The sequence below is a fragment of the Eubacterium sp. AB3007 genome, assembly GCF_000688015.1.
In the GTDB taxonomy this organism is placed as follows: domain Bacteria; phylum Bacillota; class Clostridia; order Peptostreptococcales; family Anaerovoracaceae; genus Aminicella.
This window is the reverse complement of the sequence record NZ_JIAD01000001.1, coordinates 2,014,417-2,072,087: the sequence shown is the minus strand read 5'-3', so window position 1 is coordinate 2,072,087 and position 57,671 is coordinate 2,014,417. Positions and strand designations below refer to the sequence as shown.

Below are 57,671 nucleotides of genomic sequence, written 5' to 3'. Positions count from 1 at the left end.
TCGCCCCGATGGCACCGCTGATATCCTCGCCGTTCTCCATCCACTGGTACTTCACGCTTGTGGGTTCCTCGCCGCCTTCACCGTTTGCAGTTGCGATCAGTGTCGCACCGGTCTTGGGTTCACCACTGATGTCCACGGAGATGACAGGAACTTCCTGCACAGGTGTCTTATTCTGCCAGGCAAGGATCGGATAACCGCCGTTGATGTTGTCGCTATCCTTCACAAAGGCTTCTCCCAGAAGAGATACAAACTCCGCGCTTTTCATCTCATCGGCGATTTTGCTTACGACACCTTCCGGCGTTGCCCCTACTACTGCCTGCTCTGCAGCGGTGTCAAGAACATAGCAGTTGGTGATCGTGCCATTGTTGGATTTGTTACCAAGCAACGATCCCGGCTTATTCGATGAAGCGACCGAGCATGTTCCGACATTATAACAGTTCTTCAAATTGTCAGTCGGCCCCGATTTTGTGGTCTGCCCAATGATCCCACCTACCAGGTTGGAATACTGGCCTGTGCCTGTGATGGGTGCGTTGTTATATGAATTATGTACATCTGTCTTCCCACCGGAAACATTACCCACAATGCCCCCGATCTGGTTGTTTGTTCCGGTTATCTCTCCCATGTTGACACAACCTTCGATGGACACCTTGGTATTGTTTCCGCTGACATATGCGAGGATGCCTCCGACGCGGTTACCGCCTCCGGTCACTTTGCCGTGGTTGATGCACTCTCTGATGGATACACCATTCATTGCCCAACCAACCAATCCTGCTACGTTTCCGGCTTTTCCGTCGATGTCCGCCTGATTGATGCACGTTTCGATGACCACATCATCTCCTGTAGCCTTGCCTGCGATTGCGCCGACATAGTTTTTCGTCCCAGACACCTTCCCTGCTGTCGTGACTGACTTGACCGTAGCACCGGCGGCAAGGTCCTTGAATAATCCGACATTCGCTGTCGTTCCTTCAATATTCAGCATCACCGTGTGTCCGTTTCCGTCAAACGTTCCACTGAAAGCATTGGCGTACGGGGCTTCTACGGTAATATCACTGTCCAGCACATAATTACCGTCTGCCTCCATCGCCGCAAACTCCTCCGCACTACTGATCTTGACTGCCTCGCCACCATCGGCTCCGCCCTGCCCCCCTGCGGCAAACGCCATCGACGGCATGAACGTCACGACCATCAGCACGGAAAGAAGCAGTGTGGCCAACTTGTTCCATGTTTTTCGTTTCATAACACTTTCTCCTATGATTATTAAATCTGTAAGTCTGCGTGCCACTTAGCCTCCTTTCTCGTTGTTGCACGCTTTGTATAAAAAAACGGCCACCTCTGGAGCAGCCGTCATCTCATAGGATCACATTCACGCAAATGAAAAGAAAAGTGCGGTCTGGCAGGCTCATACGCCGCTGTAACGTATGCTCCCTGATACCAAGACTTACCCTTTCGGTCGATGCCCAACTACTTCAGAGTATTCACATCCGGGCAGTGACTCGTCTCCCGACTTCTGCGAACCTCTTGTCCACATCTTACGGTTGCTGAATCAGCGCGGGATTCTCACCCGCTTCCGTTAGTCACTCCCAATATCACTTTTTACTTATATTTATTCTATCACCTCCCTCCCTCTTTTTCAAGCCTTAGATCGAGAATCAATTCCTCATGTTGCCGAAAACTGTCTGCCGCCTGGCACGCCTACAGATATTGACACTACATGCGATATTCGATATCCTAAAGTTGCAGAAAGGAGGATCTTATGACGCAGTTTGACAGGCAGCGCCTGAAGAAGGCCACGGTGCTTCTTGTGGTGATGATGGCTTTGTGCCTGCTCGGGATTCGTGAGGTATTCGCCGACACAGATCTGACCGGCATCCGCCTGATGGGCCTGGACAAAGCCTCTGCCCGCTTTGCGAACGTGAACGGCTCGGTCACAGTCGCCGTGATCGACAGTGGCATCGACAAAGAACACGACTGGTTTCAGGGTAGGATAGACCTGGCTCATTCGGTGAATCTTACAGAGGATCGAACCGGCAGCGATTACAGCGATGACTCCGGCCATGGAACACATGTTGCCGGCATCATCGCCAAGGGCACTCCCCCACAGGTGAAGATCATGGCGATTCGTATCATGCAGAAGGGAAGCAGCGAGGAAGACGTCGCCTCCGCTGCGGATCTGATCGCAGCCATCAATTATGCCGCGGAGCACGGGGCGGATGTGATCAACATGAGCCTCGGCTATGACACCGATCAGTTGAAATACGATCTGGGTGGGAGCTACGCCCCCTTGGACGATGCACTCCAAAACGCATTGGACAAAGGCTGCGTTATACTGGTCGCCTCCGGAAACGAAGGGACCGACATTGCCCGTAACTACCTGGCAGCCACCTCCCGCACCATATCCATAGGGGCCATCGGCGACGACCCCTATACGGGAGAGTACACGGCCCTTTCCATTTCCAATTTCGGCGAGGCACTGGATTTCACCGCACCCGGCTATTACATCGAGAGCGCTGTTCCCGGCAATACCACCAAAATGAAGACCGGCACCTCCATGGCCTGTCCACACGCAGCGGCTGCCGCTGCGATCCTCAAGCTCATGCACCCGGATTACAGGCAGGCGGATGTATATCGGGAGTTCCAACGCCTTGCCGTAGATATGGCTCCCACCGGCCGGGATCCGAAAACTGGCTATGGATACGTGGATCTCTCCAACTATGATGGTCTCGATCCCTCCGAACACGGTAGCGCAGGAGAATCCACCGGCAGGAACGATCCTCCCAAGATGCCAGGCAAAGCCGCCACTCGGAGCACGAGCACAAAACAGACAGTCCTTCCTGCTCCCAGCAAGGTCAACCTGCAGAAACTGAAAAAGAAAAAGAAAAAGATCCAGGTGCGCTGGAAACCTCTGAAGAACGTCTCCGGCTACCAGATCCGCTACCGGTATCCCGGGCAGAGATCCTATCAATATCTGAACATCTCCCGTTCCACCGCCAGCAAGACGTATCTGCGGCATCTGAAGTCCAAAAAGAAATACAGCGTCCAGATCCGTGCCTACCGAAAGTCAAAAGGCAGCATTCGATACGGCAGCTGGAGCAGGACGCTGCGCAAGAAGGTCTGAGTTCTCAGAAAAACAGGAGCATGCCGTCTCGGCAATGCTCCTGTTTTGGTCTTTATTTCACACGCACGGTCTTGGAAACTGTCCATTTTCCGTACAGGATCTGACCGTTCACCTTCTTGTAAGGTCTGACGCGGAAGGTATACCTGGATCTCTTTTTCAGTTTTCCGGTCTTGACCTTCTTGCTCTTGGTCACCTTCAGCAGCTTGTAAGCAGAGTCACCGCTGCGTTTGAACTGGACCTGATAGCCCTGTGCACCCTTGACTTTCTTCCATTTGACCTTGATCTTCCTGGACTTCGACTTGACCTTCACCTTCTTGACCTTCAGGTTCAGCGCCTTCTTCGTCTGTTTTTCGATCTTTTTCTTTTCTGCCGCGGCCTTTTCTTTGACGAGTTTGTCTACTTCTTTCTGAAGATCGGCAAATGCCTTGTCGGAGGCTGCCTTGTCAGCCAGTTCTTTCTCGGCCTTCTCTGCTGCCGCCCTGTCGGCCGCTGCTTTCTCTTCGATGAGTTTTCCGACCGAATCAAATCCTTTCTGTGCGGCCTCGTTGATCTCCTCTGGACTCTCGGCTTCCAGGATCTTGTTGACCGCCTTCAGAACGGCTACCTCTGCCTTATCCGGATCCACAGCCTCCATATTCTGTCCGACATAATCCTCCAGGTCAGCGATGGCCTGCTCCTTCATTTCCTGAAGATCAGCGTCCTGTGCGGCTTTGTCCAGGATCGCCTGGTCCTGCGCTGCCTTTGCCTCTGCCTTGGCAGTGTTTGCCTGCTCCAAACTCTGCTTCGCCTGGCTCTGCACAGATTTGGCCTCCTCGAGAAGTGCCCGCGCACTGGCTTCTGTTGTCGCATCGCCTTCCTCTTCGGCCACCTTCACTGCCTCTTCATACGCAGCAACCGCATCCTCTGCAGCCTGTGCAAACGCTTCTGCCTTCGCCGCTGCATTCTCTGCATCCTTCATGGCCTTACGGGCTGCACTCACTGCGTTGCGTCCCGGTACCTGGGCGGCCTCCGCGGCTGCCTCTGCACTCGTCGCCGCCTCCGCATTCGCCTGCTCCAGTTCCTGTCCAGCCGCATTGGCTCTGTTCAAAGCCTCATCTGCTTCTGTCTTCGCCTTGACGACCTTGAGGGCGGAACGGACTTCCTCGAGTTTCTCCGTCTGAGCCTTTGTGATCAGCTGCGCCTTAAGTTCATCCAATCCGTCATAGTTCTTTGCTGCTTCCTCGATCGCCTTCTCGTTCTCCATGGAGACATCTGCCGCTGCCGGAAGTGCCTCGATCGCCTTGCGCAAATCCTTCACATCGCTGACATCCAGAGCATCCTCTTCCAGGCGATAGTCATCGGTGTAGTGGAACACCAGCTCATCTCCATCTTCCAGATACTTCTCCGGAAGCATCAGCTGCGGATGTACCCCATTGCAGGTGTACATCCAACCGGAGAACGTGCCGTTGGAGAATTCCCTCAGGGTTTCCCCATCCGGCTTGGTGAGGCCAGCAACGTAGTCGCCGGATACCTTCGCCTTGTAACCATTCGCCTTCAGTACAGACTGAAGGACATCCATGGCGGTATCGTTGACATTGACCTGATAAGTCTTCTTCTCGATCCATGTCTGGAGATCTCCCATTTTGTTGGTATGGATCTCTCCTTTGTCACCGTGTCTGTCATCGCCGAGTACCACCAGGCTCACCTCGATGGGTTCCCCATCATCCTTCTTCAGCACCTTCACGCTGAATCTGGCTGTAGCAGCCCCATAGGTCGCCTCGATCGTCTGTGCAGCCTGCTTTTCCTTTTCGAATCCACGGAAACTGATCTCCGAAGCCTTCGGCGAAGTCACTCTGCCATCTGTCCAGGTGGCGGTGAACTCCATTCCATCTGTCTGGAAGTCTTCTCCGATGATGTACTCCGTCTTGAAATCTCCGGAGATCTCCAGTTTGTAGCACACCGGTTCCTTGCTGATGCATGGTTTCCCATCCTGTCCGGTGACCCAGTTGTGCATACCGGTGTCCGCATCGTTAAGGGTGGACAGGAATGCCGCAGAGTTCAGTGTTTCTGCATCCTGGCAGGCCGCCAGTCTGGGAGCATCTGCGCCAAAGGGATCGTCTGTCCGGTTCAGCCCCTGCTTCCAGTCACAGCCCGACACGGAAGGTAGCCCTGCCACGCTGTACTCTGTGTTGAAGTAGGTGGTACCACTGTCTGTCTCATGTTTTGCGTTGGTGTCCACGAACTCCGCACCACCGATTCCCACGGCAGCCCCGCAGTCCGCAGCAAAATGATTGTTCCCGAAGTTGGTGTACTTGTTGAGAGAGCGATAGTATCCGACGATGCCACCGATGTATCTGGCCGAAGATGCCGCCGTGATCTTGCCGGTGAACAGGTTGTTCTCGATGTATCCGATCCCGTTGCCCCAGCACTGCGCCACCGTATCCTCAGCTCCCATGATGCCGCCTACGTAGTCCTTACCCTCGACGGTTCCGTCACTGTGGCAATTGCGGATCTCCACACAAAGCGCGTTGGGCGCGCTCTTTCTCTCATACCCGGATCCCAGGATGCCGCCGGCAAACCGTCCGGTAGCATGCACTTGTCCGTGGAACGAGGAGTTGATCACATGCAGGATTCCCATGGCCACATCCTGGCAGCCTGCGATTCCGCCGACTCTCTCTTCGCCGTATACCTCTGCCTCACTGGTGCAGTTGATCACAGTCCCGCAAACCTTTCCGACCAGGGAGCCGATCTTGCTCTCATCATGGTTGTAACCGATCTCAACGCCCTTCTCCACCTTGCAGTTGACGATCTGCACCGGGTTCATGCTAGACGCGTCCTGGCTTCCCTTGTCGTTGTCACCGATCAAGCCGGACTCTCTGGTCTTGGTCCCCGCTTTCAGCGTCACGTTGCGGATCGTGACCAGATATTTAGCATCGGTTCCAAACTCCGACTGACTGGTGCCGGTTTCGTAATCTCTCTCATAGTGATCGACCAGACCGGTGCCATCGATCTTCTGTCCGTAGATATTCAGGTTTTCGATCAGTGCCCCACGCACAAAGCCGAATAGCGGCTTTCCGTTCTCCGGCACCGTGATCGTCTTCCCGTTACCATCGAAGTTTCCGCTGAAGGGGTTGACGTTCTTACCCTGCGCGCTGGAGGTCTGTCCGTCCTTCAATGTCCCGATGGATTCCCAGTTGGCAGGAAGTGTCACGTCTTCTTCCATCCTGATATAGACGCCGGCCAGGGAGTTCCCCTCCTTGACGACGGTATAGAGCTTGGTCAGATCTTCCGGTGTCTTCACCAGGAACGGCTCTTCCTCAGAGCCCTTTCCGTCCAGGTCCACCCTGATAGTCACAGAGACCACATCGGAAACAGTGCGCTCCGCAGTATATCCGTTCACCATTCTGGTGATTACGCAATAGTAGTACTCCGTGCCGATCTTGTCGGTGGAGGGGATGCAGGAGGAACCATTCTCGATCGGTGTTCCTTCCACAGTACTACCGCCTTCTGCCTTGCCGGAAGTATTCCTGTACCAGGTATAGAAGAACTGCTCTCCTGCTTCCTGGGTCGGTTTGACAGTGACCTGAAGCGGCTCTGCCTCTGCCCCCTTCTCGTAAACAGCATCCGCAGGCTGCGAGTCGATCACCGCCTTCGCAAGCTCCGTGTTTACGCCTTTATAATCTGTAATCACAGTACCGTAGGCTGGTTTGCAGTTCAACTTGGCCCATTCCTCTGCGGTCCCCTTGTAGTAAATGCTCTTAAGCGCTTTGTCCCCATTGAACGCGGTGGAGGGAATGCTGGTCAGAGACGCCGGCAGGGTCACCTCGTTCAGGTTGGTGTTGTTGGCCAGCGCGGTCGCTCCAATGGTCTCGCAGCCATCCGGAATCGTGATCTCGGAGACACAGGTACCGGAAAAAGCCTGGCTGCTGATGTCCGTCAGGGTCTTGGGGAGACTGATGTCCGCCAACTTATGGCAGTTGAAAAACATAGCGCTTGGAAGCTTTGTCAGCCCTTCTCCGATCTTTGCTGATGTTAACTTCTCACAGAGAGTAAACGCGTTGGTACCCACAGATGTCACGCTGTCCGGAATGTCCACCTCTCTCAGGCCTGTGGCACGGAACCCGCTGGCTCCGATGGTCTCCAGTGTAGAAGGTAACGTCACACTGCGAAGGCCGTCCGCATAGTAGAAAGCACTTTCGCCAATGCTCTTGAAACCCTCCGGGAACACGATCTCCGTCAGCGCATGTGTGTACCCGGCTACTCTGGAACCGGTCTCCACCACCGTATCCGGAAGCACCAGTTTACCAGCGTAACTGGCCGGAATATAGAGCAGCTTTGTCAGCGCCTTGTCGTAGAGGACGCCATCCTCCACAGCAAGGTGCGCATCCTCGCTGACATGGATCCGCTGGATGGAATCTGCCTGTTCCATCGTTATAGGGTTGAACTCCTCCAGGGAATCCGGCAGATAGAGGTCGGTCAACCGATTACAGTTCTTGAACGCCGTTGTGGCACTCTTTGTTTCAGTGTTGAACTTGGTCATTCCCTCGGCCAGTCTGACCGTTGTCAGGTTCTCGCAATTTTCAAAGGATCCTCCCATGACGGTGGTCACAGTACTGGGGATCGTGATCTCCTCCAGAGAGGTGCAGTTCTGGAACGCGTTCTGGCCAATCGAAGTGAGCCCTTTCGGTAGGTCGATATGTCTCAGACCGGTACATCCGCTGAAGGTGAGTCTCTCGATGGAGGTCACGCCTGCAGGCACGTTGATCTCCTCCAGGCTCTCACAGCCCGTAAACGCTCCCACCATAGAAGCGCCAGATCCGCCTGTTTTGAACGCAGTCAGTCCTTCCGGCAGGGTGGCCTTCTTCAGAGATGTACATCCAGCAAAGGTGCCCGCCAGTTCTTTAACCTTTTCAGGGACAGTCACCTCTTTAAGCGCAGCGCACTGCTGGAACGCCATTGCACCGATGGTGGTCACAGAATCCGGTATATCGATCGTTTTCAGAGCGGAACATCCCTTGAAGCTGCTGGCACCGATGGTGGTGAGCCCTTCCGGAAGCACCACGCTCTCTAGTGCACTGCAGTTCAGGAACATGCTGGAATTGGTCGCCGTTCCCAGCGTCTTGATCCCATCTGGGATGGTCATGGACTTCAGTTTGGCACAGCCGCTGAAGACGGTATTTCCCAGCGTCTTCAGGTTCTCTGGGAGAGCCAGTGTCTCCATACCAGAACAACCGACAAAGGCGTTGTTACCGATGGAGGTAACGGTGGCCGGAATCTCCAGACTGGTGAGCGATGTGCAGTTCTGGAACACATTGGTTCCGATCGAGTCTAGTCCCGCAGGCAGTGTCACACTGGACAGGGCTTTGTCCCCGGCAAACGCATTGTTGCTCAGAATTGTCACTCCGTCAGGAACCTCTGCGGTCTTCAGTTTCTCCATGTTCTGGAACGCACCGATCCCAACGGACGTGACCGATACCGGGATGTCCAGTTGTTCAACTTTCTTGAGTCCTCTGAATGCATAGTCACCGATAGAATCTAGCCCTTCCGGAAGGGTCAGTGCCGTGATCTCTCCGCGTCCATCCAGGCCGTTCGCATCGATCTTCTTCAGTGTTGCCGGCAGCACCACTGTCCCGGAGACGCTCTTGGCAGACAGCAGAAGACGTGTCTGGTTCTCTCCATAGAGAATGTTGTTCTCCGCAGAGAAGGTACCGCCCTCTTCCACCCTGATGCTCTCGATGTTGTTGCTGGACTGGAAGACGTTGGTCCCCCACTTCGCCAGCGTGGATGGAAACTCCAAAGTCTTCAGGTTGGTCATACCGTTAAAGGCACTGTTCGGCGCATTTGTTACGCCTTCTTCCAACACCAGTTTCTTTACTTTGGTGCGGTCTTTGTACCAAGGGTAAGCACTGGCCTTGGCTTGCTCCTTGATAGCACCATTCCCACTGATGGTCATGTTACCGGCCGCATCGATCTGGAAACTCACGGTTCCTGCCGTGTCTCCGCAATCTCCGCTGGTCGCCGCCCATGACGACTCTCCCGCCAGCACAAAGCACGCTGCCAAAACAATGATCGCTGCCAGCATGACTGTACATGGCTTACGTAACAACCGCTTCATACATACCTCCTTAATAATACAGTGTTTTCCTTGTGTCCAGGGGCAACCAAAAAGGCCATCTCTCCAGAGACAGCCATACATTGCATAAACAGCATATTGTTTTCCGCTCCCCTCACATACCGCTCTAATACGCCAGGCCTTCCAGCGGGATTCAATATACAGATCAATGCTTGCGACCACCTCAGAACACATACATTGAGGTGCGACTCGTCTCCCGACTCGTCCGATCTGGCACTCTATACCCCGCCGGCTTTACGGTTGCTGAGACACAGCTGGGATTCCAACCCGATTCCGTTAGCCGCACCTGACTATTTGATTGTATTTACGCCACCGCTATTTCACCTTCTTTTTCTGGGTGACCCACTGACCTACATAGGTCTTGCCGCCTTTCTTCACGATCGGGGCGACCTGGACATAATATGTCTTTTTGGACTTCAACCCTTTGATCTTTGCTTTTGGTTTGGTTTTGTTCACCACCTTTGCCCCCGCCATGGAAGCTTTCAGAGAGACTCGGTAGCGATAGCCACTGACGCCCTTCAGTTTCTTGCTGCTGAGCTTCAGGGACTTTTTCTTAGCCTTCACTTTCAGCGACGTCTTGGACACCAGGCAATAGGCACTGCTTCCGTAACTGCTCTGGCCTCCGGCGTTGCCCGCCGCACCGCGAACCTCGTAAAGGCCTCCGGCCTTCAGCCCTTTCACTACCACAGAAGGCGTGCCCGCACTGACGGTCTTCCACGCAGAAGCGCCCGCTTGTCGATACTGTACGATGTACGAGGACGCTGCCTGTACGGCTCCCATCTTCACCGTGATCCGCTTGCCGGCGGCGTTGACCTCCGCTTGCTTCAGAGACGGTACAGCTGGCTTGGGCATCTCAGACGTCCTGTCGATGGTAAGGGTATAGCTCATGGTCTTGCTGCGCACTCCATTCCGGACCGCATAGGTCTTGATGACCACAGTGGTCTTCTTTCCCTTGATGCCTTCTACCGCAAACGGTTGCTCATAGATTTGAGTCCCATTGGTGCCCGTGACAGTGTAGGCGATGCTTGCGCCTCTCGTTCCCGTGGTCAGGCTCACCTGTTGGGGTTTCTTGTAGGTACCTTCTTTTGGAGACATCGTCGGGGCTTCCACGGTGCCCTCTGCCACAGATACGGTCAGCGACACGCGCATGGTGTGGCCACCTGTGTCCAATCCCTGCGGCAATGCAGCTGTTCCGTGTACCAGGAACGATGTCTTCTGGAGATCCTCCGGATCATAAGGCAGATCGGAGAGATCCCAGTCCACTGCCGTCTCATGGCGTGTGCCCCCTGTATCTACCACGATGGCTTTTACCTTCTGTACTTCTGCAGCGATGGCCTGCACAGTCGACCCACTTGTGAACTGAGACAGCTGCGTCTGTGAAGGTCTCACTTCCACCACTTCCGCAGGATCCGGGAGCGGCGGTTCAGTGCCGGCTTCCTCGCCGGTGCGGTCGATCGTGTAGGTGAATCGCTGCGGTTCGCTCTTGCTATATGCCTTGCTCTTGCTATACGCGATGGCACAGATCTCATAAGTATGTGTTTCCCCCGCTGCCGCAGACAGAGAGATCGGTCCCTTGTATTCTGTTCCGGTATTGGTTTCCGGCACCTGTACGTCCTCGCCGTCGACCCCGATGTTGTAGCGGATCTCCGTGCCTTCGGTGGCAGGGGCCAGCGTCAGGGTCTTCTCCCTGATGTAGGTTCCCTGCACCAGACTGAAGAGCGGTTTCTCCGCCTTGGGCTTCTCCACCCTCACATGGACGCGGGTACGCAGTCCAAGTTTCGGATAGTTCACCCAGATCTCGGCGGTTCCCTCCGCGGCGGCGAACAGGCTCCCGCCCGCATCCACGGTGGCCACCGATACATCCGTGCTCTGGAAGGTGCATTGGTCGGTCACATCTTCCTTGTTGTAGGTGACGGTGATCTCTTCCGAACGGTCCTTGCCGGCGGTGTACAGTGTCAGGCTGGAGGGACTGGCTTTCAGCGGGACAGCCCCCACATCCAGGTGATCCTTGCTTCTCACCAGCGTCACGTGATAGACCTTGGACACCTTGCCGCTCTCGGAAGTTATCTCCACATCCACCTCTGCGGAATTCTCACCCTGGACCCAGTAGACCGGGAACCGGCCATCCGTCGAGGCAATGTAACCCTCCTCACTCAGTCGCTGGGATGAGCCTATATTTCCAACATTAGCCGCTGGCCATACACGGATGGCCGCTTGCGTATCCGAAGCCTGCAACCAGATATTCAGGAATTTCTTTGTCTCTCCATAGGTCTTGCTGACGTACTCCGTGATAGCAGGATCAAAGGCCGGATCGTACCCAACCCCGGTATTGTGATTGTTCTGATCGACGATCGCTGGCCTGGAGTTGCTGGTGTTAATCACCATGCCTGCCAGATTGGCGTTGTTGGATTCCGTCTGTACGTTCAGGGTGTAAGTTCTGGCATACTCTCTGCTGCCCACCGTCTTTCGCACCGTCACCGTGATGGGTTCCATATCCTCTGTGACAGGCACCGTAACCTTGCCGTTATAGGTCTGTCCGTTCACAGTAGCGGTCATCCCTGTCGGGGCAGTGAGACGCACATCCAGGGCGGTGGCATCGTCCGGCGCCTTCAGGTTGTATTGCAACGTGCCCTTCTTGAATGAGGTGTCCCACTCCACTTCCTTGCTGCGGCACTGAACGCTGATGTTGTCCAGCCAGGCTTTGTTCACGGAAACGGCCATCATACATCCGCTGTCGTTCTTGAAATAGATCGTCCCCTCCCGGTCACAGCACAGCGGGCTGATGCAGTACTGCTGGTCGGTGAGTTCGGGGCGATAGAGAAGCTGCGCCTCCGGATGGCTGTTTGCCGTAGCAGAAGCATCGTCCTCCAGCATGTAGATCCCGCCGGGGAAGGCGTTGAAGGTAAAATACAGCCTTGTCTTGCCTTCTGCTTTGGACAGGATCGGGGCCGCCTGGGGATAGCCGCTGATCTGCGTCTTGTAGATCAGAGAGGATTCCAGGAGGGACTCGTTGTCCCTGATCACGGCAAACACGTGACCCCCGTCGGCGCTGAATTGTCCCCCGGAGCCTGCAGCTCCTACATATATCCGTCCATTGTAGACCACCGGTGTTGAGGTGATCATGGCGTCGATCCCCAGCGTATCCTTCAACTGGATATAGGAGGGGGTTCCAAAAGTTCCGTTCGCATTCAGCTTCGCTTTATAAACGCGGCCACCCTTGGATACAAAATAGATGTTCCCGCCGCTATACACGATGGTACTGCGGATATCTCCCTTGACCCCGGTGATGCGGTCCACCACCTGGCCGGTCTCCCGGTCAAAACAGTAGACGATGGCATTCTCCGGGTAGGCGCCCGCCTCTGCGAAGGTGTTATTGGTCCCGTCGTCGGAGCCTACCACCACATATCTGTCATTCACATAAGCCCCGGCCCAGTAGAAGCCGTGGGCCGGATCCCCGTGCTCCGAAGGACGGAAGGACCAGACCTCCTGCCCTGTCTTCGCGTCCAGCCGGAAGAACACGCCATCCGTATCGTCCTTCTCCCAGATGCCGGTGTAGACGCCTCCGTCCTTATAGGTGACGGGAGAGAGCGACTGGGTGTATCTATATTCTCTGGAGGTCCACTTCTCTTCCAATGTATCCGCATCCAGGCACGCGATCCTGCCGTTCAGGATCGGCACATAGAGCTGGTCGTTGTCAGGATCATAGGTAAGGGGGTTCATGGCATAGCTGACATTCAGCTTCAGTTCTACGCTCTCCTTCAGGATCTCTCCACTGTCCTTATTGATCTGGTAGACGTGTTTGTTGGAAGCCGTGTAGAGACATCCATCGATAATCAGCGGAGGTGTAAAGGAAATGGTATAGCCCTGCACCATCTGCTTCCCCCATTTCAGCGAAGCTTCCTCGTAGGAAGCAGGCAGAGCCACCTCAGTTACGCCGTTATTTTCCGGGCTGTTCTGAAACCGACCCCACTCCACGTCGCGGTCCGCAGCCCAGACAGACTGTGATGCGCTCAGCCAGGCTACCGCCAGCAGGCATAGCAGACCTACGACCGCGGTAGCTGCCAGCTTCTCCGCGGTTTTATAAATACGATTCTTAACATACATAACGATCCTCCCTTTGAATCATTCTCAGGGTTATGGACATGACTAATACACGCCCGTGTCCAAAGCAAAGATCACAGCGACCTCGTCACCGTCCTCCAGTTTGTAGGAACCTGTTCCCACATCCGGAAAGTCTCCATTGACACTGTACAACCACCCGGAGGAATCGTAGAAATCGTGCTCCTTCAGGCTGTTCTTGTCCTGCTTGTCAGGATCCTTCTCTGTCTTACGCCGCTCCTCCATCTCCGCCCGTACATCGTCGGAGATGTGCGCGTTCTTGGCGATGTTTTTCTTGCTGATGCCTGCCAGATAACTCCCGCTGAAAGATCCGGTATATCCGCCTTTCGCAAAGGCGGCCTTCATTGCGTCCTTGACAGAGTCTCCCTTCTCGATCTCTACCTCTGTGCTGTAGATAGTTCCCAGTCCCAGGATATCCGCACTGATGGTCACGGAGACCGTGCCCACCTTCTCTGCTTCTCCTGCTGCGTTACAATCTACCCAACGGGAGACAGTACGCTTTCGCCCCTCGCTGTCCTCTGCCTTGATCTCAAAGGTATTCTTCCCGTCCTGCAGCTCCGCGCGGAAACTGGTCTTCTTGCCGCTTTCGCCGGTACTGCTCAGGGTCGTCCCGTTGCAGGAAACAGAGAACTTTCCCTCTCCCACCGAATACACCGGGATGTTGTTGCCCTTGTAATCCGTGGCGGTGATCCAAAAGTCGTACCGGGTGCCTTCCACCTTCTCTCCATCCACGATGCTGGTCTTCACCGTCGGTTTCCTGGAGTCCTCTTCCTCTGTATTGCCGCTGTCTCCGCCAGAAGGCTTCCTCACATCGTCTGGATCCGTTCCCTCCGGCGCTTTCTCATCAGGATTTCCGGTGCCCGGTGACTTCTTTTCGCTCTTATCGGATTTCTTTGTTTTTGACTTCTGGGACTTGGTGGTACGCTTGCGGTTGCCGTTGTAGCTATACCTCGAGCCTGCCCGCGGCGTATACCTCGGTCTCGGAGTATAGGTAGGCGGTGTAAAACGCCGGTTATTCGAATCCGAGAGATCGTCTTCCTCTATATCGTCTATATCCTCCAGCTGATCTTCGATCTCGTCGTGATCATCCTTCTGTTTCTTGTCGATGGCATAGCCTACGCCGGTCAGGTAGACCTGGGAGCGCTCTATGTCCAGGGTATCCACGTTGTTTTCCGGAACAAAACCGCTCTGATGCTTCAAAAACAATCCGGTGGCAAGCGCCAGGAGCACCACAAGCACGCCGGCGGCGATGGCAAAGATCGCCCTCTGACTGAGTCTCCCTGTTCGCTCATCTCCGGGCAAAGGAAGTCGGTGCAGTGCATTGATCAATCTGTTTTTCATGCACGCCTCTCCTTTCTTCTCTTCCAAGGCTTCGGCAGTTTACGTTCCTTCCATTTTCTCTTACGTTCTTCCTTCCGCGCACGCTTCCCCTTCACCTTGCTGAGGACCAGTTCGTCCTTCATCTGTGTCCGGTGTTTTTCCTCCATCTCCAACGGGCTGAAGGCCGCTGCGTCCCCGATGGTCACAGCCGTTTCACTGAGAGGCAGCTTCTCCTCGAGCATGTACCCGTACATGGCGCAGATCCCGTGCCGCGGTTGCGGATGCGTGAAGTCTTTGTGCCTTCTCCAGGCCTTCCACCCCCTGCGGCCAAGGAAGAAAAGGAACACCAGCAGAAACAGCGCCAGCATGGCGATCCCGACTACCAGGCCGATCTTCCGAAGCAGCTTGCTTACGTTGTCCAGATCTTCGCTCTCGTCCGCCTCATCCGACTCCGGTGGTGGAGTTTCCTGCATCGTGCTGTCATAGGACATGGATTCCAGACCGGTTTCCATATCTGCCTCTTCCATGATTCCCTGGTAGTCCGGGCAGGTCTCGATGGGGACCCATCCGTAACCGTCTACATAGATCTCCGTCCAGGCGTGCTGGTGGCTTTGACCAAGCTCGACCTTGCTGCCCTTCTCCACATCCGCCGGGGTCAGCAGGTATCCTTCCACGTAGCGGGCAGGGATCCTGTAATACCGGAAGATCATGGTGGCCAGACTGGCGTAGTGTACATCGCAGCCCTTGCGGGACTTCAGAAAACCGGCGAGGAAGTCCTTCTTTCGGCTCATCTTCCTGAAGTTATCCGAATACACATAATTCTGTGCCAGGTAGTCCTGGGTGATTGAGATGGCTTCCTTGTAGTCCATGTGGTTACCGGTCTGCTCCCCGGGATCCCCCAATTCCGTGTAGAGGGTTTCCCAGAGCTGTTCCGGCACCTCGGTATCCTTCTGGTAGCACCAGACGTTATAGTGGCTCTCGTTGCGGAAGTAGTCGCTTATCTCCGGGCTGAATCCCGCCGAGTATAACTGTCCGACCCAGTCCGTCCAGCTGCCTGTCATGTTATTCTCACAATCCAGCTTGTATGAACGGCTCCCAAAGAGCCGTGACGACCCCAGGAAACTACCCGCGTAGTTCCGGCTTCCCTTCGGCAGTATCTTCGCCGTCCCCCTCATCTCGTAGGGGATGTAGAGTTGCGAGCGGTCAGCATGCTTCACCTTGATGGACAAAGCCTTCTTCTCTGCTTCTTCATCCACCAGGGCGGCTACGTTGCTCATCTGGGACAGCCCATCGAACCCTCCCTTGTTGAGCCAATACAGAGTATCTCGCCCCTCGTAATAGACGCTGGTCTGCAGTGATTCCCAGCGGTTTCCCCTGTATTTTTCTCCTACGTATCCCCGCAGATAGTAGGAATCCATCTCCTTCCCCTTCACTTCCAGCGCCGTCTTGGTCTTGTCCTTGCTGCCACCGGTGAGCACGCTCTGCCGCTTCGACAGACTGCCTCTTTCCTTGGCCAGTGCCTTACCGGAGAGACTGTTCAGTTGACCGTTCTTCAGGGCACCACTGCCGTAGCGGGCATGCAGGACCCGTTCCATGAGGGCACCGGTCCTGCCGGTAAGCCCTGCGGGATCAAAGGAATAGGCACGATCTACCCAAACACCGATTCCCAGCGTCATGGCCAGGACCAGGGCGATCGAGGCAATCGCCGTCCCCTGGCGGAAGGTACCTCCTCCCATCTGTACCCAGGCCACAGCAAGCGCACCTGTAAACGCCAGCATATAGGGGAATCCCGGCGCGATATCCGCAACAAACATCAGGAAGATCCATGGCAGCAGGAAGAGCAACAACCAAGGGCGCATTCTGCTTCGGATCATGAGGAAGATCAGACCTGCGAGTAAAAGAGCGGACAGTGTCAGGAACGCGCCGGTGGGCATTGCTTCCCCGGCATCGCTGTAACCACCGCTGAATCTGGGCAGCAGCATGTAGACGCTCTTTCCCAACGCTTCTGCCAACTGATTCCATGCACTGAGAAGCCCTTTCAGTGGATTCCCCTTCAGGATTCGGCCAAAGGACCACTCCAACCCCAGACCGCTTACCCAGAGTGCTACAAAAGAGACACTGAGGGCCAGTGCCGAGATGGCATCCGCAACGTTCTGCTGCCAGCTACTGTGTTGTTCTGAATACTTTAACTGCACCGTAATTCTCCAACCTGTCAATATCACGTTCTTCCTGTGCGGTCACGAGGAAGTGATTGCTGAAGCCCCTGTCCTCCAGAGACTCAAGGTATCGATAAACCGTGGAATACTCGCTGCGTCCAAATCCGCAGCTCAGCGCATCGGGCATGGTGTTCCACATCGCCTCCCTGTCCTTGATCTCCTGGCGCCGGAAAATTGCCGCCTTTCCATCATACCAGCCGACGCTGTGGGTCATCCCCTTCTCAAGCAGGCAGGCGGACAGGGACCAGAACAGTTCCATCAGTTTGCTCCTATCCGCCGGACTCACCTCAGCTTCCGGTGACAGCAGGTTATCCAGGATCAGAAGGATGTTGTTCTCGATCGGATAAGAGGGGATCTTCACCACCAGATCGTCCATCTTGGCAGACAGCTTCCAATGGATCTGCTTGGGGCTGTCCCCTTCCTGATAATCCCGGATCCCGAACACCTCTCCGGTATCATTCCCTTTTTCGTACTGGGAATACTGATAACTCTCCATGTCATAAGAGTCCAGATACTCTGCAGGGATCTCCATAGAAGAGATAGCCGGAGCCACGAATCCCGTGCCGGTGCCCGCGACATCCAAGTGCCTTCCAAACAGTTTCAGAGGGTCATAGATCCGAACATCCTCTACGGTCATGTCGATGCGTCCGCAGTATTTCTCCCTGATCTGTACGCACTCTTCCCTGCTTTGCCTGGGCCAGAGGGAGACCGCCAGGGGCAGGATCTGCTCTTCTCCTGTGAGGAGGTTTCGGGCAGACACGCGTCCTTCTGCCAGGAACACGGGAAACCGGGCTTTGTTCCGGATGCAGATGGTACCGGGCATCACCGCATCCTTCTCCACCATGCCGCTCCCCGTAATGTCGATTTCCAGGTGACGGCCGCTCACCCTGGTGATCAGAAAAGCCAGCCCTGCGTAAAGTACGGCAAAGAGCACCGCCAATATCGACGATGCTGCACCGTATCGCAGGTAGATCAACAGGAAAGCCAGGATCCACAGCAGGAATATGATCTTTGTTTTCTTCATGGTTTCACATCTGGAGCAGGCACCTTCTCCAGGATCTCCTGAATAATGGATCCCTGCTCTCTGTTCTGCACATGCGCTCGGGAGTGGAGCAGTAGCCTGTGTCTGGCCACATCGGGGAACACCTCCCGAACGTCCTGAGGCACCACATACCCCCGTCGGTTCAGATAAGCCCAGCTCTGACTCATGGCACAGAGGGCCAGGGCACCGCGAGGGCTGATCCCCAGTCGGAGCAGCTCGTGCTCCCGTGTCGCGCGGCAAAGGGCGGTAATGTACTCATAGATCTTGTCGTGGATGTAGACCTTCCGGCACTGGGCACGCATGGCCATGATCGCCTCCGCGCCGGCAACGCTGCGGATGCTTGCCAGAGGATCTGTCTCACGACGGTCTTTCAGGATGTTGATCTCGGCCGCCGCATCCGGATATCCGATAGACGTCTGGATCATGAAACGGTCCAGCTGTGCTTCCGGGAGCATCTGGGTGCCTGCCGTGCCGATTGGGTTCTGGGTCGCGATGACGATGAAGGGCTCCGGCACCTTTCGGGTCTGTCCGTCCACGGTGATGCTCCCCTCCTGCATAACCTCCAGCAAAGATGACTGTGTCTTGCTGGAGGTACGATTGATCTCATCGGCAAGAAGGATGTTGCACATAGCGGCGCCGGGCTTGTAGTCGAAGGCACCTGTCTCCTTGTTATAGACGGTAAATCCAGTGATGTCAGAGGGTACTACGTCCGGTGTGAACTGGACACGGTTGAACTTCAGATTCATGGACTTGCTGAAGGCCAAGGCAAGGGTAGTCTTCCCCACACCCGGAATATCCTCCAACAGGATGTGTCCACCGGCAATGATCACCGCCAGAACTTTCCTGACGATGTCTTCCTTGCCAAGGATCGCCTTGCATGTTTCGCTCTGAATGGCTGTAATTATATCGCTCATACTACCTCCTAGAAAACAGTTGCTTTCATTTTAACCCATTTCCTCTGGCTTCGCAAGACCTCCCGATTCCATGATTACTTCACCTTTGCTTTCTTCGTTACGGACCAGGGACCGTACCAGGTCTTACCCGCGGCTTTGCGGAAGGCCCGGATCCTGACCGTATACGTCTGTTTTTTCTTTAGTCCCTTTACCACCTTTTTCAGGGTCTTTTTCTTTCCCTGTTTCACGTTGACGACCTTCGCCTTGCCACCCTTCACCGGGGTGCATTGGATCTGGTATCCGGAGACGTTCTTCGGCAGCCGTTTCCAGCTCACAGTGAGTTTCTTCTTGCCCTTCTTTACCTTAGACAAAGATACTTTTGCTGGAGTGAATCGGGCAGTATTGGCCTTTGCCGGACCTTTCGGGGCCGGTTTGGTCGCAGGCTTTGTGTTCGCCGGTTTCTCAGGCTTTGGCGTAGGCTCCGCTCCGGGATCATCCCCCTTCACTGTCACCACCGATATGGGTGGCGCAACGCAAGGGTTGCTGCCTCCTTCTACAGAGTCCTGCCACAGGAAATGCGGACCGGCACTGATGAGATATCTGCCCGGCTCGTCAAAGGATAACGTCGCATTCCCCTTCTCATCCGTTACGAACCCATCCTCGGGGCTCCAGTGGTATCCCTCGTCCCGGCTGACACGCAGTGTCTCACCCGGCATGGGAAAGACCGGTGCTGTCTCCTCTGGATCCTGTTCCTGAGTGCCAACCCTCCGAAGCCTCAGTTGGAAGGGCTTTCCGGCATCCACAGTCACCTCACCGCCATCATCGGCGAAAAAGGCAAACGCCCCCACCTGATATGCGTTCCAATCCGAGAACATCGCCACATCCACCTCATCTCCATCCTCCAGGAGAATATAATCCGCAGTGGCTCCCACTCCTTTCGCCATCAGGGGGAAAGAGTGATTCACATAGTAGAGAAAATTCTGATCGTGTCCCCAGAACCATGGCATGAACAGGCTACAGGGCCCGCCTTCGATGGTCAACGCTTCAGTGCCCACATCCTCAGATGTCAGCTCTCTTCCCAGGTAGTAGTCGCCCAGTGCCTTGATGTATGCCATCAGGAGAGTTGGCCTTTCAACAAGGACCTTTTCATCGGTATACCCGCCCCCCTCGTCAAAACTCTTGGCCTCGTAGCGATAGAAATCTTCCAGGCCGTAATCCTTCAGATCCATATAGGGTACCTCCACCGGAACCCTGGCCATGATGGTACCATCCGCATTGTTTCCGGCAACGAATTCACTGTCATTGCTGATGGTCATGTAAACAGTGACTGTATCTCCCTGCTCCGCATAAACGAACGCGGAGCACAGGAGACAAAATGTCACAGTGAGCAGTGCTCCCAGGAAGGCGGTCCTGCCTCCCCGGAGCATTTTCTTATTCATACTCATATTACTTCTTTGCCTTGATCTTCTTCACAGGCGACCACTTTCCGTAGACGGTCTTGCCGCCCACCTTAGTGAAGGTGCGCACCTTGTAGAAATACTTTTTCCCCTTCTTAAGCTTCGTATCCTTGAACTTTGCCTTGCTAGTTCCGTCCAGCTGAGCGATCACCTTGAAGGAGCCTTTCTTCTTGTTGGCACGGGCGACCTGATAGCCGCTGACATTGGTGTTTTTCTTCCAGGAAAGGACAGCCTTCTTGTGTTTCTTGGCCTTTGTCTTAAACTTCTTGACAGTCTGTACCTTCGCCTGTGTGGCAGCTACCTTATCGGCTTTCTTGACGGCAGTTCCTGCTGTTGCGCTTGCGGAAGACGCCTGCTTGCTTGCTCCTCCTGCAGAAGCCTGTGCTTTGTCGGCGGCCTTCTGTGCAGCCTCGGCAGCTTTCTGCGCCTTCTCCGCGGCCTGCTGTGCTGCCTCGACCTGTTTCAGCGCTTCATCCAGCCTGGCTTCCAGATCCTTAGTCTTGTCCTTTTCCTCATCCAGCGCCTTCTTCAGATCCTCGATAGATTGATTAGCTTCATCAATCTTCTGCTGCGCATCCTTCTGTGCGTCCTCGGCGGCCTTCTGTGCATTTTCTGCTGCCTCCATGGCGTTGTCCGCAGATTCCTGCGCGTCCTTGATATCCTGCTTGGCGGTTTCCAGTTCCGCCATTGCCTGCGCCAGCTTCTTCTCCTGCTCTTCCAGAAGTTCCGCCGTTGTCTTGTTCTCGTTGAGCACCTTCTGCGCAGCGGTCATAGCCTCTGTGATCTGGGCAGGTGTTCCGCTTTCCAGCGCCTTCTGCAGATTCTCCTTGGCCTCAGCAACTGCGTCCTTGGCGGCACCGACATAGGCGGATGGGTCCATGCTGTCACAAAGCTTCTGTGCGTCTTCGCTATCCGCATAGGACGCCTTGGTAATGGTCAGCAGATATTCCTTGGTGACTTCCCCAGACTCAGCGGTGACCACGACTTTCAGCTTGATCGGCGATGCGGTAGCGTTTGACTGATCGAAGTAGCAGGCATACCGATGGTGACCGTTGTTTGTCGCAGTGACATTGATCTCACCGGTCTCCTTGTCACTCAGTCTGTTCTCAGGAACACCGGAGAGGGCGTAGACCTTTGCAGTCGCATTGGCATCACTGGGATCTACCCAAACGTTTTCGAAACTACGGGAGGCCCCTGCCTTATATACGGCAAATGCCTTTCCTTCCGGATCGAACTCCGGACTCATGGTCTTGGCACTGCCGTAAGAGTTTGACTCGTTGACCATGATGGTTGCCAGAGCGTCTTCCTTCCTTTCGCGGATATTCACCGTATAGGTCTTGGTGTTCTTTCCGGAAACAGCGGTAAGGACCAGCTCGGCCTTTCCCTCTCTGACCTTCACGTCACAGGTGTTGCCGGTGAGCTCCTTGCCATTCATCTCCACAGTGCTTCCTTCGGCCGGCACAAAGCTGAATTTCACGCTCTTGGTGCCCGGCGTGACGGTCACGTTGTAGTTGTCCTTGGACTTCTTGAACTCCTTGTCCCATGCCGGGGTGCCACCCTCTGCTGTCAAAGACTCGATCGCTGCTGTGACCGGACCTACCGAGAATACATTCCCAGTGTCGTTCTTGTAGTACAGACATCCGTTCTCATCTGCGATCAGACTGCAATTGCAGTATTGAGAATAGCCTTCCGCATCGTAGATCTGTTCCACGACGACATTGGCTGCATCCGTCTCGTCCGGCTTGACCTTGACCATGTCAATGCCTCCAGGCAGACCGTTATAGGTCGCATACAGATAGATGTATCCGCTCTCCTCTTCATAAGCGGTGGAAAGGATGAAGGATCCCTGAGTCTGGCCCTTGCCCTTGAGCGGTACTGTCCACTTTGTTGCCAGGGTATCCGCATCGAGAGCGATCATGTTTCCACTCTTGAAATTACCAGATCCCACATAGACGACACCCTTGTAGACCACCGGCGTACATTTCGCCAGCATCGATATGGCTTCCGAACTCTTCTTGTCGCTAAACTTGCCGGTCGCCTTATCGAAACTGAAGGATACCACCTCTCCACCTGTCGTGGAGGCATAATACCGATCCGTTGCCTTGTCATAGGCGACGGCTGTACGCACATCTCCGGTCACGTCCAGGCGATCCATCACCTTTCCCGTCTTCTTGTCGAGGGAAATGATCTGTCCAGGATCCTTATCGTTAGTGGTACCGTTTTCTGTACCGATCACCAGATAGTCTCCAACCACCACTGGGATGGCCCAATAGAAGCCACCTGCCTGCGTATGGGTCCATGTCGGGAGCTTGATCTCATTCTCCTTCTCCGGATCCTCGTCTGTAATGGAGAAGCAGGCGTAATGCACATCTCCGTTACCGTTGTTCATGAAGCCCATGTAGGCGTATCCATCGGAGATAACTACAGTGCTCTGCGCCTGTCCCCCCTTGGGATCTCTGAACACCCACAGGGATTTCAGCGTACCGGCGTCAAATGCCTGCACTGCACCGTTGTCCAGCGGACAGTAAATGACGCCATCTTTGTAGGTCATGGGGACGTTTGTGTAGTTCTGTGCCCCTGCCATGGCAGTGGTCTGCTCCGTCTTTCCGGTCTTTTTGTCGATCAGGCGGAGCGAATTGCCAGTTGCTGAGACGACTTTGTCTCCCACCAGAATCTGCGGCCAGGAATAACTACCCTCCCGGTTGACCCAGTTTAGTTGTGTCATGTCCGCAGATGTCGGTGTTGGAAGATCCACGATCGCCATGTTGTTGTCGCTGGCGCGGAAATTGGGCCAAACAGAGGGAATAGAAGGATCGATCTCCGTATTGGAGGCGGCTTTCTCCAGAGTGACTGTCCGCACAGTGTCCTCTGCCACGTTGAGTTTCTCTTTCTGTCCAACGTAGCCAGCCTTGGTCACAGTATAATTATAGTCCATACCTCCCTTCACCTTGAATGTGCCGTCGGCGGCAGGCATCACCCGGTCCCCATCCGGATCGGTCATGTAAACACTGGCGTCCTCCGGAGTTGTCTCAAATCTGACAGCGCAGGACGCCATCTTCTTCACACTGATCGTGTAGGTGGTCGCCTCAAAGCCAGCTCCCTGTACGACAACGGGAATCTCGGTGGTCTCTCCTGTCAAAGCAACTTCGGCTTTCCCATCCTCTGCCTTCTGCCCTGCGATGGTCACCTCATAGCCTGCCGCATACGGCGTTGCTTCTACGCTCACCTTCTCTGTGCTGTCCAGAACGGTCGCAGCGTATTCCATGGTGTCCTGTTTGAAAGCAGGGGCATACTTCAGTGTACTTCCGCCTGCCTCCATCTTCAGCCCCTTCAGATGACTGGTCACCTTGTTGGTGAAGGTGTAGACCTGAGTCTCCCCGGCCTTCTCACACTCCAGGCTGAAGCTGCAGCCGGAAGCGGTGTCCGCCTTTCGGAAACCTGTAAGATTCAGGAAGTTCCCGGTGATCTTACCAGATGATTCCTTTCCGGTATTCTGGTTCACCCATTTGGCTGTGATCGTAGCATCTTTGCCGGCCTCCGATCTGGTAGGCGCAACGGCAAGAGTGGTTATGTTCTCCGGCATCTCAAAGGTGTATTCCCCGGGAGCCCCCTCGAACGCGGGGCTCACCGTATAGCCGGGTGCCGCCCCTACTCTTACCGCCGACAGGAATCCCTCGGATCCACTCTCTGCAGCAAAGGTCTCCTTTGGCATGAAGGTCAGAATCATGACCATCGCCAAAAGGAGCATGCTAATTCTCTTCAGTGTCTGTTGCATACTCTCTCCTTTCTACTAAAACACTGATAGCTTACACTCTCTGGTAGTCTTTCGCCAGCCTCCCTTTGCCGAAACGCCGGTCTTAAACAAGAAGAGCGGCTACCGAAGTAGTCGCTCATGAAAACAAAGTCATTCCATCCAAAGGAATGTATCTTTCCGTCGATGCTGTAACTACCTCAGAGTACATCATCGGAGCAGTCACTCGTCTCCCGACTCGTTGCATACGCACATTACGGTTGCTGAGACACAGTACGGGGATCGCACCCGACTTCCGTTAGTAACTCTCCAAATATTCAGTTCTCTAACCCATAACTCCGCTTCAATTACATCACAGTCCCCAGAAAAAGTCAAGGTATCCTCATTGGAAACAAAAAAAGGGATGAGGCAGGGTGACGGGTCCTGCCTCAGAATGAAAAAAGAATGAAAAGCAATTGGGGCTCCACAGTGATTCCGTTATTATCTAAGGATTCATGGTGGCCTTTGTCTTCTCTCATTCTGAGGAAAAACAAAGGACTGTGGATATGCCCACAGCCCGTATTCGCTGATGCTTGTGTCTCTCCGAATCGGTTCACCGCCGAATGAGAAACGTTTCCGTGCAGGTCTCCTGGCTTAAGGATCATCACCGCGCTCCACCTTCCCAGCTTTCGCCAGTGGTATACCGGAGCCGCTCCCCTATCACAGTGGCGGGACCGCTCGGGATCTTCACCCGATTCCCTCTTAGCTCCCCTGCGTCACATCCCGCAGGCGAGAACACGAAACTGCATTTCAATTGCATTTATATTATAGACTTTTCTGGACCATGTAGTCAAGTCTTTTCAATCTTTTTTCGATAATATTGGTACGCGTTTTTTGACACATGTCTGCCCGCCCAGGTCTTTGGGCCCAGCTTCTACTCCTCCGACTGCTGCTTCGAGATCTCCACGATATCCTGGAATCGTGCGTTGACCTTGTCGTAGTTGCCCTTTACGTGGGGGAATATGCACCCAGAGCAATCCTTGACCCCATTGTCGGTAATCTTGTAGTTGCCGCCACACTTAGTCCCCAACGCATACAGCGGACAATAGCAGAACAGGCAGTTGAAAGTATCCGGGTCATTTGTCTTGTGACATGGGAAAAACTCACACTCCCTATGCTGGAAAAATTTGAACCGTTCCTGGCTCAGATCGATGTCGCTCATCCTCTCCTCCTTTCCATTCGATGTCTATTCCACAAAAACGCTCCCGCCGATGAATTCCCGCAGGATCGAATTGTTGGCGATCTGACTGTCATCCTCGATGATCTTGATGGGCTCAAAGAACTTGAGGATCCGCATGGCCTCCGCATACTCCGGCTGGTCCGGACGGATCTCCTGAAGCAGCGGCTCTGCGTATTTCTTCAGCACCGCGATCTCATAGTCATAGTAGGAGTTGAACAGCACGTCCGCCTCCTCGCTGAAGGGGAAGATATTCCTGTCCTCCCCGGCCCGCACCTTTGGCCAGTCCCGAATGGTATCTGCCGCACTGTGTCCACGGAACTGGTAGTCTCGTACCATCCGGCGGAGCATGCGCTCATCCGTGGTCGGCACCCGGGTGTTCTCATCGATATTCAGCTGGGTCAATGGGCTGATATAGACCTTGTACTTGTGCGCCCTGGGGATCTGAGAGGTCATTGCCTCATTCAACGCGTGAATCCCCTCGATCACCAGCATCTGGTTGGAGTTCAGCTTGGTGAGCCGTTTGCCAAAGACTTTCTTCCCTTCCATGAAATCAAAGGTAGGCAGATCCACCTCCTTACCTGCCAGAAGGTCGTTCATGTTGCGGTTGAACAGTTCCAGGTCGATGGCCTCCAGGTTCTCGTAGTCCGGCTCGCCGTGCTCGTCCAAAGGCGTATCCTTCCGCTCCACAAAGTAATCATCCGTGCCCATATACAGCGGATCCAGTCCCAGCACCTTCAGCTGGATACAGAGGCGCTTGGCAAAGGTGGTCTTGCCGCTGGAGGATGGTCCTGCGATGAGGACGATACGTTTCTTCTGTTGTTTGATGGCGCTTGCGATCTCCACGATCTCTTTCTCGTGGAGTGCCTCCGACAGAAGGATCAGTTCCCGATAACTACCGTCCGCAATGCGCTCATTCAGCCCGGCCGCATACTCGATACCGAGAATGCGATCCCATATCTTCCGCTTGCCGAAAGCATTGTAGAGTTTCTGTTGGTCCACCCTCTCCGGCAGCCTGTCCGGTTCCTTCGGCAGCGGGAACCGCACCAGAGCACCGTACTTGTACGGAATGAATTCAAAGTACTGGATATATCCCGTAGAAGGTGCCATTGGCCCAAATACATAATCGATATATCCGTCCAGCTCGTAGACCATATGCGACTTCTGCTCTGGGAACTGCCTGAGTAGTCTGGCCTTCCCCGTGCGTCCCAGTTTCTCTGCAGAGCGAATGTACACATCTGTGTCCACCATGTGACGCAGGATCGGCATATCTGCATCCACCAGCCTCCTCATCTCTGCCTGCACCTGAGCAGCCTCTTCCTCTGTAGGTTGTCCATCCTTGTTGATAGAAAGATACAGGCCTCGGTTGAGGGAATTGTCTACGACCACCTTGGCCTCTGGCAGCACGTTCTTCAAAGCCACCAGCGTGATCATCACCAGAGTACTCTGATAGGCGTGATCCGCCACATGGGTACGCATATCCAGCAGATCCACATAGCTGCCGTCGTTATCCTCCTCCAGAACATGCAGCAGCGACGCATACTGGTTGTCCAGTCTGGCCATCAGTGCCGTGTAGGGCATCTCATCCTGTACCTGCTTGTACAAGGCCTCGATCGTGGTGCCCGGCGCCACCTCCATCTCTCGGTATTCGCCGCGTGGTTCTATCTTCAGGTTGATCTTGATCATAGGTATCTCCTTGCTGATTGGTAAGTCCTGGGCATTAAACACCCTCATTATACCAAATCCCCTTCCCGATTACAATACATAGGTCGGGACCGCCGCATCCTCACAGCGGTCCCTCTCCCGTCTGAGTCAGAACGGCACCTCCTCTTCCGCAGCCGCATAGTGCTCCGACTCCTCGGCCACTTTAGATGTGGCAGATTCGCTCTCATAGAGCATTTCCTCCGCGGGATCTTCTCGAGTGCTCCGAGCATTCTGAACGCTCTGATCGTGCTTCGCGGCAGACTGCTCCGTCTCCTCAGCGTCCCTCTCCTGCTCCGCCGGCGCATATTCTCCGGAAATCTGCTGCTCAAAAGCACGCTTCTCTGCAGCCAGGCGCGCTTCTTCTTCCCGAAGGGCGGCCTCTCTAGCCGCCAGATCCGCCACTTTACCGTCGATTCCCTTCTCCTTCTGCTCTTTCCATATCAGGTAGAGCCTCACTACATCCCGCATCTCATTCTCGTACAACGTTATCCCCTTGGTCATACGGTCCCCCTCCGGAGACCAGCCCCGGATGTCGAACTTGGCTGGTTCCTTCTTGTTCCAGCAGATCAGGTTCAGTTGCTTGTCCCAGGCATCCGTGCCCGAGGGGATCGTTCCCAGTCTCTCTCTGAACTCATACTCGATTCTTCCGTTTCTTCCGTTGATCGTTGGCATACTTTCATCTCCTTTCGCCAATCCTTCCTTTTGCCGGTGTGGGGCATATACTAACAACTTTACCTTAGAACGTCAATGCTTTTTCCACAAAAAAACGCCCGGAGAGAAAAGAAAGTCTTTTCCCTTAGGACGTTGAAATTTCAATGGTAAATGTCAGTCTATTCGGATGGTCAAACGGGCGCCCAGTCGCGAGACTACAAAAAAAGCACTTGAGTGATATTCTGTAGTAGGTTCTGCGGCGATGCGACTACACTTTCCAAGCAGAACGGTGTTTTTGTAGTAGTTTTCGCAGCAAACGACTACAAAGCCTTGCTAAACTCCAGATTTTGTAGTCGTTTGACGCCATCGGCTTCCATAATATTGAATATACTGGTAATTAATTGCTATTACCTGCTACAATAACCGCTATATGCGCTGTTTTTGTAGCAGGTCACCCCTCAAACCTACTACAAAAACCCTCTCACCCCGGAAAAGTGTAGTCCGCCGCCTATAGAGGCGGGGGATATCTGGCGCTCGTTATCAATCACCCTTTCCGAAGCAGTGTCATCACGGTGACCTCTGGCGGATTGTTCAGCCGAAGCGGGAATGTGCTGTTTCCCAGCCCCCGGCTCACTAGCATGACGCCGTCCCCACAGGGATGCAGCCCCGCCGTGTAGCGCGGAAAGGCTCCCTGATTCGGAGAGAACAGTCCCTGTCCCCCCGGCGTCCGAAACTGTCCGCCGTGTGCATGGCCGCACATCACCACATCCGGTGCTCCCGCCGCATAAGATTCTACCAGCTGGGGCTCATGGGCCAACAGCAGGGTAAATCCGTCGTCGGTCGCATCGCACAGTTCCTTCACCTTGCGTGCTACCTCCTCTCGTTCCACTTCCGTTCCCTCACTGTGCAGGGTATCAAGGAAATCCGTGATCACGTTTCCTGGAGTCCACTCCTCCGTGCCTTCCGCCAGAGCTCTTGCCCCGTAAATACTGTACTCCGAAAGTCCCACCACGTTGATGTGCTCTCCGCCTCGGATCACGATGACTGACTCGTCCAGGAGCACCTTCACCCCCATCTGCCGCAGTTCCGCGTAGAAAGGCTGCATTCTGGTCTCCGAAAGACGCACCTCATGGTTCCCGTTCACATAGTAGACCGGCGCGATCTTCAGCAGGCCGCTCACCGCTTTCATGGCCGCCATGAAGTCTGTGTGATTCCGGTCCACAAGGTCACCAGTGATCACGATGATATCCGGCTCTGCCAGTTTAACCTTCTCTATCAGATCCGCCTGCATGACACCAAAATACTCGCTCTGCAGATCTGATACATTCACGATCCGGAATCCATCGAACCCTTCCGGGACGCGTTCCGACCGGCAGATGTACTCCGTGATCTGAATGGCTTTGTTCCCCTCAGCCAGGTGCTGGGCGGTCTTCGCGGCTACACACGCCGCCAACAGCGCCGTACCGCCAGCAAGGATCAGTCTTTTCTTGGTCATAGTTTTACCTCCAGCTCTACCGGGCAGTGATCGCTGCCCAGGATGTCCGTATGAATCTTCGCTTCTTTGATGTTATCCCGCAGACGGTCGCTGACCAGGAAGTAGTCGATGCGCCATCCCGCGTTGTTCTTCCGGGCGTTAAACCGGTAGGACCACCAGCTGTAGACACCGGTCACATCGGGATAGAGATAGCGGAAAGTGTCCGTAAATCCCGCTCCCAGAAGCTCGGTCATCTTGCCCCTTTCCTCATCGGAGAATCCGGCCTTCCCCCGGTTAGGCTTCGGGTTCTTCAGATCGATCTCCTGATGCGCCACGTTCATGTCGCCGCAGATGATCACCGGCTTACGAGAGTCGAGTTCCTGCACAAAGCCTCGGAAGTCGTCCTCCCATTTCATGCGATAAACAAGCCGTTTCAGTTCCGGCTGCGCGTTGGGCACATACACGTTCACCAGATAGAACGCTGGATACTCCAGGATGATCCCCCGTCCTTCATCTGTATGCTCCCCAAAGTTGTACTGTACCGAAATCGGCTCCTCCTTAGCAAAGATGGCCGTTCCTGAATATCCTTTCTTCTCAGCGCTACAGAAAAACTGCCGGTATCCGGGCAGATCCACCGTGGCCTGTCCCTCCTGCATCTTCGTTTCCTGGATACAGAAGAAATCCGCATCCAACCCGCGTGCTATATCCTCAAACCCCTTGCCCAGGCAGGCCCGAAGTCCGTTTACATTCCACGATATCAGTCTCATTGGTCTCCTCCGCTTTTTTTCTTTTTCATAGTATAGCACGGGAGTAAGGTCATCAGCAAGCCGCATCGATCAAAGAAACGAGATGTATCGCCATGAACTGACCCCCAAAAGTTAGACCAAGAATCTAACTGGAGGAGGTCAGTTTTGTTATGGCAAAGTATAGTTATGAGTTTAAACGCATAGTTGTGGATGAATACCTAAGTGGACAAGGAGGCTGTAATTATCTTAGCCAAAAATACAGTCTCACACGATCACTTATTCAGAGATGGGTTTCAAACTATCGTCATTTTGGGGATGACGGTCTTAGAAGAAGCAGGCAGAAGCAGAAATACACTTTCGAATTCAAGCTTCATGTAGTAGAATTGTATTTATCAAGTGAACTCTCTTACCAGACTCTTGCGAGCCAAGTAGGAATGACAAATAGCACATTAATTACCCAATGGGTCAATAACTATCGTGCTGCTGGACCTGAAGCCCTGAAGCCTAAAAAGAAAGGTCGAAAACGAACAATGGATAAAGAGAAAGTCATCCGCGAGATCAAAGAAGGTGATTCGGAAGAGCAGAAGGAACTTCTTAAGCAATTGCAGGAGGAGAACCTTAGACTTCGGATCGAGAATGCATTTTTAAAAGAATCGAGGAGGCTGCGTTTAGAGGAGGAAGATCTTCTGAACGAACTGCGAGAATCGTCCACAGCCTCCGAGGAGAATTCAAATTAAAGGACATTCTCGCAGCAGCAGGACTTCCAAAAGCCACGTATATGTACTGGCAGAAGCGATTTGATCGCGAGGATCCGGATGCTGAGCTTCTTCAGATCATGAGAGATATCAGAGAAAAGCATAAGAACTATGGCTATCGTCGAATCTATGGAGAGCTTCGGAAGCATGGCATCAAGGTAAACAAGAAGCGCGTCCATCGCATAGTCCAGAAGTATGGCATGCAGGTCACCTCATTCACCAGGAAGAGCCGCAGGTTCAGTACATACAAGGGTGTCGTAGGAAGGATCGCTCCAAACAGAGTGAACAGAAGATTCAACACTAACATTCCTCATCAGAAGATCACTACGGATACGACAGAGTTCAAGTACTATGAGCCGGATGACAAAGGCAGAGTATCCATCAAGAAGTTTTATCTTGATCCATTCATGGATATGTGGAATCTGGAGATCCTGAGTTATGGCATTTCAGATCGTCCATCTGCGCAGAGCATAATGACGGCCTTGAATGAGGCAATCGATGTAACAAGCGATTGCAAGTTCAGACGCACATTTCACTCTGACCGTGGCTGGGCATACCAGATGAATGCTTATCGCTATGAACTGAAGAAGAACAGGATCTTTCAAAGCATGTCTCGCAAAGGCAACTGCTACGACAACTCACCCATGGAAAACTTCTTTGGGATCATGAAGCAGGAGATGTACTATGGTCAGGTATACAGAAGCTTCGATGAACTCAAAGATGCGATAGACAAATACATACGTTACTACAACCAAAAGCGCAGCAAAGCATCTCTTGGATACCGGAGTCCAGTTGAGTACCGGGAAGAGATATTAGCTGCATAGAAAAACTCCAGCGATTTCTCACTGGAGCAAAAGTCTAACTTTTGGGGGTCACCTCACCATTTGGCCCTTTTTTGAACATCTTTTTCTTTTTCAGAAAATACAATCAATATATTGCCCCTCCCTCAAAATCGTGGTATCATATTAAAGTAAGAAACTGGACGAGGAGACCGGGAGAGACCGCCACATTGGAGGCGGCGCCGAAGGGGCGCAAGGTGTTAAACTCTCAGGCAAAAGGACCGATCTCTGACAGTTCCCTGGAGAGCGTATGCGCACCGACGAGGATCAAATCTTTCAGGTAAACGGACAGGGCACACGAGTTATGTTCGTGTGCCCTGTAATTGGTTTTTGACAGAGTGCACAGAAGATGGAGGTAGGTTTTATGTCTGATGAAAAGCTGAAGAGAACTTCACTGTTCGACACACACGTCAAGTACGGCGGCAAGATCGTACCTTTCGCAGGCTATGAAATGCCTGTACAGTACAAGGCTGGCGTTATCGAGGAACATATGGCGGTCAGAACCAAGGCCGGTATGTTCGATGTTTCCCACATGGGTGAAATCCTGGTCAAGGGTCCGGATGCCGAGAAGAACCTGAATATGCTGCTGACCAATGATTACAGCGGTATGGCGGATGGGCAGGCTCGCTATTCCCCCATGTGCAACGAGGAGGGCGGCGTTGTAGATGACCTGATCGGCTACAAGGTCAACGACCAGTTCTTCCTGCTTGTGGTTAACGCAGCCAACAAGGACAAGGATTACAAGTGGATCTGTGACCATCAGTCCGGTGATGTGACCATCGAGGACATCTCTGCCCAGGTCGGCCAGATTGCCCTGCAGGGACCCAAAGCCATGACGATCCTGAAGAAGCTGGTGAAAGAGGCAGACATCCCCGCAGAATACTATGCTGCTACATACAATGTAGATTTGTGCGGCAGCAACGTCATGATCTCCACCACCGGGTACACCGGAGAAGAAGGCGTCGAGATCTACATGCCGTGGGAGGATGCCCCGAAGATCTGGGAAGCTCTGATGGAAGCAGGTGCTGACGAGGGCCTGATCCCCTGTGGACTGGGCGCCAGAGACACCCTGCGACTGGAGGCTGGTATGCCACTGTATGGCCACGAGATGGACGACACCATCACCCCGAAGGAAGCTCTGCTGTCCATGTTTGTCAAGATGGATAAGGATGATTTCATCGGTAAGGCAGCGATCGAGGCCAAGACACCGCCGGCACGCAAGAAGGTCGGCCTGGAGGTCATCGGCCGCGGCATCATCCGCGAGCACATGGACGTCTACAAGGGCGACAAGAAGATCGGTGTGACCACATCCGGTACTATGTGCCCGTACCTGAAGAAAGCCATGGCCGTCGCTCTGGTGGAATCGGATGAGCGCAATCTGGGCGATGAGGTCGAGGTAGACGTCAGAGGCAGAAGAGTCAAGGCCAAGATGGTCAAAGCCATGTTCTATCAGAGAGAACAGTAGTTATGTATACGTCCTCGGGCTGCGGCTGCGGCCCGGGATAAGTGGTAATTTTTATTATTTTGGAGGTAATCACAATGTTATTCGCAAAATCACACGAATGGGTAGACATGATCGACGACACTACAGCAACCATCGGAATTTCCGATTTCGCACAGAGTGAACTGGGCGGCCTGGTATTCGTAAACCTGCCCGAGGTTGGCGATGAGGTCGAGGCTGGCGAAGTATTTGCTGACGTTGAGTCCGTTAAGGCTGTCTCCGACATCTATTCCCCGGTCACCGGCACCGTAGCAGAGGTCAACGAGGAACTGCTGGATGCTCCTGAGAAGATCAATGAGGACGCTTACGGCGCATGGTTTATCAAGGTCGAGAACATCAGTGAACAGGCAGATGACCTGATGGACGAGGATGCCTACAAGGCATACTGTGACGAAGCTTCTGCTGAGTAACCGAAGAACCTTTTCAGAAAAAGAGGTGAATACTATGGGCTCATATGTACCTAATACATTGAAAGAGCGGGAGGCCATGCTGAAGGAAGCCGGTTACGCCAGCTTCGATGACATGTTCTCCTGCATCCCGGAGGAAGTCAAAGTAAAAGAACTGAACCTCCCCTCCGGTAAGAGCGAGATGGAAGTGGCTCGTCTGATGGAAGCCCTGGCCGGCAAAAACAAAGTCTATGACTCCATCTTCCGGGGTGCAGGTGCTTACAATCACTACATCCCGTCCATCGTGGGCAGCGTGGTCAGCAAGGAGGAATTCCTCACCGCTTACACCCCATACCAGGCGGAGATCAGCCAGGGTATCCTGCAGTCGATCTTTGAGTTTCAGACCATGATCTGCGAGCTCACCGGTATGGATGTTTCCAACGCATCCCACTATGACGGAGCCACCGCCGCAGCAGAGAGTATCCCCATGTGCCAGGACAGAAAGCGCAAGGTCGCTTACGTCTCTGAGACCACCCATCCGGGCGTGATCCAGGTCATGAAGACATACTGCTTCGGCAGCAATACCGAGCTGAAGGTCATCTCCGCCGTTGACGGTCTGACCAACCTGGACGAACTGAAGGAAGCTCTGGAGGCGGATCCTTCCGCAGCCTGCTTCTATGTCCAGCAGCCTAATTTCTACGGCAACTTCGAGGACTGCGAAGCCATCGCTGAAATCGTCCACGGAGCAGGTGCCAAGTTCGTTATGGGTGTGAACCCCATCACACTGGCCATCACCAAGACCCCTGCCGAGGTAGGCGCGGACATCGCCGTTGGTGACGGACAGCCTCTTGGCATGCCCATCGCATACGGCGGCCCCTATGTAGGATTCATGGCCACCAACAGCAAGATGATGCGTAAGCTTCCGGGCAGGATCGTGGGCGAGACCGCAGACGATGATGGCAACCGGGCGTACGTGCTGACTCTGCAGGCCAGAGAGCAGCACATCCGCCGTGAGAAAGCAAGTTCCAACATCTGCTCCAACCAGGATCTCTGCTGCCTCACTGCTTCCGTCTATATGGCGGCTATGGGTGCTGAGGGAATGGCTGAGGCAGCCAAACAAAGCATGGCCAAGGCACATTATCTGGCGGATGCTCTGGAGAAGGCTGGATACAAGGCTTTGTACCAGCATGACTTCTTCAACGAGTTCGTCACCGAGTGCCCCTGCGGCGCAACCGCGCTGATGGACGCGCTGGCCGAGGAAGGCATCCTGGGCGGACTGCCCCTCACAGAGAACGTCGTCCTTTGGTGCGCCACCGAGCTGAATACCAAGGAAGATATGGACAAGCTTGTCGCAATCGCGGCCAAGTGCATGGGAAAGGAGGCGTAGGAGATGAAACTTATATTTGAACTCGGCGCCGAAGGCAGAGGCCTCTCTCTCCTGCCGGCCTGCGATGTTCCGGAGACAACACTTCCGGAAGGCTATGTCCGTCAGAGCAAGCTGCACCTGCCGCAGGTCTCGGAGAACGAGATCAGCCGGCACTACACAGCACTGGCAGGACGCACCCACGGCGTGAACAACGGCTTCTACCCGCTGGGATCCTGCACCATGAAATACAACCCCAAGATCAACGAGGACGCCGCTGCTCAGAAGGGCTTTAAGCGTGTACATCCTCTGCAGAATGAGAAGGATGTTCAGGGCTCCATGGAAGTCATGAAGATGGCGGAGGACATGCTGGAAGAGATCTGCGGCATGGACGCATTCACCCTGCAGCCGGCTGCCGGTGCCCACGGTGAGTTTACCGGCTTGCTACTGATCAAATCCTATCACATGGATCGTGGGGACACCAAGAGAACCAAGATCATCGTACCGGATTCTGCCCACGGCACCAATCCTGCCAGCGCGGCTATGTGCGGATATGATGTGGTCAGCATCGACTCCGCAGAAGACGGATGTGTCGATCTGGATGCCCTGCGGGCAGCAGTAGGCGAAGATACGGCGGGCCTGATGCTCACCAATCCGAATACCGTCGGTATCTTCGACAAGAACATCCTGGAGATCACCAAGATCGTCCACGAGGCAGGCGGACTGTGCTACTATGACGGCGCCAACCTGAACGCAGTCATGGGACAGGCTCGCCCCGGAGACATGGGATTTGACTGTGTCCATGTGAACCTTCACAAGACCTTCTCCACACCTCACGGCGGCGGCGGCCCGGGTTCGGGACCTGTGGGCTGCAAGGATTTCCTGGCGAAATTCCTGCCCGGCTTCCACATTGAAGGGAATGCTGAAGACGGATTCCACTACGCAGTCGGTGAGAAGACCATGGGTGCTGTCAAGCAGTTCCATGGCAACTTCCTGGTCATCGTACGTGCACTGACCTATATGCTGACACTGGGCAAGGAAGGCATCCCTGAGGCGTCTGCCAACGCAGTGCTGAACGCCAACTACATGCGTGTGAAACTGGCACAGAAATTCGAGATGGCTTATGACACCACCTGTATGCACGAGTTTGTCATCGATGTTGGCGAGCTGAAGCACAGGACCGGCGTATCAGCACTGGATGTGGCCAAGGGACTTCTGGACTACGGCTTCCATCCACCCACAATGTACTTCCCGCTCATCGTCCACGAGGCTTTGATGGTAGAGCCTTGCGAGACAGAGCCAAAGGAAGTCATGGACGAGTTCATCGACGCCATGCTGGAGATCTATGCGCAGGCGGAGAAGGATGCGGAAGTCCTTCACACCGCGCCGCATAACACCGTCATCGGACGTCCGGACGAGGTGGGCGCAGCCCGTAAACCTGTGGTGCGTTACGTCTGGGAGGACTAGTCTATGGTAAGAAAGCTCAGATGGCTGCGGACCAACAACACCTGGCCCTACCGAAATCTGGCAATCGAAGAATACCTGACGACACACACTGCACCCGGCGAAGTGATCCTCTTCCTCTGGCAAAACCACCACACGGTGGTCATTGGAAAGAATCAGGACGCCTGGAAAGAATGCAAAGTAAATGAGCTTGAGGAAGGCGGCGGATATCTTGTCCGCCGCCTCTCTGGTGGAGGCGCTGTGTACCATGATGCCGGCAACCTGAACTTCACCTTCTGTGTGCAGAAGCCGGATTACGACGTAGACAGGCAGCTTGGGGTGATCCTGCGGGCGCTGAACGCCCTGGGGATCCCCGCAGAGAAGACCGGCCGCAATGACATCACTGTAGGGGGCCGGAAGGTCTCCGGCAACGCATTCTATCGAAGCGGCCCCTACTGCTACCACCATGGAACCCTTCTGGTGAACGTGGATCCTGCGAAGATGGGCCGCTACCTGAATGTAGACAAGCGGAAGCTGGCCTCCAAGGGGGTGGACTCGGTCCGCGCCCGGGTGATCGGCCTTTCGGAATCGAAACCGGAGTTGACGGTGGACATGCTGGCGGATGCTCTACTGCACGCTTTCTCAACAGAGTATGGCCTGGAAGCATCGCAATTAGACGATGCGTCTCTGCCCACGGCAGAAATCGATGCTCTTACAGCAAAATTCAAAAGCTGGGACTTCCGGCTGGGTCGCCCCATCCCCTTCACTTATGAGATGGAAGATCGTTTCGACTGGGGCGGGATCGCTCTGCAATTCTCTGTGAAGAGCGGCCTAATCGAACATCTGACAGTCCGAACGGACGCAATGGACGACCGGCTGGAGTCGGCTTTGTGCCAGGCACTGACCGGCAAGCGATACGATGCCGGTGTGCTGACGGAGGCAGTGGCGAACATGGCTTTGGCCACGGATATCACAGATGAGGCCGCGACACAGGCTATCCGCCAGAACCTCATCGACTTGATAAAGGAGAAAATATAAATGGAAAAATATGATCTGATCGTCATCGGCGGCGGACCGGGCGGCTATGAGGCTGCCGCAGAGGCCGCTGCAGAATACAAGATGAAGGTGGCGCTTGTGGAGAACCGGGAACTTGGCGGCACCTGCCTGAACCGTGGTTGCATCCCTACCAAGGCGCTGCTCCACTCCGCAGAGTTGTACCGGGAGTTGAAGCTGCATGGTGAGGCGCTGGGCCTGACCGCGGTAGGCGACGGGGGCATTGATATGTCCAGACTGCACGCCCGGAAGGACGAGGTGGTAGACCAACTTGTTACCGGTGTAACGGGACTCATGAAGAAAAACAAGGTGAAGGTCTATCGCGGCCTGGGAACCATCGTGGATAAAGGCCGCGTCGATGTGGCGCTTTCGGATGGATCTTCGGAATCTTTGGAAGCAGAGCATATCCTGATCGCCACCGGTTCGGTCCCCTCTGTGCCGCCCATCCCTGGTGCGAACAGTCCCAAGGTCTTCACCAGCGATGAGATGCTGGAACTAGATCACCCTATCAAGAGCCTGATCGTCATCGGCGGCGGTGTCATCGGTTGTGAGTTCGCCTCTGTGTTCAGTTCCCTAGGTGTGGAAGTCACAATCATTGAGGCCCTGCCCCGCATCATCGCCAACCTGGACAAGGAGATCAGCCGCAGCCTGACACAGATCCTGAAAAAATCCCGCGGTATCGATATTCACACGGATGCCATGGTAACGGAGATCAAGGAGGCCGGGGAACAGGTCACCTGCTGCTACAAAGAGAAGGACGAGATTTGCGAAGCCACTGCGGATCTGGTGCTGATGTCCATCGGACGCCGCGCCAATACCGCCGGTCTCTTCAGTGACGCAACATCTCCTGATGTGGCAGGCATGGAGATGAACCGCGGCATGGTGGTGGTAAACGAGAACTACCAGACCAGCGTCCCTGGCATCTACGCCATTGGTGATGTGATCGGTGGAATCCAGCTGGCTCATGTGGCTACCGCAGAAGGACGCTGCGCCATTGCCCACATGAACGATGCCCCGGCACCCTGCGATGTAAAGACGATCCCCTCCTGCATTTACACGGATCCAGAGATCGCCAGCGTCGGCATGAGCGCCGACGAAGCGAAGGAAGCCGGCATCCCCGTGGTCTCCAAGAAATACTCCATGGGAGCCAATGGCAAGTCCGTGCTGTCCCTGCAGGAGCGCGGCTTCATCAAGATCATCGCCGACAAAGACTCGCACAAAGTCCTGGGCGCTCAGATGATGTGCGCCCGCGCAACGGATATGATCAGCCAGTTCTCCCAGGCCATTGTCTGTGGCCTCACTCTGGAGGACATGGCTCGGACCATTTACCCCCACCCTACCTTCAGTGAGGGGATCGGGGAAGCCCTGAAATGAGAGACCTAACCCCATTTGCGAAGCAAATGGTCGGTAGGTCCTCAGTCAGAACAGCCCGAAGCGAAAGCGAGGTTGCTCAGGCGGCCGTCACAATGAAACGTGACGGCCGCCTTTTTTACGCCCTGCTCCTGTTTCCCCGAATCAGTTTCTGTTCACCTTGGACGAATAGATGTGAATATATATTCACTATCTTGTATTCTGCGAACCACCTCCGGAATACGCAGATGGATATTTTCCGTGTTTTACCCCCTTATTATCCACACCAGCCGCCATCTAATTTTCAATAACTAGGTTTGATTCCAATATCCCACAATTTATACTCACTCGTCACGGCAGGGTCATGCCAGACAGGCCCTGTCCACACAATGCTTTGTCCCTCCATCCCCTCTTCACAACCTGAAAATCAGATCTCCCTCTTCAATAATTACCAGTATTCCCCATTTATAAATATCCGTATCATACATTGTGGATATTTCGAGCCTGAAATGGCCATTTTATCCACATCCATATCCCAGACCACGCGGTCCACATCCACATCCCAGGCCATACGGAACACATCCACATCCCAGACCACGCAGACCACATAGAACACTTTCCAGACAATCTACGCCTCCGGAGAGCCACGGAAGATCAAAATAATCACACAATCTTCACTGTACTTCCCCATAGAACAGCGTTATAATCCGATTAATCATCAGGCTACGATCACTGCTGCCCGGTGAAGGGGGTGTCAGATTCCACAGGGGGTGTAAGAGAAAGGAAGGAATTATGACAAATCTTGAAGGTGCCCTGGAATATCTGAACGACTATTTTACATCAATGTACGAACGAGCAATGGAAGGACAAAAGCAACTATCCTTGTATCGTCATGAGTCTTTGATCTGTGAGGTCAGAGAAGATCAACGCTACTATCGGATCATCAATCCCAAGGAATACGGGGGAAAACCTCATTATTGCGGAAGCTTCCAGAAGAACTGGGAGGTACAGTATGTGGCTGCATGCCAATACTTCCACAAGGCTGCGGACAAAGCCTCCCAGTCCCTTTGCTCACTGGATACTTTTCGGAGGAACATTTCCGATATCGATCCCAATTTCTTCCCTGAGGAGCTTCCACAGGCCTACCAGCTTCAGCCACCCTTCGTGTACGACCAGATGGGCGTCATTGATATCAACACCTGGCAGAACAAGCCACGGAGATTCTCGGACAAGAACCCTGAAGGCAAGAAATACCGCTCCAGAGATGGCTGGCTGGTGCGCTCCAAATCAGAGGTGCTGTGTGCCGACGGGTATTCGGACGCAGGCATTCCCTATGTCTATGAAGCACTGCGGAAGGTGGCCGGAAGATGGATAGCGCCGGACTTTGAGTCTTTGTGCATCCGTAAATATATAGAGATCATCCATGAACACTGCGGGAGGATGGACGACCCGGACTACGTGATGGGCAGTTTTGTGCCGCGACTGTCGCTTTATTTGCAGGCGGGCTACACCATCGGAGTCGATCTGATCTTCACTTTTGAGACAAAGCAGACTCCGCTGACCCCACAGGCGGTGACGGATCTCCTCGCGCAGTATTTCTAAGCGCCCTTTCGATCACTCTGTTATTGTAACTCCTTCCATATTATGTTACAATGTCCATAATTATGCGAGGAGTTTCCCATGCCCAAGTTTAGTGTAAAAAAGCCTTATTTCATACTGGTCGCCGTGCTGGCACTCATCGTCCTTGGCATCACAGGATTTACCCGGATGACCACGGATTTTTTGCCTGATATGGAGCTCCCTTATATGGTGATCATGACGCCGGATCCGGGAGCCTCTCCTCAAAAGGCAGAGACCGAGATCACTGATCCCATGGAGGATGCGGTGTCCACCATCAGCGGCATCAAGAACGTGTCCAGTCTGTCAGCAAACAACATGAGCCAGGTGATGCTGGAATTTGAACACGGCACAGATATGGATGGAGCCATGGTGAAGGTCACTTCGGCGGTCAACCAGCTGGAGCTGCCGGAGAATGCCGGCAAGCCCATCATCATGGAGATCTCCATGGACATGATGCCTGTGACCTACCTGAGCGTTGACAAGAAAGGCTATGACAGCGTCAAACTCACGAAGTACGTGGAGGACTCAGTCATCCCAACGCTGAAACGGCAGGATGGTGTGGCCAGCGTCCAGAGCGCCGGCATGATCAAGGAACAGCTTCAGATCAAGTTGAACCAACACAAGGTAGATCAAGTCAACCAGCGGATCCATGACAAGGTGGCTGCGGAGTTCGACGACGCCCAGGCGGATCTGGACGAGGCAAGCAGCAAGCTGGACAAGGCCGAGAAGAAACTCAAGAAGAGCAAGAAGAAGCTCAAGAAACAACAAAAGAAGACGAGCAAGCGGATGGCCACGTACACCAAGCTCATGAACCAGGCTTTGTCTACCCAGTCAGCGTATCAGAGCCAACTGGATTCGATAAAGGCCTATCAGGGTGCTTTGAACGCGGAGCTGGGCCTCTATCAGAAAATCGGCCTTACGAACGATCGTACCAAGGCCATCCAGGAGGAACTAAACAACCTGAAGACCGAACAGGCTGCCGCAGAGCAGGCTCTGAACATGGTCAATAACCAGGTCTCACAGGCTACAGAGAACTACAGCAAGGTTGAGGAAGGCAAACTCAGCGCAGCCGCCGCCTTCGGCAGCGGAAATGCGCAGATGGCCCAGGCGGAGAGCAGTCTGAAGAGCAGCCGACAGGAGATCAAGGATGGCTACAAATCCCTGGAGAAAAGCCGCAAGAAGGCACTGAAGGCCGCCAACGCCAATCAACTCCTTTCCCTGGACACCCTGTCCGGGATTCTTAGCGCGCAGAATTTCTCCATGCCGGCAGGATCGATCGGCAAGGGTAGCAACGAATACCTGTTGCGCATCGACAATAACCTCTCCTCTCAGAATGAGCTGGAAAGCCTGGTCCTCACCCATATCGATAAGGTGGGGGATATTCATGTGTACGACGTAGCCGACGTAAAGATCGCCAACAACGCTGGAGAGACCTACGCCAAGGTCAACGGCCAGGACGCTGTGATCCTGTCAGTCTTCAAGACCAGTTCTGCCGGCACTGCTTCAGTCTCCCAGTCCGTGGAAGCGGCTTTGCGTGACATGCACCAGAAGGACAAGAGCTTGCGGTTTCTTACGTTGATGGATCAGGGAGACTACATCGACCTGGTGACTACTTCCGTATTCAAGAACCTTCTTTATGGGGCGATTCTGGCCATTATCGTGCTGTTCCTCTTCTTGAGAGATATACGGCCAACAGCGGTGGTGGCATTGTCCATTCCGCTGTCCGTCATTGCCTCTTTGCTGATCATGTATTTCGCAGGCATCACTCTCAACGTCCTGTCTCTGTCGGGGCTGGCGCTGGGCATCGGCATGCTTGTCGACAATTCCATTGTGGTGATGGAGAATATATACCGTATGCGCAACCGGGGAGAATCAGCAGCCCGGGCTGCTGTCGCAGGGGCCAATCAGGTGGCAGGTGCCATCGCCGCCTCCACCCTGACCACCATTTGCGTCTTTCTCCCCATCCTGTTCACCGATGGTCTGAGCAGGGATCTTCTGGAGGACATGTGCTTCACCATCAGCCTCAGCCTTCTGGCCAGCCTGGTGATCGCCCTGACCGTCGTCCCTGCCCTCTCCTCTACCCTGATGCGGGGCAGCCAGGAGAAGGATCACCGGTTCCTCAACAAGCTCCAGGAGAAATACGCAGGTGCCCTGTCCTTCTGCCTGAAACGGAAATGGCTTCCACTATTGGTGGCTGTGGTGTTGCTTGTGCTTTGTGCGGGCAAAGTATTCACCACCGGCATCGTGCTCATGCCTTCCATCGGCAGCGACCAGATGTCCATGTCCTTTACCGCGGACAAGGAGAGCACCGACGAGGAGAACTACAAGCTCATGGATGAGCTCTCCCGCGAGGTGCGCGCCATCGATGGGGTAAAGACAGTAGGTGCTGTCCAGACAGCCAACCTGGGCATGGGCGAGACAGACAACGCCAATTACACCGCCTTAATCCTCCTGAAGGAAGAGGCCGCTCACCGCAATTCTGAGATTGCCGGAAAGATACGCAAGATCATGGAGAAGGCGGGATGCGAGGATTTCCAGGTGGCGGAGAGCAACATGGATACCTCCTCTGTCATGAGTCAGGGCCTGTCTGTGGACATTACCGGCGATGACGAGAACAAGCTCCTCGCGCTGAGTAAGGATGTGATGGCCATTGTCGAGAAGGAAAATGGATTCCGCAAGGTGGAGAACGGCCAGGAGGCCGCCTCAAGGGAACTGGTACTCCACATAGACGAGGACGCGGCCATGCGCTGTGGTCTCACGGTTGCGCAGATCTATCAGGCTCTGAGCACAAAGCTTACCGAGGATAAGACTGCAACCACCATCTCCCTGAAGGACAACGACATGGACGTGGTGCTGAAAGACACCCGCCAGCCTCTCACCCGAAAGAACCTTCTGGATTTCAAGATCGAGGCCCAGAAAACCAAGGCGGACGGCACCACTACCACAAAGAAATACAGACTTGGAAAGTTTGCGGACTTTACAGAGAGGGACAGCCTTGCCTCCATTTCCCACCATAACGGTTCCAAGAGAATCACGGTGACAGCAGAGACAGTGGAAGGCTACAACACCACTCTCCTCTCCCGCAAACTACAGAAAAAAATAGATGCAATGGACGTCCCCGAGGGGTATAATATAAGCATAGGCGGAGAGACGGAAGACGTATCCAAGATGGTCCGTGACATGCTCCTGATGATGCTGGTGGCCGTGATCCTGATCTACCTGATCATGGTGGCGCAGTTCGCTGGCTTCCTGGCCCCTTTCATCATCATGTTCACCATCCCGCTGGCTTTCACCGGCGGATTCCTGGCCCTGATGATCGCCGGGATGGAACTCTCCATGGTATCCATGATGGGATTCCTGATGTTGTCCGGTGTCATCGTCAACAACGGCATCGTTTTCATCGACTACGTCAACCAGCTCCGGCGCGCTGGCATGGAAAAGCGCGCCGCCCTGATTCAGGCCGGACAGAACAGAATGCGTCCGATCCTGATGACCGCCTTCACCACGGTTTTGTCCATGTCTGCCATCGCTCTCAGCCGAGATCCCGGTGCGGAGATGAGTCAGGGAATGGCCGTGGTCGTCATCGGCGGACTGCTCTACGCAACGTTTATGACGCTCTTCATTGTACCGATCCTCTACGACCTGCTCTTCCGCAGGAAGGAACTGAAGGTTGTGGATCTTGGAGACGAGAGCACCCTGTAGAAGACTACACCACACTACTATCACCACATGGTGTACAGAATGTATTTAGGAGGAACCGAAATGGCAATCAAGAAATCCGCGGAAGATTATCTGGAGACCATGCTGATCCTGAAGGAGCAGAAGGGCTACATCCGCTCTATCGATATCGCCGAGCACCTGGGCGTAACCAAACCCAGTGTTTCCTACGCCACCAAGCACCTGCGGGAAAGCGGACATATCACCATGGAGCGCGATGGCATGATCACCCTGACACCGACCGGCATGTCCGTCGCCGCCAAGATTTACGAACGACACAGGATTTTCTCCGATCTACTGGTCTACTTAGGCGTTAACCCTGATACAGCCATGAAAGACGCCTGCGAGATCGAGCACGATGTCAGCGACGAGACCTTCGATCGGATCCGCGAGACCTGGCAGCGAGTATGCCAGAAATAAGTGTGCCAAAAGTGTGTCAAAAGGGACGGTTCTTTTTGACACATTACTGAGGAATTGACTATGAATGAAAGAACAAGCAGAACACTGAAAGACTTCCCCGCCGTCATCCTGGCCTCTCAATCCCCCCGACGCCTGGACATCCTGCGCGCTCACGGTGTAGAACCACGGATCCTTCCGGCGGACATCGATGAGACCATTCCCACCGGAATGGATCCCCGAGAAGTGCCCATGTTCCTTGCGCTAAAGAAGGCTTTGTATATCGAGACAGAACACCCGGAGCTCTCCGGCAGCCTGATCATCGCCTCAGACACCATCGTCTACAAGGACAAAATCCTTGGAAAGCCTGCGAACCAGGCGGAGGCCTACGCCATGATTGATGCTATCCGAGGCACCACGCATCAGGTCATTACCGGCGTAGCGCTTATAGAGGCGGGCAACGAGAACAAGCGAGTCTTTCGGGATATTACAGAAGTATACTGCAACGATGTAAGCCACGAGGAGATCCTGGCCTACGTATCCACCGATGAACCCTACGACAAAGCCGGTGGTTACGCCATCCAGGGCACTTTCGGCGAGTACATCGACCACATCGAGGGCGACTACGAGAACGTGGTGGGTCTGCCCTACGAACATATGGTAAAAGAAATCGAGAGGCTGTGACAGCCTCTCTTTTTTGTCATTTTATGACCAAACTCTAACCCTACGTACGGCTTTTTGGGAAAACAAGCGATTCTAGCGATTCCCGAGGTCCCATAGTACCCCATAAAAAGTCAAAAAAAGTGTCTGCACTACCTGTTTTTTTGAACACTTCTTCTTGACTCGTACCCTGTGTCACCCTTCATACTGCAACCATAAACCATTGCAATTTCAACGAAAATGGAGGTTCCCCATGGGGTATGCTTTTCTCGGTCTGGCTATGATTGCCTGTGTGGCAGGATCTTCTCTCCTGACAGCCAGTGATGGAATGAAAAAAATCGGATATGGTATCGGTGGCGTACTTATATTTGCCATCAGTTATGTACTCCTTTCCCGTTCCATCCTGACTATCAACATCAGTATCGCCTATGCTATCTTCTGCGGGGTGGGCATCATCCTGTCCAGCCTGATCTCTTCGGTGGTATTTCATCAGAAGATGACCAAGATCGGCGTGTTCTGTATGTTTCTGATCCTGGCCGCCTGCGTCATCATCCACCTGTTCGGGTCTATGTAGTAGGGAAGGAGCAAAGAAAATGAAAAAACCAAAAGCAAAGATCCTGTTTCTGATCGCTGTATTGCTGGAACTTATCGGAAACTTCCTGATCAGTTACACCGAAGGGTTTACGGTACTTCTGCCCTCCGTGGTCTGTTTCCTGATCTACTCTCTCAGCGCGGTGTTCTTCGGCTTCTCGTTGAAGGAGATCAATCTGGGCATCGCCTATGCGGTCTGGTCTGGCGTGGGCATCGTCTTTCTGGCCATCGTTTCGGTGTTCTGGTTCCGCCTCCCCCTGACCATCCCTGATATCATCGGGCTTGTCATGATCACCATCGGCGTAGTGGGGATGGATCTCTTTGGTGCGGCGGAAGAATAAGTAAACAGAAGGAGACTATCATGATTGACAATGATCAACTGTATTCCATAGGACAGGCTGCTGAGATCTGTGATGTCTCCCGGCGTACCCTCCGGTTCTATGAGATCAAGGGATTGATCTCTCCTGACCACCTATCCGAAGGCGGCTACCGGTACTACACCATGGAGACCCTGCGGCGGGTTCGGGTCATCCGCTACTTCCTCGAGGAGGGGTTTTCGCTGGATCAGGCCGGCAAGCTGCTGAACACCAACGATTTGGATGATTACGAGGAGGTCTTTCGGGACCAGATCCAAAAGACTCTGGCTGAGATCGACTTCTACCGCAATCGTCTGGAAAGTCTGAAGGGCTGGTATGGATTGCTTTGTGAAGGAAAACGTGTACGCCTGCTAGGGCAGGACAACTTCACCCTAAAACACATTCCCACCCGGAACTACATGTTCCTGGAAGATTATCTGGATGTAGACGATCCTTACGCACAGGCCAATCTGGAGACAAAGCATTATACCATGGCCAAGCAGAATGGACACGCCATGATCGACGTTGGCGGCTCCTATATCCTATACAACCGCGACCTCCTCAGCCGAGTCGATATGCGCACCACAGCGGTCACCCTGCTCCAGGAATATTATCCAGCCCCTTCACAGACTGAAAGTAAGAACATCCGAAAGATTCCTGGCTTCCTGGCGGTCTCCGCCTACCACATCGGAGAGCTGCTTCGTATCCCGGAAACCTATCGTCGCGCAGTAAAGTGGGCCGAATCCCACCAGCTGCCGCTGCGTGGGGACTGTTACGAGCGATATGTCATCGATATCTACACCTCTGATGACCCCACGGAGTATATCACAGAGATCCTCCTGCCCCTGGATGCCGATCCTGATCCCTTCAATTATCTGGAAGAGCAGGCAAAGAACGATCATTGAGAAGCGCTCTACACCGCGGGGCGCACCTATTGAAAGAGGCTGCCACTTCATTCTGGGCAGCCTCTTTTTTCGAGGTGTGTCAAAAAGAACCGTCCCCTTTGACACACTCTAATGCAGTTCCGATACCGATGTCCGCCACCACTACCTGTCCCATGTGATCAGCGATCATTGGATACTGGTTGGCGTGGACAGGCTTGCGAGCGTGGAAGGAGATGGTAAAGTCTGCGTACACCGCTTTCTCAGGGCGTACCTCCCCCTCCTCGTCGCCAGAGAGTCCGCTGGGAATGTCGATGGCGTAGATCATTCTGTCATCCCGGTGAGCGATCATGTAGTCGATGGCTGCAGCGGCGTTCCCCCTCGGCGTTCCATGAAACCCGGTGCCGAAGATGGCGTCGATGAGAAGGTCATCTTCCTTCATGTCGCACAAAGCCTTCTCCAGATCAGCCGCTGCCTGCTCCGGCGCACTCTCATAGAGACGGATGATCTCGATCCGATCCCGGATCAGCTCGTAGTTGGTGATGGCATCCGGCGTCGTCGGTTCCCCGGATGTCAGGACGATCCGCACCTGATCTCCGTGCTCCAGGATCTTACGGGCGATGACGAATCCGTCCCCTGCATTGTTTCCCTTGCCACAGAAGACACAGGCTTTGTGAAGAAAATGCTCCTGCTCCGCCATGATGATGTCATAGGCTGTACTACCGGCATTCTCCATCATCTGATAGTAGCTGAGACCTGCCTCGTCCGCGCGTTGTTCCAGTTCCTTCATTTCTGCGCATGTTACTATTGGTTTTCTGTGCATCATGTCTTTCAACCACCCTCCCATTGATAATTACCTTTATTATAGCACAGAATGGCAGGATCACTCCAGCCCTTTCAGCGCCTCTCCCATGGGGATCCTGCGGATCCGTCTCATGAGAATACGGGAGACCAGGAAGTAGCAGCCCAGCCCCACGCCCAGCATGATCAGGTAGCCACGAGGCGCTACATAATAGGAGAGCCAGCCGTTGTATCCCCGCATCATCACGAAGTAGATCTTCTTGACAACAACCGTGGAAAGCACCATGCAGACCAGCACGGACAACACCACCACAATGCCGGTTGCCCTGCTGTAGAGACGGCTGATCTCTTTGTCTTTGTAGCCCAGAATCTTCACCATGGAGATGGCATAGGCGTTGCGATCGATGGCGATCTTGGACAGCAGGAAGATGAGGAGCATGTACAGGATTACTGCAAATCCTGCAAACAGCGGAAAGATCACTCCCATGGAATCATCCAGTTGCTTGGAAACCACCGACATCTCCTTCTCCGTGATCACTGAGGAGATCTGTTCTTCTTTCAGTTTTCGGATGGGCCTATCCGCGAAATAACCACAGAAATACCCCTTGTCGTTATCAAAAGTATCATTAAACTCATCGATATACATGAACACACATAGGGTAGCCGGATAGTCATAAACACCCCCCACCGTGAATCGGTACTTATGTGATCCGAACTTCTCGTGCATGGTCAACTTGTCCCCAGGGCGGACACCATACTTCTCTGCATATGCGCTGGATACAAGCACCTCCTTCGGTGCCAGATCTCCAGTAAAATACTCCGAACCATGGATGATCCCATAGACAGTAATATCCTCATCGTTGTCGTTCTTGACGGTATCCACCGCGTATTTTTCCCCGTCCTTCCAGGAGATAAAGGCTGGTTCCTTCAGGATATACTGGTAGTTGGCGAACTTGCTCTTTGTCACCTCTCCCTGGAAGTGATCTAACAGAGGACTGAACATAGTCCCAAAGAACAGCAGCACAGACGCCAGAAAGATTCCCAGGAACATGGTGATATAGGCGGACTTGTTCTGCAGGATGATCCGTGCACGGAACCTGGTGGCAAAAGGCCATCTCTCCGGCAACCTGATCGCTCCGCGGCCTCCCGTGCTCCCCAGTTCGCCTCGGAGGAACTGCAGAGGAGTATATCTGAGCGCCCTGCCGATGACCACGAGCTCCACCACCAGGATGAGCACTGCCGGAATGATGGTGGTGCTCACCAGGGCCGGCCCGTTGAAGATGGTCTCGTAAGGCGGCAGTCCATAGCTGTGGTAGTAAGCCAAAACGATATAATCCTTCATGAAGGTATAACCGATGATGTTCCCGATTACAGATGCGATCGCCACCATCAACATCGGCAGCGTGATGAAGTGCCGCAGCAGTTCTCCTCGGGTATATCCGGAGGCGCGGAGGGTCCCGATGACCTTGGATTCCTGCTCGATGGTGCTCCTGGTGCTGATGGCGAATACAAAGGCAATGATCACCAGTACGATATAGAGCAGGGTCTGCATCATCACCATGTCCCCGCCCATATCGTCCCCGGAGAAGGTGATGGCCTGGTTATCCGGTCGAGCCAGGACCTGCTTCACTTCTACCTTCCGTTGATCGTCCAGCAGATCTGCGATATCCTCTCCCTTGTCCTTCTGCGCTTTATCGGACAAGGTCTGATCGTTGTTTCGCCAGGCATAGCAGTACTTGATCCCACCCTTCCCCATGGCCTTCCAGGCTTCTTCTGTGACCACGGCCACGGTGAAGTCATTGGCATCGAACATGAAATCGGTGGTGGTTCTGAAGAGACAACTGTAGTCGGAAAAGGCGGCGGTGCCAGTGACGGTGTAGGCACGGCCGCCTACGTCCATGGTGGCACCGACCTTGACGTGGTTGTTCTCAGCGTAGAGGCGGTCGATGACGATCTCGTCATGGGCCGCCGGCATGCGTCCTTCCATGATGGCAAGAAGGTTCATGGTCTGGCGAGGCTTGTAGACCCGGACGTCATCTCCTTTGGTGAGGCCGGCCTTGCTGACTTTGTCCTTGTAGAACTGCTCCTGCAGGACCACGTGTTCCCCGCGGACCTTGTCCAACACCTTTGCTGGTGCCGGGTCATCCAGAATAAAATGGCCATTCTCGATCTTGTATTTCTGGAAACTATCCTCGTAGGCTTTCACCATGCTCCCATCGGCAACCATGTACCCGGCTACCAGCCCGATCATGAAGATCAGAAAAAGGGCCAGCACGGTGTACTTGGCTTTGTCCTTGCGGAGCTCTCTTGGAAGTCGTTTCAACAGCGGATTTCTCATGTCTCCACCTACCAATCCAGATCCTCGGCAGGTCGCCGAACGTCATTGTGAACGATGCTCCGGATGCCGCCGTCGTGCAGCCGTATCACCTGATGTGCCATGTCCTTGATGGCGTCGTTGTGGGTCACCAGGACGATGGTGTTCTGGTAGGTCTCGTTGACGTGCTCGATGAGCTTTAGGATCTCTTTGGAGGTGTTGTAGTCCAGCGCCCCCGTTGGCTCATCGCAAAGGATCACATCCGGATTCTTGATCAACGCCCGTCCTATGGATGTCCGTTGCTGTTGTCCACCGGAAAGCTGGCTGGGCAGCTTGTGGGCGTGCTCGTGTAATCCAAGTGTATCGATCATCGCCTCCAATTGAAGCGGATCGTCGCTGAGGTAAGCGCCCACCTCGATATTCTCCCGCACGGTCAGGTTGGGAATCAGGTTGTAAGATTGGAACACGTATCCCAGGTGTCGTCTGCGATAGGCGGACAAAGCCTTCTCCCCCATATGCTCGATCCGGTCTCCGTTGATGATCACAGAACCGCTGTCCGCAGTTTCTATCCCGCCGATGATGTTCAGCAAGGTGGACTTGCCGGACCCCGACGGCCCCAGCAGCACGCAGATCTCCCCCTTCTCGATGTCACAGCTGATGCCCTTCAGCACCTCCACCCGGTTATCGCCGGATCCGAAGGACTTCTTTATATTCTCCAGTCTTAAATACATAGTCGCCTCCATAGTTAGATATTACTAACTACAATTATATATCTCTTACGGATGATTCGCAAGTATTTCAGGAGGTTTTTGGTGATATTTGGAGTGCTGGTTCTCTAAATCAACCTGTCACATACTATTCTGTTGAACAAAAGAAATTCATTTCCGTCAAAAAAAAATCTCCCGCATTTTGACGGAATTCAAAGCGGGCAATTAGTTGATCCAGGCCGCAAACACGTCTGATTCCATGAGTCACTGCCCAATGGAAGGGTCCAAGGGCGTCACCAGACGCCTGGTTTTCCTTGCAAGGATTCATTTTGAGCGATCCCAAGGAATATTTTACCATTATATGGTAGATAACGGAAACCCGATTCCGTTATTATTTCGATATACCAAAACTGACGGAAAACAACCCGGCAACCCTCCGATTTTGAAATCCAATGGCTGGAAAGCAGGTACACGAGACAGCTGTGGGATCCGAAGCAGCCCTCTGACCAGCCAGCAAAAAATCTACAACCGGCTCCCGATCCCGTATCCCCACAGGAAGACTGCTTTCAGTGACAGGGCGAGCAGAAGCAACAGACCGTAACCGAACAGGATCCCCGTCATAAACCGTCTCACGTTATTGCTCTCGTAGGCGGTCTTCTGCTGCCTTGATCCATCCACGAGCAGCGGCGCCAGGCACAAAGCCAGGCACCACAGGGGCGGATGCCAAAACCAGCCGGTGATCGCAGCCATCAGCCACCCTGCCAGCATGCCCTCGCACCGAGCGCATACCGGATGCCGGATCCCGTGTGTATGAAAAGACCGGTCGTCCCGGCAATGACAGCCGCAGACCACCGGTAATATTCTGTAGAGATGATTGAGCGCCCTGTATCTGAGCATACCCAACTACATTTGGGCTATGCCCGCACCAACGCCAATGACAATGGTGATGATATAGATCACCGCACTGATGATCACGGAGACCAGAGCACCCTTTCCAGCAGATTTCGCTGTTCTGGGTTTGGTGTCCTTCCACACCAGGAAGAGGATCAGCCCCACCAGAGGAATACAGAATCCTAACAACGCCCAGCCGAATCCACCGTTGTCCACTACGTTCTGCTGATACTGATTCTGATACGGATTTTGATATGGATTTCCGTTCTGGTTCTGATACTGGCTGTCTACATACTGCACCTGCTGCGGCCGCGGGGCTTCTTCTCCCTCAAAGGGGTTCCCCTGAGCCTGCCTTGGCTCTGCCCGGAAGGGGTCCTGCTGTTGCGGCTGGCTCTTCACTACATCCTGTGGCGCTCCACAGACGGGGCAGAATGCTGCCTGATCATCGATCTGTGCACCGCATTTTTTACAAATCGCCATAATAACTCCTTTCATGATATCGAATATTCTGCCCATATCATATCATATTTGTTACTTCTTCGCAATCCGTGAGATCATCAGACAACTGGATTCCTTCAAATCCCATCCTATCTCACATCGACATCTGCATCAGGGATTTCTCCAACATCGCCCGGTATTCTGAGCGCACGTGCTCCGGTCCGTAGATACAGATCCGTCCACGGAACTGGAAAACCCAGGCGAAGAATGTCTGGCTGACGTTGACTGTCACCTTTGCGCGGAAAATGGCTTTGTCCACCACCCAGGTTTCGACCTCTTCGCCGAACTGGTCGATCACCGACTTCATCATGTCATTCTCGCACTGCAGGGTCACCTCCTGCTTCTCGCCGAAGAACATGTTCACAGATTCCTGCCCATAAGCATCTACATCGAAGTCGGCAGGCTTTGGCACCGCCGTTTCTTCCTTGATGCCTAAGGCATTCACCCTGTCCACCCGGTATACGTTGATTTCTTCGCGGCTGTCGCTGTAACCGATCATGTAATAGTGATTGTCATCCCAAAGCAGGGCGTAAGGGCTCACGGAATAGAAAGCTCCATCATGTCGCAGCAGCTTCTGCTTGGCTGGGGTGTAGTCGATATACTGGAAGGACACTTTCTTCTCCTCGTTGATGGCATCGGTGATGAGATCCACGATGTAGTAGATGTTCTCGTTGCCGGGCTTCAGTCGATCCGGGGTGTAGATCTGGCGCACCAGCTTTGAGCCCTGCCGGCGGCTGGCCATCGCCGAGAGTTTCCTGACCAGATCCTCGCTCTTGGCCCTGGTGACAAAGCGGGATGAGCTCACCGCATCGATCAGCAGTTTCAACTCCGGCAATTCAAACTCCCTGCTACGCATATAGAAGGCATGGTAATAACTCCTGATGGTCTCGATGTCAAACCCCTCCTCCTCCAGAAGCTGGATGTCTGCCTGGATCCTCCGCCGGTTAGAAGGTGTATTCTCCCCACAGATCGTCTCCGCCAGTTCCGATGTCTTCGCCGGGTTCTCCTCGTCCGTGTACTCATACAGGTAGCGGAGCAGGCGCAAGAGACGTTTCTTGTTCCTGACTGCCGTATTTGATTCTGTCATAACCATTCCCCCTCACTCTCACCTCGTTTCACCATGCTAGAACTTGATTTTGAAGTCCTTCATTTCGATCTCATAGTCATCGCTGTACGCTTCCAGGATCAGTTTCGCCTCCTTCTCCGGATCCAGCGGCTTGAAGCAGATGATTCCGTCCGCAGATGCTCCCGCCGCCACTTCATCGATGGATGGATAATCCGCTTCCCAGTTATCTTCCGGTTCATATTGCTTGCCGTTCTGGACCAGCTTGGCACTTCCGGTATAGATGCTGACTTTGTCCTTGGACTTGTTCTTGACGGTCACATAGAGCCGTGTCTCTGACTCCGCGTACTCAACCTTCTTGAGGGTCACCTTCACGCCATGCTGCTTCTTGGATTTGTCCACTTCCTTTTCCTGCAGCGTGGGTGCTGCCACATCTTGATAGGTGGACTTTTCTATGCTTTCCGCTTTGATCTGAGGTGTGTGCACCTCTCCTCCGAAGGCATTCTCCCCATCGAAGACACCCTCGATGTACCCATCGACGATGACGTAATCATCGACTTTGAAATCTTCCTTCGTGTCCATATATGCCAGAAAATCCTCCTCAGAGTTCGCGGTGTCATGCCAGGCCTGTACAGACATCGTATCGCCTTCTCGATCGATGTTGAAAACCTTGCCGCCAATCCGAATGTATTTCCCTTTATAGGCATCCGGATCCTTCAGAACCTTGGCGATCTCATCGTCTTTTACGTATTCCTTCTCTGCTGGCTCTCCAGTGTCGCTGCTGCTCCCGCAGGCGGCGAATGCTGTGATCATGCACAGGCACAAAGCCATCACAGCCACCTTTCTCATGATTTCCCAACTCATCTTTCTCGATTTCATTTCATCCTCCTACTCCATGACACAGTTTCAACTTATCCCCCGGGGCAAACCTTTTTCTGAAATCATGGTACCCCCTGTCCTCAGAAACTGTCAACAGGCAACAGAGGCCACACAAAAGCATGTGTCCGCATTCAGACACATGCTCAAAAAAACACTTGTGATTTGTGGACAGATATCAGTATTTTCGAACATACATTCCCCCAAAACAGAGGCTGCATCTTGCATCAATGCTACGATAAGGGATTCGTTTGTTCCTCCCATTCTAGCTTTGTTCTCCAACTTTCTTCGATGAATTCTGCATACATGCGACCGATCCGCACAACCTTCTCCGGAATCGGCTCGTGCCATGGGGTGTAGATGTCAGTGGTCTTATCCATTGCATCGCACGCACCGTGAAGATGTGCCTGGAATATGCGTTGGTGTTCCTCATCGTAAAAGAAGGTCACAAAGATGTCCTTATATAGGTTCTCCATTTCTATATAGACGCGGACACTGTTGTCATAAGACCGGAGCTCACTCAGTGCCATCTGGATCTCACAGTAATACCAGGACAACTTTTCCTTTGGAACCCCCAGATTATCGTAGATGTTTACGTTTCCATGCCAGAGATTCCATTCTATGTTCCGTAGCTCGGACACAACGTCCGCCAACAGTAGCAGTTTCTCTCGAACATTCGCTGTCTGAATATAGTCGATAACACACTGCTTGTTTTCGGCCCAGCTCAGATCTATGTCCGCTGACAACGTAGTAATCAGCTCACATGCGTCATGCCCGAATTCCCAGATAATATAATCCTCTGTCATATAAGGATCTTCCTCCATCAAATCATGAAGGACACCGGCAATCAGGAGATCCGAGTCCGCGCGCATGCTGATCAGTATCTGCAAGACTTCCAAGGGATGGGTGATATAAGGCATCTTTATTCCTTTTCGAAAACAGCGGCGGTAGCGATCTGTCACTAAGTGGATGGCTTTGTCCAGCATATCATTCTTCCAGAAAAGATCATCAATGTCTGGATCCAAAAGCTTGATTATCCGCCAGAGTATAGGTTTTCTTATCACAATTCTTATGCCGTGGGGATTGATTATGACCCCTTCTAGACCGGATATCTCCAGCACTTTCTCTATGATCGTTCCGATAGGAAGAGATTTCAGATCCCCAGGCGCTCCTTTCCAGCATTCCTCCTCATCAGTAAATAGCGGTACGTAATCATACCCCTCATGATCGGATATGGTGTTGATCTGAACGGATTCACTCTCTTCCAAGTCATTGAAAGAAACAATCAGATGTTTGAATGCGTTCATGTTATCTGTGATTTCCCGACAGACCGCTTCAAACGTTTCCTGGGTCTGTTGTTCGTAATCATCCAGAATCAAAGCCTTTAACTTCTCACCGTCTGCCAAAAATTCCTGACGGATATCGATAGATCTATCCTTCCAATTCACGTTGCTGTTTTCCATAGGCCTACCCTTCATTCAAATTTACCCTATATTCTGTCGAAGATGTCCCTTGCCGTAGCATGTATGTGGCGCTATAGGAACGGAGGATATCTGGCACTCGTTACCCCAAGCGCTCGTTCGGGTTGATGTCTTTTCTGCTGGGTCCGCATACAATAAAGGAGATAACACCAATGACTTCTGTCTTTAGTATACTGAACAATGTAATAACTCTCAATAATATGCATGTAATTACTTGCGAAGAAGAAACTGTTTTAGTCCACCGGACGTTCTCGCTTCACGCCGATGCCCTTTCGGCTTCGATTCCCCTTGTCGCTATATAGCAAAACAGACCCCATCGGGGCCTGTCTTGCTATGGAGCGGATGAAGGGAATTACGCGGATGCTCCGCATCCGCCGCCCTTCGCCTCCCTTCTCAGTCGGCTTGGGCCATCGGCTACTCGACCGTCCACCGGACGTTCTCGCTTCACGCCGATGCCCTTTCGGCTTCGATTCCCCTTGTCGCTATATAGCAAAACAGACCCCATCGGGGCCTGTCTTGCTATGGAGCGGATGAAGGGAATTACGCGGATGCTCCGCATCCGCCGCCCTTCGCCTCCCTTCTCAGTCGGCTTGGGCCATCGGCTACTCGACCGTCCACCGGACGTTCTCGCTTCACGCCGATGCCCTTTCGGCTTCGATTCCCCTTGTCGCTATATAGCAAAACAGACCCCATCGGGGCCTGTCTTGCTATGGAGCGGATGAAGGGAATCGAACCCTCAACCTAAGCTTGGGAAGCTCATATTTTACCACTAAACTACATCCGCATGGGTCGCCACCTGCGACGGCTTACCTAGGAAGCCTTCCAAATCAATGGTGCAGGGCGACTAATGGTATTATACCTCAATCAGGGCAAAACTTCAACCTGTATTTTCTACGAGTCCTCCAATTTCTCTGGCAGGCAGGCTCTAAATTGTTTCAAATGGTTTTGAATCCTGCAGTCGGATTCCGTCAAAAGACTGTTTGGCTTAGGATGACGGAATCTCCAGAATAATACGCAACCATCCTCGCAAGTACCCGCAACCGTCCACTCGACTGTGAGTAAACACGTTCAGGCATCTGTTACGACTTATCTGGCAGATGCCTGTGTCGCTTCCACTTCTGCCAGATAGCTTTCCAGATGCATCTTCTCGCCTTCGCAGTGAAAACTGAATCCGATATTATTACCGGACGAGGTGGTGTATCCACAGTCCTGGCGGCGGGTGATGTTAAATCCAGACGCCTTCATCTGTTCCAGGAAGAAGGGAAGGGAGAAGTTTCGCGGAGAACTCTCCGGGTATTCTGCAGCCAATTGTTTCATGGACTTTCGACCGTTCTCAAACCAGAAGTAGGTACCGATGCAACATCCCCCCGGTGCCATATACGGTGCCAGATGATGCATTAGAAAATCATCTGCATAGAATTGATGTTCATTGATCGCAAAGAAGTCCAGATTCAGGTCTACACAGCCTTTTCTCAGTGGATAGTCCTTGGAACTGTCTGCCAGATAGAGGATCGGCAAGTCGCAGCCCTCCCGTTCCAGAAGATCCTTGAACATCCGCAAGGTCTCCGGAAACTTGTCCACGACGATATAGAAACCCCGGGGACTCATATACTGATGGTGATTATGCAGAAAGAACCAGGCGTTGACATAGGTCTCCATCACGACCTTGCCGGCAAGATCAATATGCGCAAGCCCTTCTTTCATGAAGTTGTAGGCACGTTGAAACAGGGAGATCAGAGAGTCCGGCAGGTCACGGTACACCTTTCGCTCCACATCCGGAATATCCTGCTCGCCTCGATATCCATTCGGTGTCACGACAATCCCATCTTCGATGCTGGCAGCGTATCCACAATCGCAGGACAACTCCCCCTCAAAGATAAAAGACATGTCCATCTGTACATCGTGGATCTCGAGCAATTTGCCGCAGCAGGGACAACAAAGCAAACCCAGCATGGACAAAGGCAATCCGGTGCGTTGAACCGGGCGGCCTTCTTTACTGGCAAGGTTCTGGATCTTCGCATCCAGATCTCGCATAACCTTCTCGTAATGGCGGATCTTCTCCACGCATTCGGTGTGCTTTTTCTGATATATGGACAGCAACTCGCCCCGATCCTGTGGATTATCCAGACCGGAGATCCGGTGGAGAGACAGAATACGATGAATCTCTTTCAAGGAGTATTCCATATCCTTCAGGCTCTGGATCATTTCCAGATCTTCCAACGTTCCCGGATCAAAGTCATACTGACTCCCCGACCGCGGCGGAACCAGCAATCCGAAATTGATATAATAATACAGATTGTCTTTCGAGATCCC

Annotated in this window: 41 protein-coding genes, 1 tRNA gene and 3 riboswitches (2 of these 45 only partly in view); of the genes, 16 read left to right on the top strand and 26 right to left on the bottom strand. The window is 53.6% G+C overall.

Annotated elements, in window-relative coordinates:
• Positions 1-1,237, bottom strand: the 5' portion of a protein-coding gene (locus tag P156_RS12385) for an immunoglobulin-like domain-containing protein (protein WP_034802524.1). It extends 3,305 nt beyond the left edge of the window; only the first 1,237 of its 4,542 coding nucleotides appear in the window; its start codon is at positions 1,235-1,237; the stop codon falls past the left edge of the window.
• A 235-nt stretch (positions 1,238-1,472) separates the two neighbouring features.
• Positions 1,473-1,606, bottom strand: a riboswitch (cobalamin riboswitch).
• A 147-nt stretch (positions 1,607-1,753) separates the two neighbouring features.
• On the opposite strand from P156_RS12385, the gene P156_RS0109845 reads away from it, so the two are divergent.
• Positions 1,754-3,115: a S8 family serine peptidase gene (locus P156_RS0109845; protein ID WP_027869965.1), complete on the top strand. Its 1,362-nt coding sequence runs from the start codon at positions 1,754-1,756 to the stop codon at positions 3,113-3,115.
• 52 nt (positions 3,116-3,167) lie between these two features.
• On the opposite strand, the gene P156_RS12380 is transcribed toward P156_RS0109845, so the two are convergent.
• The 13 genes from P156_RS12380 to P156_RS0109780 all read right to left on the bottom strand — a co-directional run bounded on the left by P156_RS12380 (position 3,168) and on the right by P156_RS0109780 (position 29,837).
• A complete protein-coding gene (locus P156_RS12380) occupies positions 3,168-9,209 on the bottom strand; it encodes a leucine-rich repeat protein (RefSeq protein ID WP_034802521.1) in 6,042 nt (2,013 codons plus the stop codon).
• A 333-nt stretch (positions 9,210-9,542) separates the two neighbouring features.
• Positions 9,543-13,331: a cadherin-like beta sandwich domain-containing protein gene (locus P156_RS0109835; RefSeq protein ID WP_027869964.1), complete on the bottom strand. Its 3,789-nt coding sequence runs from the start codon at positions 13,329-13,331 to the stop codon at positions 9,543-9,545.
• A gap of 42 nt (positions 13,332-13,373) precedes the next feature.
• Positions 13,374-14,687: a DUF4430 domain-containing protein gene (locus P156_RS0109830; protein WP_027869963.1), complete on the bottom strand. Its 1,314-nt coding sequence runs from the start codon at positions 14,685-14,687 to the stop codon at positions 13,374-13,376.
• Positions 14,684-16,861 carry a transglutaminase-like domain-containing protein gene (locus P156_RS0109825; RefSeq protein WP_027869962.1) on the bottom strand — a complete coding sequence of 726 codons (2,178 nt, stop codon included), beginning with the start codon at positions 16,859-16,861 and terminating at the stop codon, positions 14,684-14,686. The genes P156_RS0109830 and P156_RS0109825 overlap by 4 nt, the downstream gene beginning before the upstream one ends.
• Positions 16,830-17,906 (bottom strand): DUF58 domain-containing protein, encoded by a 1,077-nt coding sequence (locus tag P156_RS0109820; protein ID WP_027869961.1) that lies wholly within the window; start codon positions 17,904-17,906, stop codon positions 16,830-16,832. Before P156_RS0109820 ends, P156_RS0109825 begins: the two co-directional genes overlap by 32 nt.
• Complete coding sequence (locus P156_RS0109815) at positions 17,903-18,838, bottom strand: MoxR family ATPase (RefSeq protein ID WP_027869960.1); 936 nt, start codon at positions 18,836-18,838, stop codon at positions 17,903-17,905. The genes P156_RS0109820 and P156_RS0109815 overlap by 4 nt, the downstream gene beginning before the upstream one ends.
• Before the next feature lie 74 nt (positions 18,839-18,912).
• Positions 18,913-20,262 (bottom strand): fibronectin type III domain-containing protein, encoded by a 1,350-nt coding sequence (locus tag P156_RS0109810; protein WP_027869959.1) that lies wholly within the window; start codon positions 20,260-20,262, stop codon positions 18,913-18,915.
• 1 nt (position 20,263) lies between these two features.
• On the bottom strand, positions 20,264-24,049 hold the full coding sequence (locus P156_RS12375; RefSeq protein WP_034802517.1) for a cadherin-like beta sandwich domain-containing protein: 3,786 nt from the start codon (positions 24,047-24,049) through the stop codon (positions 20,264-20,266).
• Between the two features lie 576 nt (positions 24,050-24,625).
• A riboswitch (cobalamin riboswitch) is annotated at positions 24,626-24,820 on the bottom strand.
• A 118-nt stretch (positions 24,821-24,938) separates the two neighbouring features.
• Positions 24,939-25,226, bottom strand: a complete 288-nt coding sequence (locus P156_RS0109800) for a cysteine-rich small domain-containing protein (RefSeq protein WP_027869958.1) — start codon at positions 25,224-25,226, stop codon at positions 24,939-24,941.
• Positions 25,227-25,250: 24 nt separating this feature from the next.
• Positions 25,251-26,927: a nucleoside kinase gene (locus P156_RS0109795; RefSeq protein WP_027869957.1), complete on the bottom strand. Its 1,677-nt coding sequence runs from the start codon at positions 26,925-26,927 to the stop codon at positions 25,251-25,253.
• 126 nt (positions 26,928-27,053) lie between these two features.
• Complete coding sequence (locus P156_RS13415) at positions 27,054-27,617, bottom strand: YdbC family protein (RefSeq protein ID WP_185752203.1); 564 nt, start codon at positions 27,615-27,617, stop codon at positions 27,054-27,056.
• Positions 27,618-28,140: 523 nt separating this feature from the next.
• Positions 28,141-29,091 carry a metallophosphoesterase gene (locus P156_RS0109785; RefSeq protein ID WP_051600890.1) on the bottom strand — a complete coding sequence of 317 codons (951 nt, stop codon included), beginning with the start codon at positions 29,089-29,091 and terminating at the stop codon, positions 28,141-28,143.
• Positions 29,088-29,837: an exodeoxyribonuclease III gene (locus tag P156_RS0109780; protein ID WP_027869955.1), complete on the bottom strand. Its 750-nt coding sequence runs from the start codon at positions 29,835-29,837 to the stop codon at positions 29,088-29,090. Before P156_RS0109780 ends, P156_RS0109785 begins: the two co-directional genes overlap by 4 nt.
• A 149-nt stretch (positions 29,838-29,986) precedes the next feature.
• Between P156_RS0109780 and P156_RS13615 the strand changes: the two genes are divergently transcribed.
• The 15 genes from P156_RS13615 to P156_RS0109700 all read left to right on the top strand — a co-directional run bounded on the left by P156_RS13615 (position 29,987) and on the right by P156_RS0109700 (position 46,751).
• On the top strand, positions 29,987-30,553 hold the full coding sequence (locus P156_RS13615) for a helix-turn-helix domain-containing protein (protein WP_027869954.1): 567 nt from the start codon (positions 29,987-29,989) through the stop codon (positions 30,551-30,553).
• Entirely contained in the window at positions 30,457-31,395 is a 939-nt protein-coding gene (locus tag P156_RS13610) for an IS3 family transposase (RefSeq protein ID WP_369770559.1), read from the top strand. The genes P156_RS13615 and P156_RS13610 overlap by 97 nt, the downstream gene beginning before the upstream one ends.
• Before the next feature lie 158 nt (positions 31,396-31,553).
• Positions 31,554-31,644: riboswitch (glycine riboswitch) on the top strand.
• A gap of 130 nt (positions 31,645-31,774) precedes the next feature.
• A complete protein-coding gene (gcvT, locus tag P156_RS0109765) occupies positions 31,775-32,875 on the top strand; it encodes a glycine cleavage system aminomethyltransferase GcvT (protein ID WP_027869952.1) in 1,101 nt (366 codons plus the stop codon).
• Positions 32,876-32,949: 74 nt separating this feature from the next.
• Complete coding sequence (gene gcvH / locus P156_RS0109760) at positions 32,950-33,321, top strand: glycine cleavage system protein GcvH (protein WP_034802514.1); 372 nt, start codon at positions 32,950-32,952, stop codon at positions 33,319-33,321.
• Between the two features lie 34 nt (positions 33,322-33,355).
• Positions 33,356-34,684 carry an aminomethyl-transferring glycine dehydrogenase subunit GcvPA gene (gene gcvPA, locus P156_RS0109755; protein WP_027869950.1) on the top strand — a complete coding sequence of 443 codons (1,329 nt, stop codon included), beginning with the start codon at positions 33,356-33,358 and terminating at the stop codon, positions 34,682-34,684.
• Between the two features lie 3 nt (positions 34,685-34,687).
• Entirely contained in the window at positions 34,688-36,127 is a 1,440-nt protein-coding gene (gene gcvPB / locus P156_RS0109750; RefSeq protein WP_027869949.1) for an aminomethyl-transferring glycine dehydrogenase subunit GcvPB, read from the top strand.
• 3 nt (positions 36,128-36,130) lie between these two features.
• Entirely contained in the window at positions 36,131-37,141 is a 1,011-nt protein-coding gene (locus tag P156_RS0109745; protein WP_027869948.1) for a lipoate--protein ligase, read from the top strand.
• A complete protein-coding gene (lpdA, locus tag P156_RS0109740; protein WP_027869947.1) occupies positions 37,142-38,530 on the top strand; it encodes a dihydrolipoyl dehydrogenase in 1,389 nt (462 codons plus the stop codon).
• Positions 38,531-39,298: 768 nt separating this feature from the next.
• The gene (locus tag P156_RS12965; protein WP_027869946.1) at positions 39,299-40,108 is read left to right on the top strand and encodes a hypothetical protein; all 810 of its coding nucleotides are present in this window, start codon (positions 39,299-39,301) and stop codon (positions 40,106-40,108) included.
• Between the two features lie 78 nt (positions 40,109-40,186).
• Positions 40,187-43,828 (top strand): efflux RND transporter permease subunit, encoded by a 3,642-nt coding sequence (locus tag P156_RS0109725; RefSeq protein ID WP_027869945.1) that lies wholly within the window; start codon positions 40,187-40,189, stop codon positions 43,826-43,828.
• A 60-nt stretch (positions 43,829-43,888) separates the two neighbouring features.
• Positions 43,889-44,263 (top strand): metal-dependent transcriptional regulator, encoded by a 375-nt coding sequence (locus tag P156_RS0109720; RefSeq protein ID WP_027869944.1) that lies wholly within the window; start codon positions 43,889-43,891, stop codon positions 44,261-44,263.
• A 60-nt stretch (positions 44,264-44,323) separates the two neighbouring features.
• A complete protein-coding gene (locus P156_RS0109715; protein WP_051600889.1) occupies positions 44,324-44,923 on the top strand; it encodes a nucleoside triphosphate pyrophosphatase in 600 nt (199 codons plus the stop codon).
• A gap of 229 nt (positions 44,924-45,152) precedes the next feature.
• On the top strand, positions 45,153-45,473 hold the full coding sequence (locus P156_RS0109710; protein WP_034802510.1) for a multidrug efflux SMR transporter: 321 nt from the start codon (positions 45,153-45,155) through the stop codon (positions 45,471-45,473).
• 19 nt (positions 45,474-45,492) lie between these two features.
• Positions 45,493-45,831, top strand: a complete 339-nt coding sequence (locus P156_RS0109705) for a multidrug efflux SMR transporter (RefSeq protein WP_027869941.1) — start codon at positions 45,493-45,495, stop codon at positions 45,829-45,831.
• Positions 45,832-45,851: 20 nt separating this feature from the next.
• Positions 45,852-46,751: a MerR family transcriptional regulator gene (locus P156_RS0109700; protein WP_027869940.1), complete on the top strand. Its 900-nt coding sequence runs from the start codon at positions 45,852-45,854 to the stop codon at positions 46,749-46,751.
• Between the two features lie 79 nt (positions 46,752-46,830).
• Here P156_RS0109700 and P156_RS12360 read toward each other — a convergent pair whose 3' ends face one another.
• The 12 genes from P156_RS12360 to P156_RS0109645 form a co-directional block, all read right to left on the bottom strand.
• A complete protein-coding gene (locus P156_RS12360; protein ID WP_255344223.1) occupies positions 46,831-47,550 on the bottom strand; it encodes an NAD(P)H-hydrate epimerase in 720 nt (239 codons plus the stop codon).
• A gap of 60 nt (positions 47,551-47,610) precedes the next feature.
• Positions 47,611-49,866 (bottom strand): ABC transporter permease, encoded by a 2,256-nt coding sequence (locus P156_RS0109690; protein ID WP_027869939.1) that lies wholly within the window; start codon positions 49,864-49,866, stop codon positions 47,611-47,613.
• Between the two features lie 8 nt (positions 49,867-49,874).
• Positions 49,875-50,573, bottom strand: a complete 699-nt coding sequence (locus P156_RS0109685; protein WP_027869938.1) for an ABC transporter ATP-binding protein — start codon at positions 50,571-50,573, stop codon at positions 49,875-49,877.
• A gap of 498 nt (positions 50,574-51,071) precedes the next feature.
• Complete coding sequence (locus P156_RS0109680) at positions 51,072-51,446, bottom strand: DUF2085 domain-containing protein (RefSeq protein ID WP_027869937.1); 375 nt, start codon at positions 51,444-51,446, stop codon at positions 51,072-51,074.
• Between the two features lie 6 nt (positions 51,447-51,452).
• Complete coding sequence (locus P156_RS13190) at positions 51,453-51,920, bottom strand: zinc-ribbon domain-containing protein (protein WP_027869936.1); 468 nt, start codon at positions 51,918-51,920, stop codon at positions 51,453-51,455.
• Positions 51,921-52,032: 112 nt separating this feature from the next.
• Positions 52,033-53,025, bottom strand: a complete 993-nt coding sequence (locus tag P156_RS12350) for a YafY family protein (RefSeq protein ID WP_034802506.1) — start codon at positions 53,023-53,025, stop codon at positions 52,033-52,035.
• Positions 53,026-53,061: 36 nt separating this feature from the next.
• The gene (locus P156_RS0109665; RefSeq protein WP_027869935.1) at positions 53,062-53,880 is read right to left on the bottom strand and encodes a hypothetical protein; all 819 of its coding nucleotides are present in this window, start codon (positions 53,878-53,880) and stop codon (positions 53,062-53,064) included.
• A 230-nt stretch (positions 53,881-54,110) separates the two neighbouring features.
• Positions 54,111-55,340 (bottom strand): HD domain-containing protein, encoded by a 1,230-nt coding sequence (locus P156_RS0109660; protein ID WP_027869934.1) that lies wholly within the window; start codon positions 55,338-55,340, stop codon positions 54,111-54,113.
• A gap of 370 nt (positions 55,341-55,710) precedes the next feature.
• Positions 55,711-55,863 (bottom strand): hypothetical protein, encoded by a 153-nt coding sequence (locus P156_RS13405; RefSeq protein ID WP_185752200.1) that lies wholly within the window; start codon positions 55,861-55,863, stop codon positions 55,711-55,713.
• A 35-nt stretch (positions 55,864-55,898) separates the two neighbouring features.
• On the bottom strand, positions 55,899-56,051 hold the full coding sequence (locus P156_RS13400) for a hypothetical protein (protein WP_185752200.1): 153 nt from the start codon (positions 56,049-56,051) through the stop codon (positions 55,899-55,901).
• Between the two features lie 17 nt (positions 56,052-56,068).
• Positions 56,069-56,142 (bottom strand) — tRNA-Gly (locus P156_RS0109650).
• Positions 56,143-56,444: 302 nt separating this feature from the next.
• Positions 56,445-57,671: the 3' portion of a MerR family transcriptional regulator gene (locus P156_RS0109645; protein ID WP_185752199.1), read on the bottom strand. 30 nt of this gene lie beyond the right edge of the window; the window shows 1,227 of its 1,257 coding nt (coding positions 31-1,257); its start codon lies beyond the right edge, outside the window — the gene reads right to left on this strand; its stop codon occupies positions 56,445-56,447.

Excerpts from the sequence above, each read along its gene's own strand:
- P156_RS0109845 (WP_027869965.1), top strand. The coding sequence starts at position 1,754 with ATGACGCAGTTTGACAGGCAGCGCCTGAAGAAGGCCACGGTGCTTCTT.
- P156_RS12380 (WP_034802521.1), bottom strand. The coding sequence starts at position 9,209 with ATGAAGCGGTTGTTACGTAAGCCATGTACAGTCATGCTGGCAGCGATC.
- P156_RS0109835 (WP_027869964.1), bottom strand. The coding sequence starts at position 13,331 with ATGTATGTTAAGAATCGTATTTATAAAACCGCGGAGAAGCTGGCAGCT.
- P156_RS0109830 (WP_027869963.1), bottom strand. The coding sequence starts at position 14,687 with ATGAAAAACAGATTGATCAATGCACTGCACCGACTTCCTTTGCCCGGA.
- P156_RS0109820 (WP_027869961.1), bottom strand. The coding sequence starts at position 17,906 with ATGAAGAAAACAAAGATCATATTCCTGCTGTGGATCCTGGCTTTCCTG.
- P156_RS0109815 (WP_027869960.1), bottom strand. The coding sequence starts at position 18,838 with ATGAGCGATATAATTACAGCCATTCAGAGCGAAACATGCAAGGCGATC.
- P156_RS0109810 (WP_027869959.1), bottom strand. The coding sequence starts at position 20,262 with ATGAGTATGAATAAGAAAATGCTCCGGGGAGGCAGGACCGCCTTCCTG.
- P156_RS12375 (WP_034802517.1), bottom strand. The coding sequence starts at position 24,049 with ATGCAACAGACACTGAAGAGAATTAGCATGCTCCTTTTGGCGATGGTC.
- P156_RS0109800 (WP_027869958.1), bottom strand. The coding sequence starts at position 25,226 with ATGAGCGACATCGATCTGAGCCAGGAACGGTTCAAATTTTTCCAGCAT.
- P156_RS0109795 (WP_027869957.1), bottom strand. The coding sequence starts at position 26,927 with ATGATCAAGATCAACCTGAAGATAGAACCACGCGGCGAATACCGAGAG.
- P156_RS13415 (WP_185752203.1), bottom strand. The coding sequence starts at position 27,617 with ATGCCAACGATCAACGGAAGAAACGGAAGAATCGAGTATGAGTTCAGA.
- P156_RS0109785 (WP_051600890.1), bottom strand. The coding sequence starts at position 29,091 with ATGACCAAGAAAAGACTGATCCTTGCTGGCGGTACGGCGCTGTTGGCG.
- P156_RS0109780 (WP_027869955.1), bottom strand. The coding sequence starts at position 29,837 with ATGAGACTGATATCGTGGAATGTAAACGGACTTCGGGCCTGCCTGGGC.
- P156_RS13615 (WP_027869954.1), top strand. The coding sequence starts at position 29,987 with ATGGCAAAGTATAGTTATGAGTTTAAACGCATAGTTGTGGATGAATAC.
- gcvT (WP_027869952.1), top strand. The coding sequence starts at position 31,775 with ATGTCTGATGAAAAGCTGAAGAGAACTTCACTGTTCGACACACACGTC.
- gcvH (WP_034802514.1), top strand. The coding sequence starts at position 32,950 with ATGTTATTCGCAAAATCACACGAATGGGTAGACATGATCGACGACACT.
- gcvPA (WP_027869950.1), top strand. The coding sequence starts at position 33,356 with ATGGGCTCATATGTACCTAATACATTGAAAGAGCGGGAGGCCATGCTG.
- gcvPB (WP_027869949.1), top strand. The coding sequence starts at position 34,688 with ATGAAACTTATATTTGAACTCGGCGCCGAAGGCAGAGGCCTCTCTCTC.
- P156_RS0109745 (WP_027869948.1), top strand. The coding sequence starts at position 36,131 with ATGGTAAGAAAGCTCAGATGGCTGCGGACCAACAACACCTGGCCCTAC.
- lpdA (WP_027869947.1), top strand. The coding sequence starts at position 37,142 with ATGGAAAAATATGATCTGATCGTCATCGGCGGCGGACCGGGCGGCTAT.
- P156_RS12965 (WP_027869946.1), top strand. The coding sequence starts at position 39,299 with ATGACAAATCTTGAAGGTGCCCTGGAATATCTGAACGACTATTTTACA.
- P156_RS0109725 (WP_027869945.1), top strand. The coding sequence starts at position 40,187 with ATGCCCAAGTTTAGTGTAAAAAAGCCTTATTTCATACTGGTCGCCGTG.
- P156_RS0109720 (WP_027869944.1), top strand. The coding sequence starts at position 43,889 with ATGGCAATCAAGAAATCCGCGGAAGATTATCTGGAGACCATGCTGATC.
- P156_RS0109715 (WP_051600889.1), top strand. The coding sequence starts at position 44,324 with ATGAATGAAAGAACAAGCAGAACACTGAAAGACTTCCCCGCCGTCATC.
- P156_RS0109710 (WP_034802510.1), top strand. The coding sequence starts at position 45,153 with ATGGGGTATGCTTTTCTCGGTCTGGCTATGATTGCCTGTGTGGCAGGA.
- P156_RS0109705 (WP_027869941.1), top strand. The coding sequence starts at position 45,493 with ATGAAAAAACCAAAAGCAAAGATCCTGTTTCTGATCGCTGTATTGCTG.
- P156_RS0109700 (WP_027869940.1), top strand. The coding sequence starts at position 45,852 with ATGATTGACAATGATCAACTGTATTCCATAGGACAGGCTGCTGAGATC.
- P156_RS12360 (WP_255344223.1), bottom strand. The coding sequence starts at position 47,550 with ATGCACAGAAAACCAATAGTAACATGCGCAGAAATGAAGGAACTGGAA.
- P156_RS0109690 (WP_027869939.1), bottom strand. The coding sequence starts at position 49,866 with ATGAGAAATCCGCTGTTGAAACGACTTCCAAGAGAGCTCCGCAAGGAC.
- P156_RS0109685 (WP_027869938.1), bottom strand. The coding sequence starts at position 50,573 with ATGTATTTAAGACTGGAGAATATAAAGAAGTCCTTCGGATCCGGCGAT.
- P156_RS0109680 (WP_027869937.1), bottom strand. The coding sequence starts at position 51,446 with ATGCTCAGATACAGGGCGCTCAATCATCTCTACAGAATATTACCGGTG.
- P156_RS13190 (WP_027869936.1), bottom strand. The coding sequence starts at position 51,920 with ATGGCGATTTGTAAAAAATGCGGTGCACAGATCGATGATCAGGCAGCA.
- P156_RS12350 (WP_034802506.1), bottom strand. The coding sequence starts at position 53,025 with ATGACAGAATCAAATACGGCAGTCAGGAACAAGAAACGTCTCTTGCGC.
- P156_RS0109665 (WP_027869935.1), bottom strand. The coding sequence starts at position 53,880 with ATGAAATCGAGAAAGATGAGTTGGGAAATCATGAGAAAGGTGGCTGTG.
- P156_RS0109660 (WP_027869934.1), bottom strand. The coding sequence starts at position 55,340 with ATGGAAAACAGCAACGTGAATTGGAAGGATAGATCTATCGATATCCGT.
- P156_RS13405 (WP_185752200.1), bottom strand. The coding sequence starts at position 55,863 with ATGGGGTCTGTTTTGCTATATAGCGACAAGGGGAATCGAAGCCGAAAG.
- P156_RS13400 (WP_185752200.1), bottom strand. The coding sequence starts at position 56,051 with ATGGGGTCTGTTTTGCTATATAGCGACAAGGGGAATCGAAGCCGAAAG.